The organism is Novosphingobium aquimarinum (genome assembly GCF_009746585.1).
GTDB classification, from domain to species: domain Bacteria; phylum Pseudomonadota; class Alphaproteobacteria; order Sphingomonadales; family Sphingomonadaceae; genus Novosphingobium; species Novosphingobium aquimarinum.
Map to the genome: position 1 here is coordinate 1 of NZ_WRPO01000029.1, position 41111 is coordinate 41111.

48 protein-coding genes and 2 pseudogenes are annotated in these 41111 nt (G+C 62.3%); 33 read left to right on the forward strand and 17 right to left on the reverse strand.

From position 1 onward, the window contains the following. Window positions 1-523: 523 nt before the first annotated feature. The 4 genes from GQO94_RS18870 to GQO94_RS18885 form a co-directional block, all read right to left on the reverse strand. Complete coding sequence (locus GQO94_RS18870) at window positions 524-1204, reverse strand: lasso peptide biosynthesis B2 protein (RefSeq protein WP_156842955.1); 681 nt, start codon at window positions 1202-1204, stop codon at window positions 524-526. Window positions 1205-1272: 68 nt separating this feature from the next. Further along, on the reverse strand, window positions 1273-1413 hold the full coding sequence (locus GQO94_RS18875) for a hypothetical protein (protein ID WP_156842956.1): 141 nt from the start codon (window positions 1411-1413) through the stop codon (window positions 1273-1275). Window positions 1414-1599: 186 nt separating this feature from the next. Next, entirely contained in the window at window positions 1600-2217 is a 618-nt protein-coding gene (locus GQO94_RS18880; RefSeq protein ID WP_198046046.1) for a GntR family transcriptional regulator, read from the reverse strand. Beyond that, the gene (locus GQO94_RS18885; RefSeq protein ID WP_232333030.1) at window positions 2214-2633 is read right to left on the reverse strand and encodes a helix-turn-helix domain-containing protein; all 420 of its coding nucleotides are present in this window, start codon (window positions 2631-2633) and stop codon (window positions 2214-2216) included. The genes GQO94_RS18880 and GQO94_RS18885 overlap by 4 nt, the downstream gene beginning before the upstream one ends. Before the next feature lie 335 nt (window positions 2634-2968). On the opposite strand from GQO94_RS18885, the gene GQO94_RS18890 reads away from it, so the two are divergent. The 18 genes and pseudogenes from GQO94_RS18890 to GQO94_RS18975 all read left to right on the forward strand — a co-directional run bounded on the left by GQO94_RS18890 (window position 2969) and on the right by GQO94_RS18975 (window position 18303). Continuing rightward, on the forward strand, window positions 2969-3157 hold the full coding sequence (locus GQO94_RS18890) for a hypothetical protein (protein WP_156842958.1): 189 nt from the start codon (window positions 2969-2971) through the stop codon (window positions 3155-3157). 381 nt (window positions 3158-3538) lie between these two features. Next, window positions 3539-3838, forward strand: coding sequence for a hypothetical protein (locus tag GQO94_RS18895; protein ID WP_198046047.1), 300 nt, complete (start codon window positions 3539-3541; stop codon window positions 3836-3838). Then, window positions 3822-4586 (forward strand): DsbC family protein, encoded by a 765-nt coding sequence (locus GQO94_RS18900; protein ID WP_156842960.1) that lies wholly within the window; start codon window positions 3822-3824, stop codon window positions 4584-4586. Before GQO94_RS18895 ends, GQO94_RS18900 begins: the two co-directional genes overlap by 17 nt. A 220-nt stretch (window positions 4587-4806) precedes the next feature. Continuing rightward, window positions 4807-5124 carry a hypothetical protein gene (locus GQO94_RS18905; RefSeq protein ID WP_018250898.1) on the forward strand — a complete coding sequence of 106 codons (318 nt, stop codon included), beginning with the start codon at window positions 4807-4809 and terminating at the stop codon, window positions 5122-5124. Between the two features lie 108 nt (window positions 5125-5232). Further along, window positions 5233-5499, forward strand: a complete 267-nt coding sequence (locus GQO94_RS18910) for a type IV conjugative transfer system protein TraL (RefSeq protein ID WP_156842961.1) — start codon at window positions 5233-5235, stop codon at window positions 5497-5499. 41 nt (window positions 5500-5540) lie between these two features. Beyond that, complete coding sequence (locus tag GQO94_RS18915) at window positions 5541-6140, forward strand: TraE/TraK family type IV conjugative transfer system protein (RefSeq protein ID WP_198046050.1); 600 nt, start codon at window positions 5541-5543, stop codon at window positions 6138-6140. Beyond that, complete coding sequence (locus tag GQO94_RS18920; protein WP_156842995.1) at window positions 6130-6918, forward strand: type-F conjugative transfer system secretin TraK; 789 nt, start codon at window positions 6130-6132, stop codon at window positions 6916-6918. Before GQO94_RS18915 ends, GQO94_RS18920 begins: the two co-directional genes overlap by 11 nt. Continuing rightward, window positions 6915-8225: a TraB/VirB10 family protein gene (locus GQO94_RS18925; RefSeq protein ID WP_156842963.1), complete on the forward strand. Its 1311-nt coding sequence runs from the start codon at window positions 6915-6917 to the stop codon at window positions 8223-8225. Before GQO94_RS18920 ends, GQO94_RS18925 begins: the two co-directional genes overlap by 4 nt. A 32-nt stretch (window positions 8226-8257) precedes the next feature. After that, on the forward strand, window positions 8258-8893 hold the full coding sequence (locus GQO94_RS18930; RefSeq protein WP_156842964.1) for a TraV family lipoprotein: 636 nt from the start codon (window positions 8258-8260) through the stop codon (window positions 8891-8893). After that, window positions 8890-11388, forward strand: coding sequence for a TraC family protein (locus tag GQO94_RS18935; RefSeq protein ID WP_156842965.1), 2499 nt, complete (start codon window positions 8890-8892; stop codon window positions 11386-11388). The genes GQO94_RS18930 and GQO94_RS18935 overlap by 4 nt, the downstream gene beginning before the upstream one ends. Window positions 11389-11393: 5 nt before the next feature. Then, a complete protein-coding gene (locus tag GQO94_RS18940; protein WP_156842966.1) occupies window positions 11394-11720 on the forward strand; it encodes a hypothetical protein in 327 nt (108 codons plus the stop codon). Then, window positions 11717-11950, forward strand: a complete 234-nt coding sequence (locus GQO94_RS18945) for a hypothetical protein (protein WP_156842967.1) — start codon at window positions 11717-11719, stop codon at window positions 11948-11950. Before GQO94_RS18940 ends, GQO94_RS18945 begins: the two co-directional genes overlap by 4 nt. After that, on the forward strand, window positions 11940-12632 hold the full coding sequence (locus GQO94_RS18950) for a conjugal transfer protein TraW (protein ID WP_156842968.1): 693 nt from the start codon (window positions 11940-11942) through the stop codon (window positions 12630-12632). Before GQO94_RS18945 ends, GQO94_RS18950 begins: the two co-directional genes overlap by 11 nt. Continuing rightward, a complete protein-coding gene (locus GQO94_RS18955) occupies window positions 12629-13645 on the forward strand; it encodes a TraU family protein (RefSeq protein WP_156842969.1) in 1017 nt (338 codons plus the stop codon). Before GQO94_RS18950 ends, GQO94_RS18955 begins: the two co-directional genes overlap by 4 nt. A gap of 251 nt (window positions 13646-13896) precedes the next feature. Next, complete coding sequence (locus tag GQO94_RS18960) at window positions 13897-15753, forward strand: hypothetical protein (RefSeq protein WP_156842970.1); 1857 nt, start codon at window positions 13897-13899, stop codon at window positions 15751-15753. Next, window positions 15750-16873: pseudogene (gene traN, locus GQO94_RS18965) on the forward strand (conjugal transfer protein TraN). The gene GQO94_RS18960 and the pseudogene traN overlap by 4 nt, the downstream one beginning before the upstream one ends. Window positions 16874-16892: 19 nt before the next feature. Continuing rightward, a complete protein-coding gene (locus GQO94_RS18970; protein ID WP_232333031.1) occupies window positions 16893-17726 on the forward strand; it encodes a type-F conjugative transfer system pilin assembly protein TrbC in 834 nt (277 codons plus the stop codon). Next, a complete protein-coding gene (locus GQO94_RS18975) occupies window positions 17698-18303 on the forward strand; it encodes a S26 family signal peptidase (protein ID WP_156842972.1) in 606 nt (201 codons plus the stop codon). Before GQO94_RS18970 ends, GQO94_RS18975 begins: the two co-directional genes overlap by 29 nt. A gap of 80 nt (window positions 18304-18383) precedes the next feature. Here the strand turns inward: GQO94_RS18975 and GQO94_RS18980 are convergent, their stop codons facing one another. Together GQO94_RS18980 and GQO94_RS18985 are read right to left on the reverse strand one after the other, a co-directional pair. After that, window positions 18384-18911: a GNAT family N-acetyltransferase gene (locus GQO94_RS18980; RefSeq protein WP_232333032.1), complete on the reverse strand. Its 528-nt coding sequence runs from the start codon at window positions 18909-18911 to the stop codon at window positions 18384-18386. A gap of 9 nt (window positions 18912-18920) precedes the next feature. Continuing rightward, window positions 18921-19223 (reverse strand): type II toxin-antitoxin system TacA family antitoxin, encoded by a 303-nt coding sequence (locus GQO94_RS18985; protein ID WP_156842973.1) that lies wholly within the window; start codon window positions 19221-19223, stop codon window positions 18921-18923. Window positions 19224-19319: 96 nt separating this feature from the next. Here GQO94_RS18985 and GQO94_RS18990 point away from each other — a divergent pair, with 96 nt between their 5' ends. Then, window positions 19320-20183, forward strand: coding sequence for a conjugal transfer protein TraF (locus GQO94_RS18990; RefSeq protein WP_156842974.1), 864 nt, complete (start codon window positions 19320-19322; stop codon window positions 20181-20183). A gap of 47 nt (window positions 20184-20230) precedes the next feature. Here GQO94_RS18990 and GQO94_RS18995 read toward each other — a convergent pair whose 3' ends face one another. Both GQO94_RS18995 and GQO94_RS19000 read right to left on the reverse strand, forming a co-directional pair. Beyond that, on the reverse strand, window positions 20231-20629 hold the full coding sequence (locus GQO94_RS18995) for a type II toxin-antitoxin system VapC family toxin (protein WP_156842975.1): 399 nt from the start codon (window positions 20627-20629) through the stop codon (window positions 20231-20233). Continuing rightward, a complete protein-coding gene (locus tag GQO94_RS19000; RefSeq protein ID WP_156842976.1) occupies window positions 20626-20877 on the reverse strand; it encodes an AbrB/MazE/SpoVT family DNA-binding domain-containing protein in 252 nt (83 codons plus the stop codon). Before GQO94_RS19000 ends, GQO94_RS18995 begins: the two co-directional genes overlap by 4 nt. A 63-nt stretch (window positions 20878-20940) precedes the next feature. Here GQO94_RS19000 and GQO94_RS19005 point away from each other — a divergent pair, with 63 nt between their 5' ends. Genes GQO94_RS19005 through GQO94_RS19015 form a run of 3 tightly spaced genes read left to right on the forward strand, consistent with a single transcriptional unit; the run spans window position 20941 to window position 26779 of the window. After that, on the forward strand, window positions 20941-21522 hold the full coding sequence (locus GQO94_RS19005) for a hypothetical protein (RefSeq protein WP_156842977.1): 582 nt from the start codon (window positions 20941-20943) through the stop codon (window positions 21520-21522). 53 nt (window positions 21523-21575) lie between these two features. Further along, window positions 21576-23000, forward strand: coding sequence for a conjugal transfer protein TraH (locus GQO94_RS19010; protein WP_156842978.1), 1425 nt, complete (start codon window positions 21576-21578; stop codon window positions 22998-23000). Window positions 23001-23011: 11 nt separating this feature from the next. Next, the gene (locus GQO94_RS19015) at window positions 23012-26779 is read left to right on the forward strand and encodes a conjugal transfer protein TraG N-terminal domain-containing protein (protein WP_156842979.1); all 3768 of its coding nucleotides are present in this window, start codon (window positions 23012-23014) and stop codon (window positions 26777-26779) included. Here the strand turns inward: GQO94_RS19015 and GQO94_RS19020 are convergent. Next, window positions 26776-27249, reverse strand: coding sequence for a hypothetical protein (locus tag GQO94_RS19020; RefSeq protein WP_232333033.1), 474 nt, complete (start codon window positions 27247-27249; stop codon window positions 26776-26778). The two genes, GQO94_RS19015 and GQO94_RS19020, sit on opposite strands and share 4 nt — an antisense overlap. A 116-nt stretch (window positions 27250-27365) precedes the next feature. Between GQO94_RS19020 and GQO94_RS19025 the strand changes: the two genes are divergently transcribed. From GQO94_RS19025 to GQO94_RS19060, 8 genes are all read left to right on the forward strand, one after another. Next, entirely contained in the window at window positions 27366-28001 is a 636-nt protein-coding gene (locus GQO94_RS19025; RefSeq protein ID WP_156842980.1) for a hypothetical protein, read from the forward strand. Between the two features lie 5 nt (window positions 28002-28006). After that, window positions 28007-28567: an RES family NAD+ phosphorylase gene (locus GQO94_RS19030; RefSeq protein WP_156842981.1), complete on the forward strand. Its 561-nt coding sequence runs from the start codon at window positions 28007-28009 to the stop codon at window positions 28565-28567. Between the two features lie 361 nt (window positions 28568-28928). Then, window positions 28929-29609: a type IV toxin-antitoxin system AbiEi family antitoxin domain-containing protein gene (locus tag GQO94_RS19035; protein ID WP_156842982.1), complete on the forward strand. Its 681-nt coding sequence runs from the start codon at window positions 28929-28931 to the stop codon at window positions 29607-29609. Then, the gene (locus tag GQO94_RS19040; protein WP_156842983.1) at window positions 29606-30466 is read left to right on the forward strand and encodes a nucleotidyl transferase AbiEii/AbiGii toxin family protein; all 861 of its coding nucleotides are present in this window, start codon (window positions 29606-29608) and stop codon (window positions 30464-30466) included. The genes GQO94_RS19035 and GQO94_RS19040 overlap by 4 nt, the downstream gene beginning before the upstream one ends. A 466-nt stretch (window positions 30467-30932) precedes the next feature. Further along, complete coding sequence (locus GQO94_RS19045) at window positions 30933-31229, forward strand: type II toxin-antitoxin system Phd/YefM family antitoxin (protein ID WP_156842984.1); 297 nt, start codon at window positions 30933-30935, stop codon at window positions 31227-31229. Continuing rightward, the gene (locus GQO94_RS19050; RefSeq protein ID WP_156842985.1) at window positions 31226-31678 is read left to right on the forward strand and encodes a type II toxin-antitoxin system VapC family toxin; all 453 of its coding nucleotides are present in this window, start codon (window positions 31226-31228) and stop codon (window positions 31676-31678) included. The genes GQO94_RS19045 and GQO94_RS19050 overlap by 4 nt, the downstream gene beginning before the upstream one ends. A 19-nt stretch (window positions 31679-31697) precedes the next feature. Beyond that, window positions 31698-32612, forward strand: a complete 915-nt coding sequence (locus tag GQO94_RS19055; RefSeq protein ID WP_156842986.1) for a HEPN domain-containing protein — start codon at window positions 31698-31700, stop codon at window positions 32610-32612. A 46-nt stretch (window positions 32613-32658) separates the two neighbouring features. Next, window positions 32659-32934: an HU family DNA-binding protein gene (locus GQO94_RS19060; protein WP_156842987.1), complete on the forward strand. Its 276-nt coding sequence runs from the start codon at window positions 32659-32661 to the stop codon at window positions 32932-32934. A gap of 121 nt (window positions 32935-33055) precedes the next feature. On the opposite strand, the gene GQO94_RS21335 is transcribed toward GQO94_RS19060, so the two are convergent. Then, window positions 33056-33190, reverse strand: a complete 135-nt coding sequence (locus tag GQO94_RS21335) for a VOC family protein (protein WP_332310855.1) — start codon at window positions 33188-33190, stop codon at window positions 33056-33058. Here GQO94_RS21335 and GQO94_RS19070 point away from each other — a divergent pair. After that, window positions 33137-33445, forward strand: coding sequence for a WYL domain-containing protein (locus GQO94_RS19070; RefSeq protein WP_198046048.1), 309 nt, complete (start codon window positions 33137-33139; stop codon window positions 33443-33445). The genes GQO94_RS21335 and GQO94_RS19070 overlap by 54 nt on opposite strands. A 420-nt stretch (window positions 33446-33865) precedes the next feature. After that, entirely contained in the window at window positions 33866-34033 is a 168-nt protein-coding gene (locus tag GQO94_RS21120; RefSeq protein WP_232333034.1) for a hypothetical protein, read from the forward strand. 26 nt (window positions 34034-34059) lie between these two features. Here the strand turns inward: GQO94_RS21120 and GQO94_RS19080 are convergent, their stop codons facing one another. Further along, window positions 34060-34353: a helix-turn-helix domain-containing protein gene (locus tag GQO94_RS19080; RefSeq protein ID WP_156842988.1), complete on the reverse strand. Its 294-nt coding sequence runs from the start codon at window positions 34351-34353 to the stop codon at window positions 34060-34062. A gap of 383 nt (window positions 34354-34736) precedes the next feature. Next, window positions 34737-35309: an RNA polymerase sigma factor gene (locus GQO94_RS19085; RefSeq protein WP_198046049.1), complete on the reverse strand. Its 573-nt coding sequence runs from the start codon at window positions 35307-35309 to the stop codon at window positions 34737-34739. 41 nt (window positions 35310-35350) lie between these two features. On the opposite strand from GQO94_RS19085, the gene GQO94_RS19090 reads away from it, so the two are divergent. Next, on the forward strand, window positions 35351-35488 hold the full coding sequence (locus GQO94_RS19090) for a hypothetical protein (protein ID WP_156842989.1): 138 nt from the start codon (window positions 35351-35353) through the stop codon (window positions 35486-35488). A gap of 474 nt (window positions 35489-35962) precedes the next feature. Here the strand turns inward: GQO94_RS19090 and GQO94_RS19095 are convergent, their stop codons facing one another. The 5 genes and pseudogenes from GQO94_RS19095 to GQO94_RS19115 form a co-directional block, all read right to left on the reverse strand. Continuing rightward, window positions 35963-36805, reverse strand: a complete 843-nt coding sequence (locus GQO94_RS19095) for an HpcH/HpaI aldolase/citrate lyase family protein (protein WP_156842990.1) — start codon at window positions 36803-36805, stop codon at window positions 35963-35965. Beyond that, window positions 36802-37254, reverse strand: coding sequence for a MaoC family dehydratase (locus GQO94_RS19100; protein WP_156842991.1), 453 nt, complete (start codon window positions 37252-37254; stop codon window positions 36802-36804). Before GQO94_RS19100 ends, GQO94_RS19095 begins: the two co-directional genes overlap by 4 nt. Then, a complete protein-coding gene (locus GQO94_RS19105; RefSeq protein ID WP_156842992.1) occupies window positions 37254-39107 on the reverse strand; it encodes an acetyl/propionyl/methylcrotonyl-CoA carboxylase subunit alpha in 1854 nt (617 codons plus the stop codon). Before GQO94_RS19105 ends, GQO94_RS19100 begins: the two co-directional genes overlap by 1 nt. Window positions 39108-39112: 5 nt before the next feature. Continuing rightward, the gene (locus tag GQO94_RS19110) at window positions 39113-40714 is read right to left on the reverse strand and encodes a carboxyl transferase domain-containing protein (protein ID WP_156842993.1); all 1602 of its coding nucleotides are present in this window, start codon (window positions 40712-40714) and stop codon (window positions 39113-39115) included. After that, window positions 40711-40998: pseudogene (locus GQO94_RS19115) on the reverse strand (acyl-CoA dehydrogenase family protein); the annotation flags it as partial. The pseudogene GQO94_RS19115 and the gene GQO94_RS19110, both read right to left, overlap by 4 nt. Window positions 40999-41111 lie beyond the last annotated feature (113 nt).

Here is a 41111-nt window from a genome sequence, read left to right on the forward strand (position 1 = left end):
TGACAATCCGGGTGTTGGCGACCCCCGCTCGGGCTACGCCCTCACGGCGCTCGCCAACACCCGGATCAAGTGGCCTGGTTTTACTCCGCCTAATGGACGACTTTTACTCCGCCGTTGACACTGACGGCTCCTCCACCACCCTCAGATAAGAAGAGGCTTTGCGCTGCTCGCGCCTCCGGTCGGGCTACGCCCTCCCTACGCCGCGAGCAGCGCCGGGATCGCGCCGAACCATCCTTGCGCAATCCTGAAAAGGGGTCCCTTTTGCGCGCCGATAGGGGGTCCCGTTTGCACGCCGATTGACAATCTGCGTCGATTTCGGCTATGGGTTGCGGTGGACCGTTGCGCTCGAAAAGCGTTCCTAAAATCACCCCACGGTTGTCAGCAAGGCGAACGGCGTACCCCGGAGACGTGAAAGCCCGGACACCGCACCCATCGAAGCATAGCTCCAGCCGAAAGCGTTCGGCAGCGTCCTCGACTCGCCTCCGATCTGGGATGGCCCGATCGATCAGAAATCGCGGAGCACTCACAGCACGCATATCGGGGTGTATATCCGCGCGACGTCTATTGAATCACCAATGACGAGCGAACCTTGCTGTACCCAGCAGTGCGCGGTGAACGGGTTGATCCGGACTCCAATCACCAAGTGGGCATTGTGGCCCAAGCGCAGGCATCGTCTAATCAACGCGATCGCTCGCGGGAGACAGCGATCATTGCGGCCGAAGACGAAGTCGCTGACCTCGAAGGCGGCCGACAGCCCAAGGTTTGACGCTGGATTGCAGCCTGAATGGCGGTGAGCGAACCGTAGGCGTTCTCGCTCGATAAGGCACCTAACATCAGCTATGTGTCGGCGTGTCGCGATCTCCTTTGATCGCAGGCGCTCGAAGACAGCTGCAGCAATTTCAACCGCTGGTGCAACATGAGCGGAATACGCCGTAAGGTCCTCATTTGGCTCGGCGACCGAAGGGGGACTCGTTAGTCCGCTTCCCTCGGCGTTTTCGCCATCGATTATTTCCAGAGAGATCAGGTCAGTGATCAAGGCAGTATCAGGGCCATCATCGAGTTTTCCGTTCGCCAAGATCGTGTGTTGAAATGCGCGATCGACATCTGCAGGAATGCAAAAATATCGGCTCTTACCCTCATCGAGAAAGATCGTTCGTCCCTCGACTGTACAGAAGTGCAATCCAGGCTTAACGCGAAGGTTCATCGCCAAATTTCCATTCAGAAAGGAACGTCCGCAGCGATCAACCTAGCGGACGTTCCGAGGCATCCGATTCAGTCGGCGGAGAGGCCGCCGAAGATCGGACGAAGCCCATTCTGGTTGTCGTTGACCGATTGGGCGCCGCCCCTCGTCTGCTGCATGACCCCGCCCAGATCCAGGCGTTTCACGTCGCGCTTGTCGTTCTTCCGTTGCATGATTCACTCCTCTTCAACAGCCGCACTGATTTGCGACTGAAGGAGGATAAAATGATGTCTGGGAGATCCCCGAAAATATACCCCGACAAGATGGCTGGAAATCCACGCTGTTCAGACCGCAAGGGATGAAAAATTGAGCAATGAATTGATTATAAAAGGATTTTTCCTACGATACGAGCTGAACGATCATACGAGACTGAACTTCTGTCGGTCAATTCTCCGCATATGATAAGCTTCAAGCCTGCGCCGCATGCTCTTTTGGAGGTCTGCGACCGAAACATTGGTCAAAGTTCGAACCTCTTTCACGGCGTCGCCGAGATCCTGAATTTCCCCGATTCGGATATAGTGCAGCCGTTCGTTTAGGTTGTTGACCGACGAAATCGCAAACTCGTTTCCCGTTGCGGATGCCAGTGAGAGAAATAGGGAGCCAACGGCCTGCGTGACTCCCACAGGCGTCTGTGGCAGAGTCTGGGGTGTTGCCTCTTCGATCGCTCGCTTCAAAGCTGGTAGCCTGACGTCGTGAACCAAGCCCATTAGTAAGCTCATATTCCAGGCGTACAGCTGGATCAGCTTTTCGCCATTGTAGTGGGACAGCCGAAGACCGCCATCGGGATGCGGCTCAATCAATCCTTCACCCATCAGGCGGCACAGAGCCTCTCGCGCAGGCGTTTTGCTAGATCGGTGTCGGTCCGCAATCTCCTGCACATCCAACCGGCGCCCTGGGGAAAACACGCCAGCGGCGTAGTCTTCCTTCAATGATCGATAAACCATTTCCTGAAGCGGAGGGTCCATCGCCGACATCATAGACCAGTCTCCGACGCCGTCGCCGCCACAGGCCATGCTGGCGTGAGGGCTTGCGTAAGATGGTCGAGATTCCGCTGTGCGATCAACTCGATGCACATCCGTTCCAGATCGCTGAGATCTCCGGTCGCGAGCTGCCGCGGAAAGCACATCTTCTGGCCGGCGAACAGCAGCGGTATCAGGATATGGCCCGTCGACAGGCCAAGTCGATAGGCACAAACAAGGTGATCGTCGAGCCGTGAGCGAGGATTTCCGCCTTCGATTTCGCGAAGCCAGCGTATACCCATACCAAGCTCTCGCGCCAAATCGCGTTGCGTCAGGCGCCTCTTCTTCCGTGCCTCTTCAATTTGTCGCCCGGACTGCACTTTGACGTACAGGATTGGACTTTCAGCAACGGAAGTCGCTAAATAGTGCGACATGTCCGCGTCTCCTTACGGGAGATACCGCCCGCCAAGGCAATTCCATAAGTCGGTTCCTATGGTGTACTTACCACCAGTGTCAAACACAACCTCGGCCAACCTGTCGCGATTTACCCAACAAGATCATTGGGATCGCGTGAAGCTGGTGCTCGTGCCCCCGACTGCAATGCGCGATCGAAGGCACTCATGAGGTCCACTTGGTCCGCTTTGGGAATCTGCAGTAGGGCGACGATATATATGGTCCCTAGATTGGGCTGCCGTCCTCCAGGTGAACTTTGCTGGATTCGTGCGGTTATTCGCGTAGCAACATCCCAGAGGCGAAGAGACGCCCCGACATGATGCTCCTCGCCACCGCCAAGACAGCCAAGCTCCAGCGCCTTCAACTGGTCGACGATTTCAGCGGTAGACAGCGTATCAAGATGTTCTATCGCCACGTGGAGCGTCGTACCCCAGGCTATCAGCGAGCGCGTAACGCGAATCAGATGGCAATGGGAATCGATGAGCAGGTCGAGGCCGGCCGGTGAGAGCCGGAGCTTGAAGCTGCGTCTAGCTCGAGCCATCTCTCCTTCTCCCGGCTGGACTATGTTTTTGTCACCCGCCGGCAAGCCCAAGCGGGTGCATTTCCACGACGAATTGCGGCGAAAGCGGCATTATAGTGCCGCTTTCGCGCAAATCCGATCTTTCCAACGCTTTTCGAGATCATTTAGCCGCTTTCGTCTCAACAGTGCTTTGTTTCGCCGCTTCGGCACTTCAGTGCCCTCCCTATTGCGACGGTCATTTCTGATCGTCATGCCTTGGGACGCGCCGGATCGGCGGCCAGCAGGGACCTAAATCCCGGCCAACCCATCCGGCTCATCCAAACCCCAAACCCGAGCGCTTCGCAGCGCCACGAGGAGACATGTGCCATGGACTTCCCATGCTCATTGCCGATGCTTGCCGGAGCACTGTCGCTCGGCACCGCCGCGGTGCCGGCTTGCGCCCAGACCTACCGGCCGGACGCTGAAGCCTATCCTTGCGCTCGCAGTGCCCAGCTCACTGTCGTTCAGAGCGATTCCGGTTTCTCGATCCGCGAGAAGGCGGAACAACCCGCCGTTTCCACCACACCGACGGCGATCAAGATCGGCAACTCGCTCACCCTAGACAGCCGACTTTTCGCGCGCACCTCCCTCGTTCGTCCGGAGTCCAATCATGTCCCGCAGCGCTAAGCTGATCGCGGCAGCGCTGATCTGCGCAACAGCGCCTGCTTACGCCCAGGATAGCGGCACCGAGCCGCTCACGGCCGCAGCCGAGGAGGCTCAGCGTCAGTTGCGCCAGACCTTCACCAATCTGACGTTTGAGGACTTTGGTCCGGCGCCTGTCAGAGGGCCAATATATCAGGCCATTGCGGGGGGACGAGTCATCTATTTCGCGCCCGAGAGTCAGCATCTTCTGTTCGCCGCGATCTACGACAAGAACGGCGTCAACCTGACGGCCCTTGCCCAGGACGCGAGCGCGCGGAAGCGCCTCGGCGCTATCGATCCAGCGGATGCACTGGTCATTGGGCCCGAAGGGGCACCGAAGGTTGTCGAGTTCACCGATCCCGATTGCCCCTATTGCCAGGCACTGGAGCGCTTCTGGCTGACGAAGGAGGCGGAAGGGAAGCCGGTCCAGCGGCTCGTCTATTTCGTGAGCGGCATTCATCCGCAGGCAGCCGCCAAGGCCGAACACATTCTTTGCTCTCCTGACCGCCAGGCCACCTTCAAGTCGATCTATGCCGGCGAGCGACCGGCGGTGCTGCACAAATGCCGGGCCGGCGCCGAGAAGGTCGCCCGCGATGCCGAGACGGTCCGCAAGATGGGCGTCTCTGGCACGCCGACGCTCTTCGTCGACGGCAAGCTCGTCTCCGGCTTCCAGCAGGCCGAGCTTGAGGCTTTCATCGAAGCAAGCGCCAAGAAGGCCAAGCCCAGCCCCTGAGCACCATTCCAGCGATTTGGCGGACCTCGCCTGTGTGCGCTCCCGAGGCGCCCGCGAGGGCCGGAATGCCGGCGAGGACGTAGCTCCGGGAGCCGTCCAGCGCCTCGTCGGCCGGAAACGTCGTGCCGCGCCGCGTGTCGCGGCACGACCGTCGGTGCCGGCAAGCATGATCGGGACGGCTCCAAACACGACCGCTTTTGGTCACATCAGGAGACTGCATATGTTGACTTTGCTTCGGGGAAGGACGTTCCGCACGATCGACGCGGCGGTCCTTTTCCTCCTGGCTGCGATCGCCGGAACGAGCGTTGCCTACGCCTTCCAGGCGCCGGCTGCTGGCGACCTTGGTTACGACATCTACGACATCGTCGTGAACCAGGGCGTCAAGGGGCCGCTCGGCTTCGTGGGCGGCGTTGCCGCCTTCCTGTTCGGCGTCTCGCGGCTCTTCTCCAACATCATGATCGGCATCCCAACGATCGTGGCGGCGGTCTGCCTCATCAAGGCGGATTCGATCCTCCAGACCTTCGGCATGCTGATCTGAAAGTCAGGCTGGGCGCCGGACAGACCGGCGTCTCGCCACCGGAACGGGAGGCGGTGGTCGTCTTCCGCAATCCACGCCCAGCGGCGTGGTGAAGCAAGGGAGAAGAGCGTGGACGAACGTCTGCCACAGTTCCTGCATCGGCCGGTCCAGATCCTCTGGTTCGACAGTCAGGAATTCATCGTCGTCATGAGCGTGATCTTCGTCGCGGTCATCGTCGGCGGATTCATCGGCTGGCTCCTCATCGGCGCTCTTCTTCTTTTCATTCCCTGGAAGCGGACCAAGCCGCGCGGGTTCATCCCGCACCTGGCCTGGCGCTGGGGCCTTGCCCGCTTCCGCAACTATCCGGGTCCGACCCAGACCCGCTTCTTCGAGTAGGCGAGATGGCTCATCCCTTCAGGCGCAAGCGCCAACCCGACATGATCGGTGACACGCGGCCAAGCTGGCACCTGCACCGCTATCTGCAGGGCTCGGCCAATCTCTTCGAAGAGAACCGGCTCCTCAAGGTCGCGATCGCGGGTCTGTTCGGGATCACTGCTGTGCTCGGGACTGTCATCTATACGTCGAACCAGAACACGCGCACCGTGATCGTACCGTTCGGCGCGGACGGCGACCTCTATGTGACCGGCAACAAGCCTTCCGAGGCCTATCTGCGCTCGATCACCTTCAACATCGTCGGTCTCGCAGGCACCTATTCCGCTTATTCGGCGGATCGTCAGTTCCAGGAACTGCTGCGGATAGCGCATCCCAGCGCCTATAACGGTCTGCGGGATAGCCTGAATCGTCTCCTCGACGAGCTCGGCAACAACCCGACACTTTCGATCGCGACCTATATCCGCGGCGACCAGCCCGTCACCTGGACCGGGAGCGAGATCCTCGTGCCGGTGGAGAAGGTCCGCGTCATCGGCGGCGTGATCCGCAAGTTCCGAGGCAATCTGCGCATTCGCTACGCGCTCGAAAACGGCCGCTTCTGGCTGACCGCCCTCCAGGAGGAGAATTTCAGTGCCGATGTCCGCTAACCGCGCGAGGCTCGCCTGCCTGGCCGGGGCGCTTGTCGCGTCCTTCCCCGCAGCCGCCCCCGCTTTCGCCCAGTCGATAGCAGCGCTGCCTGACCAGACGAGCCGGATCCGGCTTTCCAACCATGACGTCAATCATGTCGTGTGCGTGGGCGGCGACATCGAGGACGTCAAATTCTCGGCCGAGAAGGGCCTTGCCGTCGAGCGCGGCGGCTCGGACGCGTGGATCAAGTTTCTCGTGCTTGAGACCGAGGACCCCAATATTCCGGGAAGCGGCGCCAAGACGCACAGCCATGTGACGACGCCGTCGGAATTCTTCGTTTCGTGCAACGGCGCGATCTATCCGCTCTATGCCGAGCCCGCCGACATCCCGGCCCAGACCGTCACCCTGGTCCCTGGGGCCACGCAGCGCGCCCGGGCGAATGATGCGCTGCTTGGTCCACTCGTTGAGGAAGAGCGCGCGGTGGGGATCGCGCTGGCGATCCTGCAGGACCGGGTGCCCGCATCCTTCTCCGAGGTCGCGCCCGCGCGTGGCAGACTGGTGCTGGCCGACCTTCCCACCGCGTCGCTTACCGAACGACGGCGGCTCGAAGTGGAGGGCGCCGGCCTGTCGGTCAGCGAATATCTGGTCCGTGCCAGCGCCACCACCGTGCTCGATGAACGCAATTTCCTCGATACCGCGCTTGGGGCCGACATCTTTGCCATCACTATCGACCGGCTGACCCTGAGCGCCAACGAAACCGCGCGGCTGATCGTCGTTCGCCGGAGTGTGCAGCAATGACGACGCCTGACGAAAACGGGCGGGCGACGCCTGCAGCGGCCCCGAGCAACCTCGCCGAAGATAGCGAAGATAGCGCCGTCGCACGGCCGGCCCTGCTCGACCTGCCAGCGCAATGGTCGAAGCTGACCTCCGACCAGAAGCTGCGCGCCAAGCAGTTGGGCGTCGTCTCAACGATCGCACTGCTCGGGCTAGGACTCTACACCGCAAGCACCAGCGGCCACAAGGAAGCGCCCAAGGCGCCCCAGGCCTCGAACCTCGACATGGGCGCCGGGCTTCGCGGCGATAGCCTCGAAGTGAAGCTGCGCGGCGATCTCCAGAAGATTCTCGATGGACAAACCTTGCTCGGCGATCGGGTCACCGCGATCGAGGAAGGCAAAGTGGTTCCCGGCACGGGTGGCGGGACTCACGGGCCGGGTATGGCCGGCGGCGATGGTGGCGATCTGCCGCCGGCCATACCCGGCGAGGCGCCGGCCTATCCGCCCGCGCCGCCCGAAGCCCGGGGCGCGGCTAGCGAGATCCCCGCGCCGCCTGCTGCTCCGGCTGCGCCGCCAGCGCCGCCGGTTCCACCCACGCAACGTCAGATCGGCGCGATCGGCGCAGCGACGGCCACGCAAGCTTCGGAAGGAGGTGCTGGCAGCGGCGCCGCCTCAAAAAAAGGGAAGCGGACGATCTATTTGCCACCTGGTTTCATGAAGGCGCGGCTTCTGACCGGCATCGACGCCCTGGCGAGCCGGGACGCGACCAGTAATCCCGAACCGATTATCGCCAGGGTCCAGGCGCCGGCCGTCCTTCCCAACGAGGTCAAGGCCAACCTCGCCGGTTGCTTCGTGATCGGCAATGCAACGGGCAGCCTCGCCAAGGAAAGGGTCGAGATCCAGCTCGTCTCGATCTCCTGCGTGGACTTCGACAGTCATGCGGTGGTCGACCAGGCGATCAAGGGCTTCTTCGTCGATGCCGATGGCAAGAAGGGCCTGTCCGGCAAGGTCGTGACCCGTGCCGGCGCCACGCTCGCCCGCTCGTTCATTGCCGGCACGATCGCCGGCATCTCTCAGAGCGTCGAAGGGTCTTTCGGCAGCCTGTCGACATCAGCGCTGGGGAGTGTGCGCAGCCTGGATGCGGGCGATGCGGTCAAGTCGGGCGTCGCGGGCGGCCTCTCCAAATCCTCCGACAAGCTCACCGACTTCTACCTCGATCTCGCCCGCCAGGCTGGCCCGGTCGTTGAAGTCGGCGCGGCCAAGGATGTCGTGGTCGTCATCCAGGAGGGTCTCGCCCTCGAGATCAAGCCGTCGGTCGGGAGCAAATTCTGATGCGCTCGCCCTTTTTCTCAGGAGATCCCGCCATGTCCGTGCTGGCCTACCAGTCTCTTCATCGTTCGCTGCTTTCGCTCAGCCTGCTCGCAAGCCTTGGTGGCTGCGCGGCGGTCGGATCGATGATGTCGCCCTATTCTGAGAAGTTCGACTGCAAGAACAGCGATCACGGGCAATGCATCCATCCGGATCGGGCCTATGAGGACGCGGTCGCGGGTGTGGCGTCGAAGTCTGACCCCAAGGTCACCAATGACCGTGCGATGCTGCGCGGCCAGGACCAGGGCAGGGCGAACGGCAAACCGGGCAGCAATCCCGCAGCCAGTGCCTATGGCAGTTACCGCGACAGCGTCTATCAAGAACTCAAGGGTCTGATCGAGGCGCCGGTCACGCCGATGCTGAAGCCTGCGCGAACGGTGAGGACGCTCATTCTCCCCTATGCCGATCGCCAACGCCCCGACCGGCTCTACATGCCTCGCTATGTCTATTCGGTGATCGACAAGCCGGTCTGGGTTGTGGGCGGCGCGCTTGTGGCCTCACCCGATCGCGCGTCACAGGCTCCAATTCTCGGCCAGGTGCGCGATGGCGCCGCGGCCGACGGTGAGGCGGTGCCGGCCACCGTTCCCGCCGCACCCGCGATCGTGCCGCCCGCCCCGGAGCCGCAGCCATGAACGGGCTCAGCTATGCGCGGCTGCGCAGCGCCGTCCGGCGGGATAGTTTCTCCGACTATCTTCCGTTGGTTGCCTGGGACGAGGACACCGAAGCGTTCCTCTGCATCGACGATACCTGGGGCCATGCCTGGGAGCTGCTGCCGACCGCCTATTTGTTCGCCCATGTTCAGGGCGCGCTGCAGGGGTTGCTCAACATCCATTTCCCGGACGGGACGGTGTTGCAGCTCCACACCTTTGCGGATCCGCTGATCGACGATGCGCTCGACGCCTTCCTGGACCTCAAGACCCGTGATGATCCGCTGATCCAAGCGTCGGCGCGCTATACCCACGCCTATCTCAGCAAAGGGCGACACGGCCTCAAGGCGCTCCACGGAATCCCGGTCCGCAATTTCCGCACGCTCTTGTCGATCAAGACGCGCCGGCCGCTTGGCGAAGACCTTCGGCGTCAGGTCGAGGAGCAACTGGCAAAGCTCGGCATCCGCCGGCTTCCGCCCGAAGAACTGGTCGCCTTCTACAGACGCATTTTCAACGGCGTGGCAGATACCGCCCCCGGCGTCTTCGCTGACGGCACCACGACGGGCGCGCCGCCAATCGGCAAGCAGATCATCGATGCGGGGCCGGATCTCGTGTTCGAGGGTGCGGAGGTGTTCCTCGGCAACCAGGTCGCGCGATGCCTGACACCCAAGGCGCCGGCGCGGCGCATCACAGCTGAGCGGGCGAACCGCCTCATGGGCGGGATGCGCGGCGCGTCCGAGGACAGCGATCAGATCGGCGGTCCGTTCCTCTACACGCTCAATGTCCTGTTCGATCACTCGCAGTTCGAAATCCACAAGCGCGCGCAGATCCTGTCAGCTCAGAAAGCAGCCGGCAGCTTCGCAGTCGAGGTCGGGAAGCAGATCGAGGAAATCGGCTGGATTCTCGACGAAGCCGGCAACAGTAAATTCGTCCGCGTCATCCCGACCGTCTGGGTGTTCGGGCGCGATCGCGCGCATGCCCGTGATCTCGCTGCGCGCGCCAAGCGCCTGTGGGAAGGCGAGCCCCTGCCCTTCTCGATGCAGGAAGAGAGCTATCTCAACCCGACGTTGCTGGTGATGAGCCTGCCTTTCGGGCTCTATCCTGACCGGACGACGCTCCGGCTCCTCGAGCGCGACTTTCGCATGCCGGTGAAGGCGGCCGTTCTGATGGCGCCGATCCAGGCCGACTTTCGCGGCGGCGGACGTCCGGCCCTGCTCTACACCGGACGCAAGGGCCAACTCGTCACGCTCGATCTGTTCGATCCGCGCATCAACAATTATAATTTCATCGTCTCGGCCGAGAGCGGTGCCGGCAAGAGCTTCCTGCTCAACAATCTCTGCCAGCAATATTACGCCAATGGAGCGCTGATCCGGATCATAGACATCGGCGGCAGCTACAGGAAGCTCTGCACGCTCTGTTCGGGCCGCTATATTGATATCGGCGAAGAGCATCTCGTCCTGAACCCCTTCGATATGGGACTGGCTCTGGACGGCGACGACAAGCAGTCCGCCATCACCATGGCGGTTGCGATCGTCGCCGAGATGGCAAATGCATCCACTCGCAAGGGCGTCACCACCTCGGAGTGGAATCTCCTCAAGTCCGCGGTCCAGTGGACGATCGATACGGGTCGGGCCGATCATGGCATCGATGCCGTGCGCGAATGGCTGGGCACCTACCCCGAGCTCGTCGAGACCGCGCTCGATCATGTCGATCATCTTGTGCCCGTCGCGCGCGAACTCGCCTTCAATCTGCGCGATTTCGGATCGGGCGGCGCCTATGGCCATTATTTCAACGGCCCCTCGACGCTGGATATCCGCCACGATGAATTTGTAGTGCTCGAACTCGAGCGCCTCAAATCCATGCCGGATTTGTTCAACGTCATCGTCATGGTGGTCGTGAATGCGGTCACGCAGGAACTCTACCTGTCCGCGCGCGACAAGCCCCGCTTCGTGCTGTGCGACGAGGCCGCGCAGTTCATGACGCGCACCGACGGCCAGGACCTCTCGCGTCTCGCAGAGGCCTTCGGTCAGGGCTACAGACGCGCGCGCAAATATCGCGGCTCGTTCGGTATCGTGCTGCAGTCGATGAACGACCTGACTCTGTTCGGCGGCACGGGGCAGGTGATTCTCGAAAATGCCGCGACCCGCTTCCTGCTCCAGGGTTCCACCTATGATCGGGCCGTAGACAACAAGATCCTCGATTATTCGGGTTTCGTTCTCGATCTGCTGAAATCGGTCCGGAATTCCAAGCCGAACTACAGCGAGGTGTTCATCGATTCCCCGCTGGGGCTGGGCATCGCCCGACTCGTGGTTGATCCGTTCAGCTACTGGATCAACACCTCAGCGCCCGACGAAGTGGCTGCTTTCGAGGCGCTGATGCGTCAGGGCCTTTCCCCGCTCGAAGCCATTTGCCGTCTCGCGGGCGTCGAGCCCTCGCAGATCCTGGGCACGCCTCCCACGCCTGGCTTGGTGGGAGTGTGATCGCCATGGCACGTTTCACGCCGCATCCCGACCAGTTGCCGCTCAACTGGTCCGACAATGAAGCCATCGAGTTGATCGTCGAGCGTCGGCTCGCCGAGCGGTTCGAAGCGGAATCCTTCCAGTGGCGCTTCCGGCTTGTCATGATCGAGACGGTGATGATGGGCCTGCTCGTGCTCATCGCGGGGCTTCTGCTCAAACAGCCGACCATGATGGTGCTGCGTGCCTCGCTCCTGGTAGCCGCATCGTGCCTCGCGACCGGGATCCTCCTGCTCAGCCTCTCGGCGGGCACCGCGAAGCTGATGCGCCGCCTGCGCCGGTGGAGGGGCAAATGAACGGCCTGACCTCCTCCGCACCCTCGCCATCGGTGATCCGACTCACAGTCAGCGGCTTTCTGCTCATGCTGGTCCAGAGCGCACTTCTGCTGTTGTCCCCGGAACTCGACCGGGCCTCGGGCATGCTGATCTGGATCCTGACACCTTTGGCATTCTCGGCCTTCGTCACGGCGCTCATCGGCGTGCCTGAACCGCCCGAACAGCATTGGAGGCAGCGCCATGGGCGATAATCTGCTCGGCCGTGTTCGGCGCGGCCCGATCCTGCTGGTGTTCGCAACGGGCAATCTTCTGGCCGTCGCGGCTGCATTAGCCGCTGCGGGACCGATCAGCGGCACCGCCCCGTCGCGCAGCACGATCGGGCGGACATGGCCGATCGCGGAACCGGATGCGCTTGCCGAGATCGAAGCCAAGGTGGCGACACTCCCCAGCGACATGAGCAAGGCGTTCGGCCCGCGCGACAAGTGGACCGCGCTCAAAGCCGCGCCACTCGGGATTGCCGGCGCCGACCGGGTGCGCAGCGTCGTGCCCTTCTACACCCTCGATTTCGACATCACGCTGCCGGACGGCAAGACGCTCTATCCCAAGGGCTTCACCTTCAACCCGCTGACCTATGTGAAGCTACCCCAGCGTCTCGTCGTCGTGCATCCGCGTGATCTCGGCTGGGCGCTCCGCACTGCCCGCGCCAGCGATTTCATCCTCTTGTCGGCGCTGGGCACCCAGAATGGCGATGCGATCGATCTCAGCGAGAAGACCGGGCGACCGATCTACATTCTGGAGGAGAGGGTCAAGCAACGGCTCGGGCTGACGGTGGCGCCGGTCATCGTCGAGCAGTCCGGCACACGCCTCGTTCTCACCGAATATGGGCCCAAGAGCCGCGCATCCGCCGCTCCGGCAAAGGGAGCGACGCGATGATCGGGCGCCTTCCTGTCTTCGTCACCGGCCTGGTCATCGGGCTTGTCATGACACTCGCCTGGCCGAGCCAGGCCCATGCCTCCAAATGCGAGGCTGGCACCGTCTTTAACCCCATCACCAAGGTGCGCTGGACCTGCATCTTCCCGATCACCGTCGGCGGCATCCGCGTCGGCAGCTTCGACAAGCTCGACAAGGCTCTCGACGCGCAGTCCGCGTCCAAGCCCTTGTGCGCCTGCCGCAAAGGCATCCAGTTCTGGTTCGGGGTCAAGGTCTCCTACTGGTCGCCCAACCGGATGGTGGACGTCGTGACCGAACCCGGCTGCATGATGGCCCTGGGCGCCGATCTGCTGCCGACCGGCGGCAAGCTGCAAGGCAGCCAGTCGTCGATCTCGGACGGGACGAACATCCGCAAGATGTTCGCCCAGATGCATTATTATATCTCGCCGGTCTGGGCGATGCTCGATATGTTCACCGACCTGCCCTGCCTTGAGAATGACGGCTTCGACGTCGCCATGATCACCGAGGTGCTGCCAACCTGGCAGTCGGGGACATTGGGTGCGATCATCCAGCCTGAGGGCATCCTGTTCGGAAACCCCGCCGCCGGCCTTGCCTGCATGGGCGACAGCGCCGCAGCGGCCGCAGGCAAAGTCATCGACCCGCTCTTCTGGTGCATGGGGAGCTGGGGCGCGACCTATCCGATCGCCGGCGATATCCACTTCGATGACAGCGTCGAAGCCTGGGCCGGGCTTGCCGCACGCGGTGTGTTCATGATGGGGCGCCTCGGCGCGCTCACCATAAGCTCGGCTGACGGCTGTTCGTTCATACCCCAGCCCGTCTGGACCAAGAGCCGCTACAAGCTCCAGATCATGGAGCCCGTGAAGGGCGGCAAATGCGTCAATATTGGCCGCCCAGAGTCGCTCTGGTCCTCGGCCAAGCACGCGCCGGGCAAAGACAATGCCCAGTTCATGCTCTTCGAAAAGGTGATCTGCTGCGCCGGGATACCGGTGCCATGAGGAGGTCACTTTCCCCCGTTCCCGCACGAGACAGCCGTCCATTCCGGAGGTCTGTTCGCCAAGGCCCCTACGGTCGAGGGCTGCCGTGCGGGATAGGAGCGGCGCCGCCAAGCCCCCCTGGCGGCGTCGCTCCACCCCCGGCCAGCGCGGTCGCAATGCTCCCCCGGTGGGACCGGCGCCTCCTCTCCGCCTGTTCCATCATCGCGACCGCGCTGGCCATCTCCTTTTCTTCGTCCGCATCGGCACAAACAATGGAGCAAAGGGCGCATACCGCGGCCGATGCATCGCGTGCTAAGACCAGCGACAGCGACACGCTCCAGCAAAATTATGTGACGCCGGGTCTTGCCGGACAGCAGATCTCTACCGTCGACAACAGTCACACTTTCACGCCGAACATCGCCTGCCAGAAGACGGCAACGATGCTCGAAGTGTTGGTCCAGCCTTCGGGTACCGGCGACCTCGGCAGGGTTACGATCGCGCGCGACACCGATCTCGATGGCACGGTCGATACGACCTCGAACCTGCCCGGGCCTGTGTCCGGGATATGCGCCAATGGCGTGGTTTCCTGCCAGCCCGGCAGTTGGAATGGCTGCAGCTTCTACCGTTGGGATGTCGATGCGGCCAAGGCGCTGAAGCTGACCTCGGTCGATATGCCCAAACTCGCCGGCTGCTACTGCATCAACAATAGCTGCGGCACCAATCTTGCCTGGGGCAATATGGCGTCCGTCCTGCGCGATCTGGGCGGCGGGATGATCGGCGCGCTTACGACCGCAGACCCCCGCTATGGGGTCGCGGAAGCCGTCATCGACGGACCCGCCGTCCGTTATGTCGGCGCGCAGTCGACCGCCTGCTCGTCCGACCCGGCCCTCCCCCAGACTGCCTATCGATCCAATCCCACGGCGATCTCGGGCGATGCCGCTGCCGCTGCGGCCAGCAACAGCGTCTTCCAGATGGTGCTGGCCTCGTCCGCTGCCGTCGGCAAGGCCCAGGAAATCCGCAGTTGTACGATCGAACGTCAGGTGACAGTCGCGTCGGCGACCTACGACGATATTGTCAGCGCATCGGGTTCGTTGCTCGGTGTGTCGAGCTGCGGGAATGGCTGCCGGCTCTATCGGATAGGCGGCACAGGGAACTGCAACGATCCGCCCGCGACCTTCACGCTCCAGTTCACTGCCAGCAAGCCCCACCGCATCGTCTCGGCCAGGATCGTAGACCTCCAGACCGCCGACTGGCTTCAGGCCCGTGTGAACGGTACGCCGGTTGCATCCGCGGGCAAGCGCCCCTGGCTCACCAACGCGCTCCCGGCGGGCGATTGCGGCGTGGGCGACAATTACAGCGCCTATCCGAACTATGACTTCACCGGCGTGCTTAAGCAGGGCAGCGCCTCGGTCGACGCCCGCATTCGCGCGACCGGATCGCACAAGAGTGGCTATCTCGAAATCGAGGTCCAGGTCGATACGAGTTGTGAGACGAGCGAGCAGCTCATCAACCTTTGCGCGGGCTATGCCTCGGATGCGAACTGCCACCTTCTCAGCGAAAATGTCGACGGGGTCGACACCTTCCGCAACGGGGTCGGCACCGGCCTCACGCCCCTGCCCCAGACCCGGCTCTTCGGGAACGATGTGTGCACAGTCTCGCTCAGCCGCGACTTCTTTTTGCGCACGCGGCAATATCGCTGCGAGGTCGACACCGGGTCAATGCCTGAACCGGACCTCAGCCGGGGCGCCTATATCATCAACCATTCGACCGAGACGCTGCTGGCCGACCGGACGCGTCAGAGCGACGGCAGCTACGCCACCTCGACGCGAACATTCAGCTTGCCCGACCGTGGCTCGGTGCCTGCCTGCGAACCCGTCTGCAAAACGCGCGCGCCCAAGGCAAACAATGACGCGGCGATCGATGGCGTCGTCGGTGCCAAACAAAATGTGCCGACAGGCTACGACACTTTCTTCCACGCCTGCACCTCCGACAATCAATGCCCGGCTGGGCCAGGCGAGGAAATTATATCGGCTTGCGGCTGCCTCGACGATTTCCCCGAAGCGGTCGTGATGATGCAGACCGTCCGCCTCGCCGGCGCGGACCTCGTCTGCACGGGGAGCGTGCAATGATCGGCTGTTCCACCAACAGATACCGGCGTTTCGACCCGCGCGGCGCCGCGCTTGCGCTGGTGCTTGGCCTAGGAGTTGCCCTCGCCAGCCCGAGTGCCGCCAACGCGCAGCAGATCTGCGCCGCCGATCTTAACAATAATGGCGATGCGGCCGACGAAGGAGAGCAGGCAAGCTGCCTCGCGACCACCAGCGGAGCATGGCTCTGTCCCATTCAGGAGGTCGATTGCGTCGCCGATGCCATGGGCCAGTATAGCTGCCCGGTTGGCCCGCCATATGCCTGTCTCGTCAAGAGCACCGGCGGTGCGCCGTCCTGCTCGCCCAATCACTGCGCCGATCTTGCGACCAATCCCCTCGTCGAGGAACCGCCGATGGACGATCCGGGACGCAAGCGGACGGCGGCATCGATGCCGACGGCAATTGTATGGGGACCATCGAGATCTTCTCAGGCCGCGGCGTGCGCTGCCGTCCCGCCGGACTTTCGACCACCTTCTCCAATTGCTGCAAGGACAAGGGCAAAATCGTGAAGGACGGGATGGGGTCGTCCATCTCGTCGATAGGCACCAAGATCGCGGTGGCCAAGGGCGTGTTCACCGGCATGAAGGCCGCCTACACCGCGTTCAAGGCCGGGGCGACCGCAAGCCAGGCGGCGAGTTCCGGCGCCAATGCGTTGATCGTCGGACTCGACCCGACTTCGATCGCGATCAGCCTTGCGATCAATTTCATGATCGATTTCCTGTTCTCGGGCTGCGACCAGCAGGACATGGAGACGGCTATGCTCGACAGTTCGGGCATGTGCCATTTCATCGGCAGCTACTGCACCTCCTCCTTCCTCGGCATTTGCCTTCAAAAGGCGCATGGTGAGTGCTGCTTCAACACCAAGCTCGGCCGGATCATCCAGGAACAGGGCCGTCCCCAGCTTAAAAGCTTCAACGGCAATCTCTGGGGCACCGCGAAGAAGCCGATGTGCCGTGGCTTTACGCCTGAGGAATTTCAGGCGCTCGATTTCAGCAAGATCGACCTTTCCGAATATTATGCGGACATCGAGGCCCGCGCCCAATCCGATATCCAGATAGACATGGGGGAGCGCGTCAATGCGTATCTCAAAGCCGTCAATCCATAGCGCCTGCGTTGCCCTACTGATGAGCGCGGCAACCGCCGCGCTTGCGCAGGATAGCGCGAGTGACGCGCCGAGCGGCGCCGGCAGGCAATCCGTCGCCGATCAGGGCCAGGCCAGCATGGACCGGCTCGAAAGTGCAGTCACGCACGGCAAGGAGGCAGCAGGGCGAGCGCCCGATCCGAGGCTTCCGCGCACGGACGATCCCGCAGACCGCCGACGGGCGTTCGAGGGGCTGCGCAGCCGAATACTTGCGCCCGACATGGAAGCCCGTGCTCGTGCGGCGCAGGCTCGTGGGCAAGCAAGCCTTGCGGCAGAGCGAGAGCGGCAGGCCAGGGCATTGCGTCAGGCACTGGGGCTCGAGCCTGCTGAGGAACAGGCGCTCGCCAAGGCCGCACCGGCGGTGACCGCCAAGGGTTGGGTGCCGGTCCTGTTCGTCTCCTCCTCGATGCCGATCTCGACGCTGCGCAACTATGCCGCCCAGCTTGAGCGGGTGCATGGCGTCATGGCCTTTCGCGGCGTGCCGGGCGGTCTTCGGAAGATGGGACCGATGGCAAAGCTGACGGCCCAGATCCTGCGGCTCGATCCGGGCTGCGAGGGGCCGAACTGCGTCATGCGCAATGTCCAGCTCATCATCGATCCCGTAGTGTTCCGGCAGCACGGCATCGCCCAGGTCCCCGCGCTGGCGATGATCCCGGGCGATCCGACCCAGGCGTATTGCGAACGCGACGATGACAGCCCTCGCGCGACCCATGTCGTGTTCGGCGACAGCGCGCTCTCTGGAATGCTCGACGAATATGCCCGCCTCGGCGGGAAAGAAGAGGTAAGCCATGCTCAGGCTCTTCTGGCTGATCGCTAGGTGGATCGCCAACCTCTGGTCGCGCCTGCGCCGATTGCCGCGCAAGGCGGCGATGGCGCTGGGTGCGCCCGGACCGGATCAGCCCTCCCGGCCTGACCGGCTGTGGCGGGCCATGCTCGTGGTGTCGCCGCTCGCTTTGTTCGCAGCGCTGGTCATGCCGCAGGTGACGCTGGTCATGTCCCCGTCGATCGAGGCCTATGCAGTGCGCAAGAGCCCCGGACCGATCGCCCGGGGCGACTATGTGATGTTCACGCTCCATCACCCGATTGCCGGCCCAAAGCCTGTCTCCGTCACCAAGCATGCGCTTTGCTTGCCCGGGGATCGGCTCACCATGTTCGAGACGCCCTCGCCGCTCGCGGAGAACAGTTGGGACGGTCATTATTACTGCAACGGGCAGCTTCTGGGCATCAGCCTCCCACAAGCCCATAACGGGCTGAAGCTCACCCATTTGAAGTGGAGCGGCGTCATCCCCGCCGGCATGGCCTATGTCGGCTCAACGCATCCGCGCGGGTTTGACAGCCGCTATTTCGGGCTGTTGCCGATCGTGGACCTGATTCGGATGGAGCGTATCCTGTGAGCGCGCGCGATCAGGAAAGGCGCGCCGAAGACAACTCGGGACGGACGGCCCCTTCACGCTGCAGGCAGTGTGAAATGTGGTTAGCCTTGCACGGCCCGAACCGCTTCGATGGGCATGAGCAAAACGTGCTCTCCCAGCGGCGACGCGATGAAACCATGCCGCACGTAGAAGGCTACCGCATCATCGTCGATCGCATGCACGATGACCGCCCGAGCGCCGGCGATCTCGGAGGCGGCCGCACAACGGCGGAGCGCATCAGCAAGCAGATCGGCGCCAAGGCCGAGTCCCTGGAAGCCGGAAGCGACGGCCAGCCTCGCGATCAGCAGCAGAGGCACCTTGTCCGGCATGCCCTTTCGCAGCTTTGCGCTGGGCAGCGCAGCGCGCTCCTCCATAGCGGTCGTGATCGTATAGTAGCCTACCACCTGACGGGACCGCTCGGAATCGCAGACCACATAGGTACGGGCCGAGGCGCGTTCACTGGCAAGGGCGCGCTCAACCAGCCAGTCATTCAGCGAGGCATGACGCCCGCTGTCGAACGCGGCGACCTCGTGATCGGCGTTCAAACGCTCGGGCGGCGTCACGCGGCGCGTGGACATGGAAACGGTCAACGCCGCCGATCATCGATTCCAGAGTGGTTCGCGCTTCATCAACTTCTCAAGGGCAGGCGACGGCGCGGGCGGCGCATCGAGAAGACTGAGGAACTGCTCATGGCTCTCGGCATCCAGGAAGAAGGTGCGTTGATCGAGGATGGCGGCCTCGGCCTCCCGCCGCGCGCTCGCGAGCATGAATTCAGAGAGGTTCTGTCCGCGCAAGGACGCTGCGCGGCTGAGCATCGCCTTGAGCTCGGCCGCAGCCCTGATCTGGATGACGTCATCCTTGCGCGCCGAAGCGCCTCGGTCGGTACGGGCGTGCTGTGCCATGTCGCTAAACTCCTCCAAGATATCTGGTGATTTGCCACGACAATGTCAATACATTCACGCTCTCCGCGTCCTTGGCTTCAGGCCGTTGGTCTGGCGATGATCGCGATCCTTGCAGGCCCTCAATCGGCCAGCGCGCAAGCCAGTCCGCTCGGCGGTGCATCAAAGCAGGGCTATTGGTGGTACGAAGCGCCCAAGCCGAAGCCTGAGGACAAGCCCGAAGCCGACCCGCTCGTGAAGCCCGTCATCCCGCCGATGGCGGAACTCGCGACCTGGACTCCGCCGAAGATCCGCAAGCTCATCGAGCAGCAGCGCAACTATGCCGCGACCGTGCTGACGGTTGATGCCGTCGCCGATTTCTGGCGGCTCCAGGATTTCGCGCGGCGCAAGGCGCGTGCGTTCGCCGGCGTCACGCAGATCGCGATGCTCCAATATCCCGAACTCAATTCAAAATCGGCTAACCCGATGGTCGGCGACGCCCGATCCGAGCTGTCAGCGGAGAAGGACGCTATCCGCCGATCCTATCTGCGCGCCCATGCGAGCGAGTTCGCGCTCGTCATGTTCTCGCGCTCGACCTGCGGATATTGCCGGGTCCAGTGGCCGATCATCCAGCGGTTCCAGGAGGAAATGGGCTGGCAAGTGACGCTCATGGACATCGACAAGCGCCCCGACGTTAGTGCGCGGTTCGGGGTCGAGATCACGCCCACCACGATGATCATCCGGCGCGGTAGCCAGCAGCGCATGATCCTAGCCTCGGGCGTCGAGGCATATCCCAATCTCGCGCAGATGGCCTATCAGGCGGTGCGCCTGCTGCGCGGCGATATCCGGCCCGAACAGTTCATGACCGGCCCGGGCGAGGATGCGGGATTCTTCGACGCATTGAGCAATGGCCCGGTCTCGGCGACCGATCCGCGCGCGCTGGGCGGCGATCTCATCAACACGACCCCGGAGCCCCAGCCATGAAGGCGTTCATCACGCGACAGCGCCCGATAATCGAGCGAACGGCCGGATCAAGCGAGAAGCCGGGCAGCCTCGCCGCTCCTTTGCAGGAGCTTGACGGCCTTATCGTCGAAGCTTACGAAAGACTCGGCCCCGAGCCATCGCCCCTCATGGGCGATAACCCCATCGGCGAAGTCACCTCCTGCATCCAGGAAGGCGAGCCCTGCCTCGACGGCCGCCACATCAGCCTCGGTGTTTTCAGCCGCAAGCAAAGTGCGAATGGCTGCGGCAATGCGCTCGTGGCTTTCCTTATAGCCTTTCAACATCACCCACACGAACTCGCACAGGGCGGGAAGTGTGAGCGCGACCAGATCGGCTTTCGTCAACGCTTTCTTCGCAATGGGCGTCTGGATTTCGTCATCGTCCGCAAGGGCTCGCAGAAGCACATTTGTATCTGCTGTAATCTTCACAGTTCGCCAGCCCAGCCCTTTGCCGCGATCTCGTTGATTTCCTCGATCGACAGCGGCTTTCGCCCGTCCTGTTTCAGCATGCCGAATGCGTCGGAAATCTTGCCGGTCGGCCTGACCGCGCGAATCCTGACCTCACCGCCGGGCAGCGTGTCTACGGTGATCTTCTCACCGGGGTGGATGCCAAGGTGCCGCAGCAATTCCTTGCGCAGCGTGATTTGGCCTTTGGCAGACACGGTGATCGCGTTCATCAGGCGAGTCCTTTCGCCCCACAAAGTAAGAAAGAAATATCTTACGTTCAAGGGAGAAGTGGCATGAACCGCCCTCTCCTGGTGCTGCTGGGTATTCCCGGCCTGGTCGTCGGCATGGGGTCGGCCGCAGCACAGACCGTTAGCCAACAGGATGCTATGCGGGCCGCGATCCACCCCGTCGGTGATGCGAGGACCATGCAGGCGTGGCTCTCCCGCGTCCCCGTGACGCGCGAGTTCCCTGATGATTTCACGACAACGCTGCGCGGGCACGGCGCTGCGTTTGTCATCGAGATGACGACGACGCCGGGATGCGTTCCCTGCGGTGACCTCTGGACCAAGCTGACAGCGCTCGGAACGCGCTATGGCTGGCAGGTCCGCACCATCGGGAGCCAGGAAGCGATGATCCGGTCGGGGCGCCTTGGCCTGCCCTGGGTCGGACATCCGGTCGCCTGGGTAAGACCGATCGCCGACGATATCCGCGTAGTGCCGGTGGCGATCGGCACGGACCATGCGCCCAATCTGGCCCGCAACCTCTATCTGGCTGCGAAGATGCTGACGGGCGTAAGGCCTGCGGTCGGCGTCCGGGCCATGTCCAAGTTCACCGGCATCGTGGGGCTGCCGGCGACCCGTCCGGGAAGGCACTGAGCGATGGCGGTCTCAGTCTTTCCTCCAATATCCACGCTTGTTCGGAGTCCGCCATGTTCGCTCGCCCCCGCGCAGCCCTGCGCGCGCTGATCGCCCTCGTCTTCGCCACGGTGGTTTCGACCGCGCCTGCCCATGCACAGAGTTGGGCGGAAAGCTGGTTCGACAATGTCACCTACACCTCCCCCGGCAGCTTCGAGGATCAGACCCGAGGCTATGTGACGGCGGGCGGCATGTCGGGACGGGTCGACGTCCATAACGACTATCTCATGTCGGTGAGCCTGCCCAAGGTGCGCGCCGGCTGCGGCGGCATCGACATGTTCCTCGGCGGCATGAGCTTCCTTGATCCAGATTATCTGGTGCAGAAGCTCGAGAGCATTCTGCAGGCTGCGCCTGCGGTTGCGTTCCAGTATCTGCTCGAGACGCTCGATGAGAAGATGGGCAACATCATCTCGAAGATGGAAGCGGCGACCAATTTCCTCAATTCGATTCAGGTCAACGACTGCCGCCTCGCCAACCGGATGGTGCAGATCGCCAAGGGCGACGACAATATGTCGGGGATCATCGAGGAGATGACCGGCTACCGCTCGGTCAAGCAGGGGTTCGCGAAGAGCTACCAGCAAAGCCGCGAGAAGATCGAGGCCAACAACAACAACCCCACCGAGGATCTGAAGGACGCACTCGCCAACTGCCCGGCGGAAGTGACGGACATCTTCCGCACCGGCTCGCTGCTGTCTCACGCCGCCTCGCGCGTCGGAGCAGCTGACTGGGCGAGCGTGATGCGAGCGCGGGTGGGTGACGTCTATATGCGCTGGGACGATGGCGACCGGGTGCCCTTGTTCACAGCTATTCCGCAATGTCCCCCACAGGACACGGAAAGCGCGCAGGATTTCCTGTCCGGCCGCGTCCAGCGCCGGACGCTCAATTTCCCCCCAACCGGCGCCGACTGCGCGCAGGACGGGTCGGGCCGCGGCGCGCTCGTCCTGGCGCGCGAGCGTATGCAGTCGATTGCGACCAAGATCCGCACACGTGCCGCGCTATCGGCCGAGGAACGGCAATTTGTTGCCAATGTCCGGACGCTTCCTGTTTACCGCATGCTGGAATGGGGCGTGCGCCAGGGCGTTGTCGACTCCGTCATCGGCGATACCGACGAACTGGTTGCGCTCACCCTCGCCTACCAGATGCTCAATGACTTGACCCGCACGATAGACTTCACGGTGACGAATGCCGAGCGCGGTGCGACAGTGGCCGGGTCGGCCGACGGCAACAACAAAAATGTCTGCCAGACGCGGATATTGTCTAAGGGCATCGAGCAGCTACGCGATCTCAGGGACGAGGTGCTGCGCCAGCGCGCGCAGATGCGCCAGAGTTACATGGCCGCTCTCAACCAGGCCAATCTTTCCACGAACTACGCCGGGCTGCTGCGCGAGCGTGACCGCGATGCTCGCGACGCCGCCGGCGCTGCCGCCCGCAACCAATAGGAACGAATGTCATGCGCAGGCTCGTGAGGCTGATTGCCGCCCTCCCCGCCCTCTTCCTCGCGTCGCCCGCACTCGCGGTCGATACGAGCTTCCACACCTATGACGGGTTCGCCGAGACAGTCGACGCCTTCCGTCTCGTCTCGATGATCTTCGGCGATCCGCGTTACGAGACGCTGGTGATGATCGTCGCAACGGTCGGCATCGGTCTCGGCGCAATCATCGCCAGCGTGCGCGGGACCGGCATGGGCCTGGTCGCGTTCGGGTTCCAGATCTTGGTAGGGGTCGGTCTCTTCGTCGGACTTATCGCCACAACCGGCACGGTCCACGTCTATGACAGGGTGCGCAACGCCTACCAGCCTGTAGGCGGCGTTCCCAACCTTCTGGTTCTGGTCGCCGGCGCAACCAACATGATGGAACGCGCGATGGTCGAGACGATCGACGACAACACGCTCGATCCCAACGCCAAGATCGAGTTTGGCGCCGGTGGCCACAGCTTCGATCTTTTCCTGAACGCGGTCAGCCCACGCGGCCCCATGACCGATGTATTCCTCGATGCAACCATCAAGGACTATGTCCGTCAATGCTATCCGGTCGCGCGCGTGTCGGCCGCCTATGGCGTCGACGATGACCAGCTTTTCCGAACCTCGACCGACTTGCCCGCTTCCTTCGCGGCCATGGCGGGTCCCGCTACCTTCTCGACGGTCTACACCGAGGCCGACAAGGGCGGCACGACTGTGACTTGCACCGATGCCTGGACGCACATTTCGGATCGCCTGTCCGACCCCGTGCTGTTCGACAATTATACCAGCCAGATCTGCGCACGGACGGGTTACGACACCGGCAATGCCCAGCAGATGACGCGCTGTCGGCAGCAGCTTGGCGAAATGGGCCAGATGATGCTCGGCCGATCGCTGAGCGCGCAGGCCTTCCTGACCCACATCCTCCTTGGCAACACAGTCGGCGACGTCCTGTTCGAGGATTCGCCGGCCAGCGCGGCCAGGGTCATGGCCAATCGCGCGGTTATCTCGAACGGCCTTGCCACCATGTCGGTCGCAAATGAATGGATGCCGACGATCCGTGCCACTGTGTTCGGTATCATGCTCTTCATGATCCCGATCGCGCTGCTGTTCATCCTGACGCCGATCAACCTGCGCGTGGCGAGCTTCGCGCTCGGCATGTTCGTCTTCGTGGCGCTCTGGGGCGTGATCGACGCGGGCATCTATCAACTCACCCTCGGCCGCGCGACGGCAACACTCGCCGAGCTGCGGTCCAATGCACTCGCCGCCAATGCCTGGTTGCTCGCGCCTTCCGCAGCGATGAAGGCGCTTGCGATCTTCGGCAGCTTCCGCACGGCTGCCGCTGGCCTCGCCGGCGCCTTCGTCTTCACTGTCTTCCGTTTCAGCGGCAATGTGTTCACCTCGTTCACGTCGGGATCGCTTGGTGTTGCCGCCCAAGGGACAGCCGCGGCAGCGCCGATGGGCACGGCCGAAGGGCAGGCCTCCGCGTTGGAGGCTCAGGCGTCAGCCATGGGCACGCGCTCCCGCGCGGCGGCGGCTTCGAGCTTTGGGGATTTCGGCGAGCGCTCCACCTTCGGCGCCAACCGGACCTATGGCGAGGCGGGCCATATCCTGGGCGAGCGCTCCGGAACGCCAGGCGGCACCGCTTTCGCGCTTGGCGGCATAGAAGGGTCGCGTCAGTTGGGGAGCCTCGCGCCCGCGCTGGGTGGCCGCGATCTTGCCGATCCGGCGGTCGCGCGCGCGATCCAGGCCAATGCCGCGACCACCGCCATTCATCAGTTCGCCGAGAAGGATGCCTTGAGGAGTCTAGGGACAAGCTATTTTGGCCGAGGCGAAGCCGGTGAAAAGTCGTTCGCCGCCTTCAGTCAAAACCTTGTCCAGTGGCGCGCATTCGGCGACCAGCGCGCTTATGACATGATGATGCGGGGAGCGACGCGTCACTTTGAGCGCGCCGGCTATTCGCCCGCGGACGCGCAGCTCAAGGCATCAGGTGTCATCGGCGAGGCACAGGCCGATCCCACCTTCGCCAAGCTGACGGCCAATGCCTTCGACCAGGAACAGATGTTCAGGAACGACCTAACTTCCGCGCAAATCCAGGTGGGTGCGATGGAAGGCCGCCGGGACTATGCGGGAGACAATGTCGCCGGCGTCGAACGCGCCAATGTGGCAACCGAGCAAGGCTGGCGTACTGGCAGCAATCAGGGTCAGCGCGAAGCCGCATCGATGCTGGGCCTGTCGGTGGACGAGACATCTCGCCGTATCGGTTTCATCAATGCGCTGTCCGGCGAAGCGCGCAGCACGGCGATCAGCCAGTTCTCTCGCGCCACCGGCCGCAACGAGGCACAGGTTGAGGCTGCATTGGAGCGTTACAGTGCGGCGACGCAGCTTGGCACCGCGGATGGCGCGACGGCCGAGGCGGGCCGGGAAGGCACGAGCGTCTATGGCCGGACGCGCGAGGCGGCCGGCTATGATTTCGCCGAGCGCTCGGGCAAGCTCGATGCGCAGCGCGAGGTCGGAACCTCGGGCACGCGGGACGCGGCGCGGATCGGCGAACAGCGGCGGCAGTCGGATAATTTCGGCTATGCCGAGGGTGCGGCGGCGGTTGGCGTCTCGACGCGCGAGGCGGCGCGTCTCGACAGCTTCATCCAGGCGCTGACCCGGACCGCGGGCAACCAGGTCGATATGGCCGAAGGTGGCGCGGCCGGTGTCGCCGATCGCGCGCGCAACGAGCGGCTGACCTCGATTGTCGACCGTGAACGCCTGACCCGCATGCAAGGTCTGCTCGCCGAGCACGGCATAAACCTCAGCAAACGCCAGATCGCTATGGACCAGAATGGCGATCTCGGCCTCAACCTGACACCGGAAACCGCTGCCGCCATGTGGAAGGCTGGGCTTATCAACGAGAGCCAGCTCGGCGCGATCGCCAATGGCGGTCACGCGCGCTTCAGTTTCGCGCACAATGACCTGCTCGTCTCCAGCGGGACGGATTTCAGCCGCTCGGCGCGCAGCGACACCAGCACCCGTTTCGAGGCGGGCAAGCAGGCTGGTCCTGATACCATCGAGCACTTCATGGGCGGCGGTGCCGAGGGCCAGGCGATGCTCTCACACTGGCTCCGCGGCGGGTTCGAAATGGACCGCAAAGGCGAGTGGCGGCTCAAGCCTCAGGTCGCCGACACGCTCCAGCGCGATGTCCAGGCAATTATGGCGCAGACAGGGTGGCAGAGAACTCTCTCCCGTTCGGCCACAGATCAGACGACGATGGGGACCAGTGTAAATCTAGAACTCGGTCGTTCGGTTGGAGTGACCGAAAACGAGAATGTTGGTGGAAGCACCCCAGGAGCTGGCAGAAGAACGCAGGGCCGGCAGGTTCAAGGGCCTCAGAAGGTACAATCGACGTCGGGGCGAGTTGGCGCGGGGGTTGGATTTAGCAGCAGGGACACTGGCTCCACGAGTGAAACTGCCGGATCAACGCTGGATATCGTCAACTATGACGTGCGGGACTCGATTGCTGCAGCTGAGCGTGCTGCAGCGCGCTCAAGCGATCCCGCAGCAACTTTCTCCCATGAGTTGTCGAACCGCGTCCTGGGACGCGAAGGAGTGCGCAATCGATACCTTCAGGATGCGGACAATGGGCGCGCCACGTTTGATATCACCGGGCCGCTAACGTCCCTTGAGCAAAACTCGGTATTGGCAAAAGGCAGCTTTTCGACGGATATCGCCGGCAGCTCCGGTGACGGGGACAGTAGCTTCAAGAAGCGTTAGCGGTGCTTTCCGGTATGGGGATCGATGTAGCCTGGATTGAGCGGGTTTGAAGGGTTGCCGATCCAGAGCGCCCCTGACCGAGGGTCGAAAATGTCTGTCGTGGCGGCAAGGTCTTCCATCGCCCGATCATGATCTTCCCAGACCCGTTCCGTCACAGCCAAAGCTTCATCATCGGACAGCGGCGTTCCGTTGCCTGAGCCCACAAATCCGTCCAGGCGTTCCCTGGCATAGCCGACGCCCAGCACCATCAGCGCCGTCATCGGGAAGAAGAGGATATTCAGATAGCCCGCGGGCGCTCCGCGATAGAAAGTCTCCAGAGCGTCAATGCGCGTCGACACGGCCATGCCCATCCACCACACTGGAATGGCCGCCCACCAGAGCTTGGCATACCAAGGCAACCAGAGCCATGCCGACAGTTTCGGCGCCGTTGGCCTGCTCATAGTGTCCTGATCGTCGAGGGCGGTGTTCACCTTGGAATCCTTTCAGATTCCTCTTACCATCAAAGCCGTCTACCGTCACCCTCAATCAACAATCCTCGCTTGTCCTTTTTGTCGTAGTTGATATATTGCAGACAGAAAGGACAGTCATGGCCAGCACCGCCCACGTTCCAAAATCCAGCAGGCGAGCCTCGCCGCGCGCAGCCTTTCCCGCAAGCGATACTTTGCGGCACAAGGCACTGGAGAAGCTGACACTGGCGATTGCCAAAGCGGTAGATTCTGCCAGCGACGATACGCTCGCCGATATCGTCGGTTCTGAGGATCTCCGGCACGCGCTGGTCATCGCGCCACGCGACATCGCTCCCGAAGCACCTGCCGACCTCGAAGCGATCAGGGCGGCGCGCGAGCGGACCGCACAATTTCGCGAGGAAATGGCTGAGCGGGCCGGGGGCATGTTCGACCGCGCGCATGTCGCCGAGATGCTGGGTGTCTCCCAGGCCGCGATCGACAAGCAGCGCCAGCGTCGCCAGATTCTGGGCGTGCCCTACGGGACGGAGATCCGATATCCTGCGGCGCAGTTCGCCAATGGCGAGGTGTTGCATGGCCTCAAGGCGGTGCTGGAAGCGTTTGACGATATGAACCCGTGGGAACAGCTGATGATGCTCACCACGCCGCTCGATGGGTTCGGATCTCATCGTGAGACCGTCTTCCAAACGCTCGCGAGACGGCCGGAGCAGAGAGTCCTAAAGCAGCTTGCGGGTTTGGCGGCGAGCTGGACTGCCTGATATAAATGGCGTCCATTCGATTGAGACGTATCGATGCGGGCGTGCGCCTCCATCGCATACACCGTGCCGAGCACAGTCCGATGTTTTTCGGACCTGCCGGCTATGCACCTCAGTCCCGCTTCGACTCGCCCGATGGCAGCTACAAGGTGCTTTACGCAGCTCGGACGCTTGAAACGGCATTCGGCGAAACACTCGTTCGAACGCCCGAAACGCCATATATCCTGTCGTCAGCCATCGAAAGCCGAGTGCGCAGTGAACTGGAGATCACAAGAGCGCTAAAGCTCTATCCTCTGATCGATGCCAGCGTCTCCGCAGACGGCCTCTCCTTCACCGATCTTCACGGTATCGACTATCTGCGATGCAGGGAGGTCAGCGCCGAAATCCATGCAACGACGGTTGCCGATGGCATCCTTTATACGTCCCGGTTCGACAACCATCGCTGTGTGGCGCTATTCGATCGCGCGGCGAACGCGATTGCCGAAACGACGACCAAAGCGGTTGCGATTGGAGCGGCCCAGGCGACCGTCCTCGCCTATCACTTCGGAAAAATATTCGTTGAGCCCTGAATGGCCGAACCGGCGAGACGCCGCAACGCGCCTATCGGCCATGTGGAGGGAGCCACGCCGTCAACAAGCTTCACATGCCAGCCGCGGATTAGTTGATTGCCCATCCCGTCGGTGCCCACCATCATTTTCCAGGGAATACCTGACTCTGTGCATGGCGACGAAGGCAGGGACTGTAGCCATCGGTTGACACTTCAGCCTAATCTGGAGCAGATTCGCATCCTCGAAATGGCGCGCCCTTGGATCGTCGCCTATCTTCTTGGTTCGACTGTGGTTCGGGCGGGGCAGTGGCGCGCACGCGGTCGATGGAAATGCCTTCACAAAATTCTTGAAACTTTCACTATTCGCAAGTATCTAGAATTTTATGAGTGCACTTGCTTCCAGCCTGTCCCATGGAAAGCTCGCTGGCCGCATCTTTGATGAGCGGCAGCTGGCCGAAGCAATCGGCGGCAGTGATGCGCGACGGTATGCGCTCGTAAACCGCGCGCTGAAGGACGGTACACTCGTCCGGTTGAAGCGCGGCGCCTACCTGCTCGCCCAATCCTCCCGCGCCGATACACCTCATCCCTTCGCAGTCGCGCAGGCTCTCCTTCCAGGCAGCTATGTCTCGTTCGAAACCGCCCTCTCCTATCATGGCTGGATTCCCGAGGCAGTCTATGTGATCGCAAGCGTGACGCCCGGCCGCAAGACGCTCGAATTTGAGACACCGGTCATGGGGCGCTTTTCCTATCATCCGCTCGCCATCCAGAAATATCAGTTTCTGGTCGGCGTGGAGCGACTGAAATTGGGCGCCCTTACAGCATTCGTCGCCACGCCCTTACGCGCGCTCCTCGATCTCATCGCACTGCGCAAGAGCGGCTGGACGGACCTCGGCTGGCTGACAAGCGGCTTGCGTATCGATGAAGACCATCTGGGCTCGCTCAAAGCCAGGGAGTTCGCGATGCTGCAAGGCGTCTACAAGCACAAGGCGGTCAACGATTTTCTTCGATCGCTCGAACTCGGCATCAGTGCCGACCGCTCTCCATCGTCTGGACCATCGCGATGATCGACATGTTGCAGAAGAAGCTCCGCGACTATGCTGCGACCAACGCCCTTGAAGAGGAAAACGCGACCAAGGAGATAATCCAGGAGATCGCGCTCTACGCTCTCTGGCGCGCCGATTTTTTCGATGTCGCGCTTTTCCAGGGTGGCACGAGCCTGCGCATCCTGCATGGGCTCCCACGTTTCTCCGAGGATCTCGATTTTCTGCTGCGTACCCCCGATGCCGCGTTCCGATGGTCCCCTTATCTCACTGCCCTGGTCGAAATCTTCGCTCAGTTCGGCCTCAAGCTCGAAGCCCAGCCGAAGGAAAAGATGGACAGGGCGGTTCGCGAGGCGGTCCTCAAGGACGACTCGATTGCGAACCAACTCAACCTGCGTTTTGCAGGATCGAACCGTGGCAGGACGATCAAGATCAAGCTTGAGATCGACACCAATCCTCCGGCGGGATCGGAAGAAGCCACTACCTTCCTCGACTTCCCTGCCGATTACGAGGTGCGGCACCAGGATCTGCCGTCCAATTTCGCGCTCAAGGTTCATGCCTTGCTCTGCCGCCCCTATCTCAAGGGCCGCGACTGGTTCGATTTTTCCTGGTATGTTGCAAATCACGTTCCCCTGAACCTGCCCCTCCTTGCCGCCGCGCTGCGGCAGGCCGGCCCGTGGCAGGAGAAGCTCGACATGATTTACGACGGCGAATGGCTGGTCGACACTTTGAAGGAAAAGATCAGTTCCGTCGACTGGAGCGCGGCGGCAAGCGACGTTGCTCGCTTCCTGCGTCCGGCCGAAGCGAAATCCCTCTCCCTGTGGAGTGAGCGCTTCTTTGATGCCAAGCTTGGTCAGCTTGCCAGAGACGGCATCAAATGAGCCCGTGGAGGTACGTGACCCAGCTTGGCAGGATCGAACCAATGCTAGATTCTGCGGCGGGCCAGTAGATGGATATGCTAGACGCGCTTGCGCCACGTGATCAGTGCACGCAACCACCTCCGTACGGGATTGCGGGTATCGCTGTGACGCCCGATGAGAACATGGGTTCGATCAGGAAGCATTTGGCTCGATGGCTCGAGCGTCGACCGATCGGGTAGCGCCTGCTTTATCCGTTCGATTGCAGGCAATTCGCCCGCGTCGAATAGTGAACCTTGGCTCGAATCGCTCTGCTTGGCCATAGCATGATGATAAACGCGGAACGCAAACCGCGGAACCAGTTCCACCGCACTTGTGGATAAGCGCGAATCACGGAACTCGCGGAAGAGCTTTGCGAGAAAGCAACCTGAACCGCTTGCCCAACTGCTACCGAGAGGCTATATCTGACCAGCTAGTCAGGAGAAGACCAGTGGGCACAGCCGTTCGCAAGGGAAACAGAGACAAATCCGGTCCGCCCGGTGCCTGGAAACTGGAGGATGCCAAAGCTCGCTTCAGCGAGGTCGTCAGGCGCGCGCAGAGCGAAGGGCCGCAGCGGGTCACGGTTAGGGGCCGCGAAGCCGTTGTCGTGATCAGCGTCGACGAACTCGATCGCCTTCTCCCCAAGGATGCCGGCAAGCCCGATTTCGTACCATTCCTCGAGGGTCTTGGCCTCGACGGTCTCGACCCTGAGCGGGAGGTCGACCGTGGACGGGACATCGTCCTGTGAAGGGTTGGCTGCTCGACACACATGTCGTTTCGGCGCTCGCGAGCCCAAATGGCGCGCCAAGCGTGAAGGCATGGGCGACGGAGCAGCCTGAGCATCGCATGTTCCTGAGCGTGCTGGCACTCGCGGAATATGATAAGGGCATTCGCAATCTGGAACCCGAACACCCTGATCGCTCGCGTTATACGGCCGCGCGCGATGCGCTTGCTCACCGGTTCAGCGATCGGCTCCTCTCTGTCGACGACGCCATCGTCTACCGTTGGGGCGCGATTTCCGGCGACGTCAAGCGCAGAATCCGGCAGGCGCCACCGGTCATTGACACATTGCTCGCCGCGACCGCGATAGAACATGATCTCTTCCTCGTGACGCGCAATGTGAAGGATACGCGCCACAGCGGGGCCGTGATCTTCAATCCCTGGGAAGACGATCCGTCCCGCTTCCCTTTGACCTGAGCCGAGCGACATCGACACAATGAAAACCGAACTTGACCATCTGCCGGCGAACAAGCGACGCGAACTTGATCGGGTCATCCAAATCCTGTTTGAGGAATTCGAGGACGCGCATGGCCAGCCGACCGGCCCCCGAAAGCTTGGCCGCATCCTGAAGATCATTCTCTATGGCTCATACGCGACCGGGCGTTGGGTCCATGAGCCGCACACCGAGCGCGGCTATCGATCGGATTTCGACCTGCTCATCATCGTCAACCAGAAGGAATTGACCGACCGGCTCGAATATTGGGAAAAGGCGGCGGAGCGCCTCGACCGCGAGACCATGATCCTGAACCGGTTGCGGACCCCGGTCAATTTCATCGTTCACACCCTTCAGGAAGTGAATGACGGGCTGGCGCATGGCCGTTACTTCTTCATGGACATCGCTCGCGAGGGCATCGCGCTGTATCAGGTCGACGATAGCGAGTTGCACAAGCCCAAGCCGAAGACCCCTCAGCAGGCGTATGACATGGCCAAAGGCTATTATGACCAGTGGTTTGGGCTGGCCGTATCCTCACGGATGGGCTTTCAATTTTTCTACCAAGCCAAGCAGTATCCGGACGCTGCCTATAACCTGCAACAGGCGTGCGAGAGGCTTTATTATTGCATTCTGCTCGTCTTTACCTTCTACACGCCGTACAGCCACAACATCAAATTTCTGCGGCAGCTTGCGGAGAGGCTGTCGCCCAAACTCATAGATGTCTGGCCTCGCGACAAGCGAAAGCTCGAGGCACGCTTTTTGAAACTCAAGGACGCTTATGTGAAGGCGCGCCACTCCGACTGGTTCCAGATGACCGACGAAGAGTTCTCCTACCTCTCCGAGCGGATTGAATTGCTGGGCAACGTCGTCAACGCGCTATGCCAGGAAAAGCTGGCTGAACTGCAGGCAAAGATATAGAGGGCCCGGCCCTCACCGAACCACTGCAACACAATGGAGTTTTTGCATGAACAACAGTGATCTCGCCGACAAGCTGGCCGCTGAGTCCGGCCTGAGCAAGGCCGATGCGCGCAAGATGGTCGACGCCGTGTTCGCCTCGATTGCCCAAGCTGCGGCAGCGGGCCAGGAGATTTCCCTCAACGGCTTTGGGAAGTTCAAAGTCAAGGAAACCGCGGCTCGCGAAGGGCGTAATCCGGCGACTGGCGAAACCATTCAGATCGCTGCGTCAAAGAAGCTGACGTTCGCGCCTGCCAAGGCGGTGAAGGACAAGCTGAACGCGTGAACAACTGAGCTGGCAGCGCGCGGAAGCCTGCTGCCGGTTCTGGACGCGAGATCGGGTCGCGTGCGATGCCAAGAGTCGGCAAGTTCGGACGTCGAACCAGTCCTGCAACCATCTCTACCGTTTATCGAGACCCAAAGCGCAGCTTGGCTACATCGGATACTGGTGTGAATAGGCTGATCAACGTCCCTTCGGGATCGCGAAATTGTGTGGCGCGATTGCCCCAAGGCATATCCTTGGGTTCCTGCACAACTTCCATCAGGCAACCAATGAAGAGACGGTCGATCGTGCGTTACTGCGCTCAGCTATCCATGGCTGGCGCAAGCTTCGGCTGCCCTATCGAGCGGGCGACGGCGAGGAGACGCGGCGCATCGTCTGGTCAATCATTCTTGGCTATGCCGATACCTACCGCATGTTGATCGCTTGGTACGACTTGCGAGATGGCTTCCGTCACTTTCGCACTGGCCGGATTATTGAGGTGGAAACTTTGAACGATCCGATCGGCGAAGCGTAGGCGGCCTTGCCGTCGATGGGAGATCTTGCGGCTTTCCCAAATGGGCGGCATCGGTCTTGCCCATGGTCATAACCAGTACGGGAGTATCGTCGCCATGCAATCGGCCGGCGACCATGTCGAACCTTAAGATGACAATGGTTCGGAATGACGACATATTGCCGCCGAGCCGGGGACCGGCCGATCTTTCGGAATCGAGGATAATCACGTGGCTGAGGAGGCGATTTCCGACCGGGCGGCTCGCAGAATCGCACTTGCGCTTGTAGAGCAATGCGTTCGCAATAGCCGCCTTGAGGATCTACACGCCGGAACGACGCCGGATAGCCTTTCTGGAGACTTCAGCGACTCAAGGTGGTGTCCCCATTCGGCGAAATCCCCTGGACCCAAGTCTCGCGGATATCGGATGCAGAGATGAAGGCCCTCATGATCGAGATCGTCAACCGGGTGTATACCTTCCTGACCCATATTGAGGATCTCACCGCCCTCAATGGTTCAGCGCGTTGGAATCGCCCCGAGCACGATCCGAGGCTTTTAGAAACGGCACGTCGTCGCGCCACCGCCCACAGAGATTCGCCGATCGACGATAGCTGATCAGCTCCCTCCCCCTCTCCACGCGGTTATCCTATCAGCGGCTGACGCCGCCATCGCGCCGGCGTTGTTCCATTTGCCTTGGCAAACGCCTTCGTGAAATGAGCTTGGTCCGTAAAGCCGCATTCGAGTGCGATCTGGACGATCGGGAGCTGTGTACCGGTCAGCAGGGCTTCAGCATGCTGCATGCGCTTCTGCACGAACCATGCGTAAGGTGCGATGCCCACCGTGTTGGAGAATGCTCTGACGAAGTGACTGAGCGACAACCGGCACTGACATGCAACATCGAGAATCGAAATACTCGTGCTGAAATCGCGTTGCATGATCTGGGTTGCGAGCCTTACTTGCCAAGGCGCGAGTGTCGGTTTCGCGTCAGGTCTTCATGCTCGGTCTTCTGACGCTTCCGGCCCCGATCTGGTGGCGAGGAAGACGGCCGGGCCTCCGACTGTCGAGCGTATAACGCGACGTCTACGATCATACGTTCAAAGCCGCCATGGCGACTCCTCGGGCGTATTGAAGCAGCCCTTTTCGCGCTGGGAACCTCAACGCACTGCTTCATCGATCACCACCCCAATCCGGCACGGGTACATCCGCGGCCGCTTGAGGAGGAAATCCGTCCATTCCCGTGTCTGGACACCTGAGGGAGCAGAAAGGCGCCCTCTTTTTTTCATCGTGGGCTGCGCAGCCGGCTGCGGCAGGTCCCGACCTACAATTTCGGCCGCCGAAGAACCTTGCGGAGGAACGCTTCGGCTCGCGCGAGTTCCTTTTGCACTGATCGCTTGTGCAACCCGAATTCCAGCGCGATCTCGGCCTGCGACGTGCCGTCCCGCCATCTTGCAAGGAACAATCGCCGCCGCCGCTCGGGCATGGCGTGCAGCGCGTCGAACGCGCGCTCCATCTCAAGGCGAGCAAATGCAACCTGCTCGGGATCCGGGGCGATGTCCGGGACCAGCGCAAGAATGAAGTCATCTACCGTCGTTGTCCGGCTGTGGGCCCGAATGTTATTTTTAGCGAGATTCAGGCTCATCCTGTAAAGGTAGGCCCTGTGGTTCCTGACCTCACTTATGTGGAGATCTGACCGGAGCTTCACATACACGTCGTGGAGAGCGTCTTCAGCCGCCTCCTGCGACCGGAGACGATGCGACAAGCGATGCAGCAGGATCAGATAGTCTGTTTCAAACACGGCCAGCAGGCCAGCGATCACGCTTCCATCGGTCGGAGCTTCCTCAGGCTTCCTCCGCAGGGAAGACGAGAACAGGTTTGGACCGAAGGCGATCACTCATCCACCTTGTCCGGTAGTAACCTGCGGCGGTGAACGCCATGGAGAACGTCCGTCCCCACTTCCTCGTGCATGGCTGGCACTGGACCGGATTGCATCGGCAGATCAGCCATGAACTGCACGGAGCCGATGGCGATGAGACGCTCCAGGAGGCCAAGATCCATGCCTGCGGGGTCTGAGCCAATGCGCCTGAGACGGCAGCATCAGTCGCCAGCGACATTCGTGGGAAGCATATAGCATTGGCTATATCAGTTGCACCGAGTTGATGCCGCCCCAAGCACCTGCCCCGCCCATTTAGGTAAGAAGCCGACCCTTTTCCAGAGCATTCGAATAGACCTTCGGCGCCTGCAACGACGCGAAGGCGAACACTACGTTGTGCAGCCCAAAGCGCGACGGTCTTCCGCCGTTTGACCGCCCCGGCGAATGTCACGACTTGCCCGGGCAAAGCCCGCATTGCCCTATTAACGCTAGCTCGTTCAATACCAATACCGATCGTTATCTTGGCCAAAGCTCCGCCATGAACTGCGCCGGGTTTGCCCGGGATCTTGGGCTGCGAGTACGCTGCCATATCGAGGCAGTTTGCGGCAACTTAATACTGATCTTCGGCTTCAGCGGGTAGGATATGTGACACACCACATCAGGGTAGAGCTTGTTTATAACGTTACACCTGCCCGTTCCAATATCTTACGCGCCTGCAATAGATGTGGCGCATCGATCATCTGGCCGTCGAGCATCAGCACACCGGCATCCGGCACCGCCGCGAAGGCGTCGACCACGGCGCGTGCATGGGCAACCGCCTCATCGCCGGGGGTGAAGGCCGCATTGATGATCGGCACCTGCGCAGGATGCAGCGCCAGCATGCCCGTGAAACCGTCATGAGCGCCGCGCGCAGCATAAACGGCAAGGCCGGCCTCATCCTTGATCGCGGGGTAGACGGTCTCGATCGCAGCGACATGCGCGGCGTGCGCGGCGAATAGCGTCAAGGCCCGCACCATCTGGTAGGGCGCCGTGTAGCTTCCGTCGGCAGAGCGGCTGGTGAGGGCACCGATTGCGGCTGGCAGATCCTCTGCACCCCAGGTGACGCCCGCCAGATGGCCAGCAACGGCGCGATAGCTGCCCATTTCGAAGATGGCGGCCGGCGTTTCGGTCGCGATCGGCAGGATCGGCACGGGTGAGTCGCCAAGCCTATCCAAGAGTGCCCGAACGCTTGCGTCTCCTTCCGCCTTGGGCAACATAATTCCGTCGGGCCGGGTGCCAGCAATGGCGGCGAGATCGGCATCGACATGTGCACTGTCCAAAGGATTGAGACGCACAAATGTCGTCAGTGGACGCTCGCCGGTCAGCCAGTCAGCGGCGGCTGCGCGCGCGGTATCCTTTCGCCCGAGCGATACGGAATCCTCCAGGTCCAGGATGATTGCATCCGCTCCGCTCTGCGCGGCCTTGACGAAGCGTTCGGGGCGATCGGCCGGCACGAACAGCAGCGATCGCAGCTTCATGCGTCGCTGCCCTTGATCAGCGCCATGCGCAGGCACTGACAAACAATCTCGTCACGCTGGTTGAGCAAACGATGGGTAAAGGTGACGATTCCAGCGCCGGGGCGGGACTTGCTGGGCTTGAGATCGGTAATCTGGGATTCCGCCCGCAGCGTGTCGCCGATAAATACCGGCTTGGGCATGGTAAGCTTGTCATAACCTAGGTTCGCGACCAGCGTACCCAGCGTCGTATCCGCCACCGAAAGCCCGATCATCAACGCGAAGGTGAAGGTGCCGTTGACGAGGATCTGGCCAAACTCGCTGGCCCTGGCTGCCTCCAGATCGATGTGCAGCGGCTGCGGGTTGTGGGTCATTGTCGAGAAGAGGAGATTGTCGGTCTCCGTCACGGTGCGGCGGATTTCGTGTGTCAGCGTCTCGCCGACATACCACTGGTCGAAAAATTTACCCGCCATCAGGCCGCCTCCACCTTGTCGATTTTCACCAACAGCGCGCCTTCGCTGACCTGCCCGCCCACACTGGCATTCAATTGCGCGATCGCGCCGTCGAATGGCGCGACCAGGCTGTGTTCCATCTTCATAGCTTCGAGCGTCAGCAGCTTCTGCCCCTTCGCCACGACCTCGCCTGCCGAGACAGCGACGGCGATGACGCGGCCGGGCATGGGCGAGAGGATCGCGCCGTCGGATGCCTCCGCGCCTGCTGCGCCGCCGGCGCGGAAGGGCATCAAACGCCAGACCTGTCCGCTCTCGGCGACGAGTATATCCTCTTGCCGGACCGCCGCACCTTCCCTTGGATCATAAGCAATTGTGACTGCCTCGCCATCGAGGAGGAAGACGCCTTCCTCTCTGACCGGCGCATTGAGGCGGAAGCCGGCAAGGCCACCGCCCTTACCCAGCGCAGCAGCAGCGTCCGCCAGCGCTTCGTCGCTGGGACGGGTAGACGGCATCAGTGCATCGCCTTCCCGCGCGATAAGGCCGGTGTCCAGCCGCGCCGCCGCAAAGTCGGGGTTGGTGAGCGCTTTCACCAGGAAGCCGGCATTCGTCTTGAGCGGCCAGACGGTACTGTCGTCCAGCGCTTCGGCAAGGCGTTTGCGAGCCTCGTCACGGGTGGCGCCATGGGCGATGACCTTGGCGATCATCGGGTCGTAAAAGGGGGATATCTCCGCACCCTGCTCTACCCCCGTCTCGATGCGCAGCCCTGGCATCTCGCCGCCCAGTTCGAACGTATCCAACCTGCCGATCGACGGCAGAAATCCCTTTGCCGGATCTTCGGCATATAGGCGCGTTTCCATCGCCCAACCGTTGATCGACAGATCGTCCTGTTTCACCGGAATCGGCTCGCCCGACGCGACGCGCAACTGCCATTCGACCAGATCCTGACCGGTGATCTCTTCCGTCACTGGATGCTCTACCTGGAGCCGCGTGTTCATCTCCATGAACCAGATGCGGTCGGCGCGCAGGCCCTCCGATCCGTCGGCGATGAATTCGATCGTGCCGGCGCCGACATAGTCGACCGCCTTGGCGGCATTGACCGCCGCCCGGCAGACGGCGGCGCGGGTCGCTTCGTCCATGCCCGGCGCAGGCGCTTCCTCAATCACCTTCTGGTGCCGGCGCTGAAGCGAGCAGTCACGTTCGAACAGGTGGACGACATTGCCGTGGCTATCGCCGAAAATCTGCACTTCGATATGGCGCGGGTTGGTCACCCATTTTTCCAGCAGCACGACATCATTGCCGAAACTGGAGATCGCCTCTCGCTGGCAGGAAAGCAGCGCGTCGGCGAACTCGGCAGCCGCATCGACCTTGCGCATGCCCTTGCCGCCGCCGCCGCCGACCGCCTTGATCAGGACGGGATAGCCGATCCGGTCCGCCTCTGCCTTGAGGCGCTCGGGGCTCTGATCGGCACCCAGATAGCCCGGCGTCGTAGGAACCCCGGCGTCCTGCATCAGCGTCTTGGCGGCGTCCTTGAGGCCCATGGCGGTGATGCTGGCGGGATTAGGACCGACCCAGATCAGACCGGCGGCCTGCACGGCGGCGGCAAACTCGGAATTTTCCGACAGGAAGCCGTAGCCCGGATGGATCGCTTCGGCGCCGGTGGCCTTGGCCGCGGCAATGATCTTTCCACCCACCAGATAGGATTCGCGGACCGGGGACGGGCCGATATGCACCGCCTCGTCAGCGGACCGGACGTGAAGGGCCTGCGCATCGGCGTCCGAATAGACAGCGACGGTGCGAATGCCGAGCCGGCGCGCGGTGCGGATGATCCGGCAGGCGATTTCGCCGCGATTGGCAATGAGGAGAGACTGGATCATAGACATTACATCCGGAACACGCCGAACGAGGAGCGTTCTGCAATGGGGGCGTTGATCGTGGCGGCAAAGGCGAGGCCCAGCACGTCGCGCGTCTGTGCGGGATCGATGACGCCATCGTCCCAAAGCCGCGCCGTTGCATAATAGGGATTGCCCTCATCCTCATATTTCTGGCGAACCGGCGCCTTGAAGGCTTCGACCTGCGCCGGTGTCCAGCTGGCCGCGTCACGGTGAACGTTCGCCAGCACGCTGGCCGCCTGCTCGCCGCCCATCACCGAAATGCGGCTGTTGGGCCAGGTGAACAGGAAGCGCGGGCCATAGGCACGGCCGCACATGCCGTAATTGCCGGCGCCAAAGCTCCCACCGATGAGCACGGTGATCTTCGGCACACTCGCCGTCGCCACGGCCGTGACGAGCTTGGCGCCGTTTTTCGCTATGCCTTCCGCTTCATATTTGCCGCCGACCATGAAGCCGGAGATGTTCTGAAGGAACAGCAGCGGAATTCGACGCTGGCATGCCAATTCGATGAAATGCGCGCCCTTGACCGCGCTTTCGCTGAACAGCACGCCATTGTTCGCAAGGATCGCGACCGGCATGCCCCAGATATGGGCAAAGCCGCAGACGAGCGTGCCGCCGTAGAGCGCCTTGAACTCGTGAAATTCGGATGCGTCGACGATGCGGGCGATCACCTCCCGCACATCATAGGGCGCACGGACATCCTGCGGCACGATGCCGTACAGTTCCTCTGTCGCGAATTTGGGCGGGCACGATTCGCGCAGGTTGAGATCCGGCTTGAAATCGGGTTGCAGCGTGGAGACGATGTCCCGCACGATGGTCAGCGCATGATCGTCATTTTCCGCGACATGATCCACCACGCCGGACTTGCGCCCGTGCAGGTCGCCGCCACCCAGATCCTCTGCGCTGATGACCTCGCCCGTCGCCGCCTGAACGAGCGGCGGGCCGGCAAGGAAGATCGTTCCCTGGTTACGAACGATCACCGTTTCATCCGACATCGCCGGCACATAGGCGCCGCCCGCCGTGCAACTGCCCATGACGCAGGCGATTTGCGGGATGCCGCGCGCGCTCATGCTCGCCTGGTTATAGAAGATGCGGCCGAAATGCTCGCGGTCGGGAAAGACCTCGGCCTGGTTGGGCAGGTTCGCGCCGCCGCTGTCGACCAGATAGATGCAGGGAAGCCGGTTCTCCAGCGCGATCTCCTGCGCACGCAGATGTTTTTTGACGGTCATCGGGAAATAGGTCCCGCCCTTCACCGTCGCATCGTTGCAGGCGATCATGACCTGCCGCCCCGACACCCGGCCGATGCCCGCGATTACACCTGCTCCCGGCACTTCGTCGCCGTACAACCCGTTGGCGGCGAGTTGCCCCACCTCCAGAAAGGGCGAGCCCGGATCAAGCAGCCGCTCGACGCGCTCGCGCGGCAACAGCTTGCCTCGCGCGACATGCTTCGCGCGGGCGTTTTCCGATCCGCCCTGCGCGGCGGCGGCAACCTTCTCGCGCAATTCCTCGGCCAGCGCCCGGTTATGGGCAGCATTGGCGCGGAAGCCCTCGGCGTCGGGCGACAGCCTGGTGTCGATGACGGGCGCGCTCATGCTCCGATCAACTCCCGGCCGATCAGCATGCGCCTGATCTCGTTCGTGCCCGCGCCGATATCCAGCAGCTTCGCGTCGCGCATGTAGCGTTCGACCGGCCAGTCCTTAGTATAGCCTGCACCGCCCAGCGCCTGCACCGCCTCCAGCGCCACCTTCATCGCATTCTCGCTGGCTAGCAGGATCGCACCCGCCGCGTCGAAGCGCGTGGTCTTCCCCGCATCGCAGGCGCGCGCCACGGCATAGACGTAGGCGCGCGCGCTGTTGAGCGCGACATTGAGAACGGCGGTGCAAAATTAGACCACGGTAGCGGCGGCGAAGTGCTGCTGCGGGCGGCGTAAAAGTCGTCCACTTTTTCCCTTTCGCGATGGCGGCGAGGGGGATGAGGGATTTACACCGT

Coding starts and splice junctions, on each gene's coding strand:
- GQO94_RS19010 (WP_156842978.1), top strand. CDS start 21,576: ATGTTCGCTCGCCCCCGCGCAGCCCTGCGCGCGCTGATCGCCCTCGTC.
- GQO94_RS19095 (WP_156842990.1), bottom strand. CDS start 36,805: ATGAAGCTGCGATCGCTGCTGTTCGTGCCGGCCGATCGCCCCGAACGC.
- GQO94_RS18975 (WP_156842972.1), top strand. CDS start 17,698: ATGCTCAGGCTCTTCTGGCTGATCGCTAGGTGGATCGCCAACCTCTGG.
- GQO94_RS18895 (WP_198046047.1), top strand. CDS start 3,539: ATGGACTTCCCATGCTCATTGCCGATGCTTGCCGGAGCACTGTCGCTC.
- GQO94_RS18930 (WP_156842964.1), top strand. CDS start 8,258: ATGTCCGTGCTGGCCTACCAGTCTCTTCATCGTTCGCTGCTTTCGCTC.
- GQO94_RS18920 (WP_156842995.1), top strand. CDS start 6,130: ATGTCCGCTAACCGCGCGAGGCTCGCCTGCCTGGCCGGGGCGCTTGTC.
- GQO94_RS19000 (WP_156842976.1), bottom strand. CDS start 20,877: ATGAACGCGATCACCGTGTCTGCCAAAGGCCAAATCACGCTGCGCAAG.
- GQO94_RS19090 (WP_156842989.1), top strand. CDS start 35,351: ATGGAGAACGTCCGTCCCCACTTCCTCGTGCATGGCTGGCACTGGACC.
- GQO94_RS18955 (WP_156842969.1), top strand. CDS start 12,629: ATGATCGGGCGCCTTCCTGTCTTCGTCACCGGCCTGGTCATCGGGCTT.
- GQO94_RS18990 (WP_156842974.1), top strand. CDS start 19,320: ATGATCGCGATCCTTGCAGGCCCTCAATCGGCCAGCGCGCAAGCCAGT.
- GQO94_RS18985 (WP_156842973.1), bottom strand. CDS start 19,223: ATGGCACAGCACGCCCGTACCGACCGAGGCGCTTCGGCGCGCAAGGAT.
- GQO94_RS18890 (WP_156842958.1), top strand. CDS start 2,969: ATGATGCTCCTCGCCACCGCCAAGACAGCCAAGCTCCAGCGCCTTCAA.
- GQO94_RS18875 (WP_156842956.1), bottom strand. CDS start 1,413: ATGCAACGGAAGAACGACAAGCGCGACGTGAAACGCCTGGATCTGGGC.
- GQO94_RS18970 (WP_232333031.1), top strand. CDS start 16,893: ATGAGCGCGGCAACCGCCGCGCTTGCGCAGGATAGCGCGAGTGACGCG.
- GQO94_RS19110 (WP_156842993.1), bottom strand. CDS start 40,714: ATGAGCGCGCCCGTCATCGACACCAGGCTGTCGCCCGACGCCGAGGGC.
- GQO94_RS18960 (WP_156842970.1), top strand. CDS start 13,897: ATGGAGCAAAGGGCGCATACCGCGGCCGATGCATCGCGTGCTAAGACC.
- GQO94_RS18950 (WP_156842968.1), top strand. CDS start 11,940: ATGGGCGATAATCTGCTCGGCCGTGTTCGGCGCGGCCCGATCCTGCTG.
- GQO94_RS18885 (WP_232333030.1), bottom strand. CDS start 2,633: ATGTCGCACTATTTAGCGACTTCCGTTGCTGAAAGTCCAATCCTGTAC.
- GQO94_RS18940 (WP_156842966.1), top strand. CDS start 11,394: ATGGCACGTTTCACGCCGCATCCCGACCAGTTGCCGCTCAACTGGTCC.
- GQO94_RS19030 (WP_156842981.1), top strand. CDS start 28,007: ATGGCGTCCATTCGATTGAGACGTATCGATGCGGGCGTGCGCCTCCAT.
- GQO94_RS19060 (WP_156842987.1), top strand. CDS start 32,659: ATGAACAACAGTGATCTCGCCGACAAGCTGGCCGCTGAGTCCGGCCTG.
- GQO94_RS19040 (WP_156842983.1), top strand. CDS start 29,606: ATGATCGACATGTTGCAGAAGAAGCTCCGCGACTATGCTGCGACCAAC.
- GQO94_RS19080 (WP_156842988.1), bottom strand. CDS start 34,353: ATGCAACGCGATTTCAGCACGAGTATTTCGATTCTCGATGTTGCATGT.
- GQO94_RS18870 (WP_156842955.1), bottom strand. CDS start 1,204: ATGAACCTTCGCGTTAAGCCTGGATTGCACTTCTGTACAGTCGAGGGA.
- GQO94_RS18880 (WP_198046046.1), bottom strand. CDS start 2,217: ATGATGTCGGCGATGGACCCTCCGCTTCAGGAAATGGTTTATCGATCA.
- GQO94_RS19100 (WP_156842991.1), bottom strand. CDS start 37,254: ATGGCGGGTAAATTTTTCGACCAGTGGTATGTCGGCGAGACGCTGACA.
- GQO94_RS18935 (WP_156842965.1), top strand. CDS start 8,890: ATGAACGGGCTCAGCTATGCGCGGCTGCGCAGCGCCGTCCGGCGGGAT.
- GQO94_RS18945 (WP_156842967.1), top strand. CDS start 11,717: ATGAACGGCCTGACCTCCTCCGCACCCTCGCCATCGGTGATCCGACTC.
- GQO94_RS18900 (WP_156842960.1), top strand. CDS start 3,822: ATGTCCCGCAGCGCTAAGCTGATCGCGGCAGCGCTGATCTGCGCAACA.
- GQO94_RS19105 (WP_156842992.1), bottom strand. CDS start 39,107: ATGATCCAGTCTCTCCTCATTGCCAATCGCGGCGAAATCGCCTGCCGG.
- GQO94_RS19015 (WP_156842979.1), top strand. CDS start 23,012: ATGCGCAGGCTCGTGAGGCTGATTGCCGCCCTCCCCGCCCTCTTCCTC.
- GQO94_RS19005 (WP_156842977.1), top strand. CDS start 20,941: ATGAACCGCCCTCTCCTGGTGCTGCTGGGTATTCCCGGCCTGGTCGTC.
- GQO94_RS18925 (WP_156842963.1), top strand. CDS start 6,915: ATGACGACGCCTGACGAAAACGGGCGGGCGACGCCTGCAGCGGCCCCG.
- GQO94_RS19025 (WP_156842980.1), top strand. CDS start 27,366: ATGGCCAGCACCGCCCACGTTCCAAAATCCAGCAGGCGAGCCTCGCCG.
- GQO94_RS21335 (WP_332310855.1), bottom strand. CDS start 33,190: ATGGAAGTTGTGCAGGAACCCAAGGATATGCCTTGGGGCAATCGCGCC.
- GQO94_RS19035 (WP_156842982.1), top strand. CDS start 28,929: ATGAGTGCACTTGCTTCCAGCCTGTCCCATGGAAAGCTCGCTGGCCGC.
- GQO94_RS18905 (WP_018250898.1), top strand. CDS start 4,807: ATGTTGACTTTGCTTCGGGGAAGGACGTTCCGCACGATCGACGCGGCG.
- GQO94_RS18915 (WP_198046050.1), top strand. CDS start 5,541: ATGATCGGTGACACGCGGCCAAGCTGGCACCTGCACCGCTATCTGCAG.
- GQO94_RS19055 (WP_156842986.1), top strand. CDS start 31,698: ATGAAAACCGAACTTGACCATCTGCCGGCGAACAAGCGACGCGAACTT.
- GQO94_RS21120 (WP_232333034.1), top strand. CDS start 33,866: ATGATCGAGATCGTCAACCGGGTGTATACCTTCCTGACCCATATTGAG.